Raw genomic sequence first — 57054 nt, 5'->3', positions numbered from 1 at the left:
TTGAGGGCCGTTTTATCATTGATGAGCTGGAATCTCGTGAGGAGGTAATCCAGCTGGTGGAGTCCGTAGGGGGTATGGCCGATGAAAACGGGGAATACATAGCCTCCCGTACCGTCTCCGCCGCCGGCCGTTCCAAGGCCTATTTGGGAGGCCGCGCAGTGCCCGCCGCCACGTTGGGGGAATTCGCGGAGAAAATTCTCACCGTCCATGGCCAAAATGACCAGCTGCGGTTACTGGCCCCGGATCAACAACTTTTGGCCGTGGACCGCTCCGACCATAAGGTTGGGCCGTTGCTAGAAGACTACGCCGTGGCCTTCCGGCACTGGCGCACCCTGGCTAAAGACTATGCACACCGCACGCAGTCGCGGCGGGAGTTAGCCCAAGAAGTAGACCGCTTGCAGTACGCGGTCGCTGAGATTGATGACATTGCCCCAGAGCCCGGGGAAGACGCGGGGTTGGTGGAGTTAATCCGCCGGTTACAAGACGTTGATGGGCTGCGCGAGCAAGCCAGTTCTGCGCTGGGCGCCATTGATGGTGAGGACAGCTTTGGGGAGTCCTCGGCTGCGGCTTTGCTAGGCCAGGCGCGCTCGCAGCTAGCAGGAGCGGAGGATCCCAAGCTGAGCGCGCTCGGTGAGCAGCTGGGGGATATCACCGCCCGCTTGAGCGATATTGCAGGAGAGCTGGGCCAGTTCCTGGATGGCCTGCCCGCAGATCCCAACCAGCTAGAAAAGAGCCTGCAACGCCAGCAAGAGCTCAAGGCACTCACCCGCAAGTACGCGCCGGATATTGACGGGGTCCTTAAATGGCGTGAGGACGCCGCCGCCCGGCTAAGTTCCATTGATACCTCCGGGGAGGCACTCGAGGAACTCAAGCGTCAGGTCATGGAAGCGGAGGCGGAGATGATTGCCAAGGCCAAGGCTTTGACTTTGGCGCGCAAACGCGCAGCTGCAGCGTTATCTACTGCCGTGACGCGGGAGTTGGCTGGCTTGGCCATGGGGGCATCGGCGTTAGAGGCCCAAGTTCGGACCGCAAAATACTCCCGCACCGGCGCGGATGAAGTGGAGTTGATGCTCAACGGCCGCCCCCTGGCAAGCTCTGCCTCCGGCGGTGAGCTTTCCCGCGTCATGTTGGCTCTTGAGGTGGTTCTAGCGGCCAACACTAGCGGCACCACCATGGTTTTTGATGAGGTGGACGCCGGCGTAGGCGGGCGTGCCGCAGTGGAAATCGGGCGGCGCCTGGCCAGGCTTGCGCTCAATAACCAGGTTATCGTGGTAACTCACCTTCCCCAGGTGGCGGCCTTTGCCAATGCCCACATTCATGTGGCCAAGGAGTTGGCTACCTCCGGGGTATCCAACCTCACGCCGGAGCAAAGAGTCGAAGAATTGGCGCGCATGCTGGCCGGACTAGATGGCAGTGAGACAGGCCGGGCCCACGCCCAGGAACTCTACGACCGCGCCCAGGAGGAAGTGGGGCGCTTGCGCGCGCCTAACCCACTTTAGGTATATGACGTGGGACAATCGCGCGCATGAGTTTGTTTTCCCGAAACAGCGATCTCCCAGGGCTGCATGCCACCCTGCGCGATTGCACCCCGCACGGCAGGGGATTTAAGAAGCTTTCCGCTGGTGACTTCGCGGTCGTTGATGCCACAGATATCTCCCGTCAAGAGGCACAGCACCTGGCAGACGCCGGCCCGGCCGCGGTTTTAAATATCTCCCAGTTTGCAACGGGGACTATCCCCAACACTGGCCCGCGCGTGCTGTTGGATGCAAAGGTACAACTGGTGGAGGGCCTGGGAGAGACATTCCGCAACCGTGTCAAGGACGGCAAGAAGGTCCGGCTGACTGAGGAAGGGGAGGTCTACTCCGGGGAGAAGCTCCTGGGAGAGGGACAATTCTTGGACTCCAAGCGGGCGGATGAGGTCTACGCGGAAGCCCAGCGCGGCCTGGTTGACAGGATGGAGGCCTATTTTGGCAACTCCATCCAGTTCATTCATGCTGAAGGCCCGTTGCTGATAGATGGTCTTGGTATCCCCGACCTGGGCACTGCCATGCAGGGCCGCAAGGTCATAGTCGTTTCCCCCAGTGAGGACCATCGCGCCAAAATCAAGTTGTTGCGCAACTTTATCCGTGAGTACGAGCCCATGACGGTGGCGGTTGGCGCTGCGGCTGATTCCTTGATGGATATGGGTTATACCCCTGATGTCGTTATTGCTGATCCCACCGAGGTAGAGGCGGAGACCCTGCGTGCCGCTTCCAAGGTAGTTCTTCCGGCCGCCCCCGACGGCCGGGCACCAGGGCTTGAGCGGATCCAGGACCTAGGGGTGGGCGCGGTGACGTTTCCCTCCACGGTGGACTCCGTTTCAGATTTAGCGCTACTGCTGGTGGACTACCACGAGGCGGACATGATTGTTCAGGTGGGCGGCGCGGTTGACCTGGACCAGGTTTTTGCGGCCGCGGATAACGCCGCGCCCAGCGCGTACTTGGCTCGCATGAAGGCCGGCCGCAAGGTTGTGGACGCGGATGCCGTCATCAGCCTCTACACGGCTCCCGCCGGGGGCACGCTGGCCTGGCTGTGGGCCTTGCTGGCCATTTTGGTTGCCATTGCGGTGATAGTGCTGGTGGCGGGTTTTGGCGGTCAGGGTTCTTTTGTGGAAAATTTGGAAGGTACCTGGGACAATATTTCTTCAATCATCACGGGGTGGTTTAGCTAATGCCGCGCAGTTTTTCTTCTTCCGCGCCGGTGGTCACCGGCCTAGGTTTTGGCGTGGCCGTGGGGGTTGCCCTGGGCGCTTTCGCGCTGGGCCCCGTGGTCAGCGGATCTGTGGGCACTGATGAGACTGAAGCAGCGGTCCGCGATGAGTACCGGCGCTCAGTCCAGGACAACCAGATAAATAGCGCGCAGCTGAAGTCTGCAGATGAGGTCCTGGCTGAGCTAGCACCGGGTACCGTTGCTGACACCTTGGCCCAGCGCCCCGTGTTGCTGATATCCACGTCAAACGCCACGGAACACGAGGTGGCCTCCATCCAGTCGCTCCTGGAGGCGGCTGGTGCAATCAACGCCGGCCGCATTGACCTAGCGGACCGCTTTTTTGACAAAGAAGAGGCGGATAAACTCTCTGCCCTGATTGCCAACTCCCTGCCGGCGGGGGCGTCTTTGTCCACTAAGAACGTGGGGGTTGGTATGCACGCCGGCCAGGCGCTGGGATATGGGCTCTTCAGAGATCCGGAAACTACCGATCCCCTGGCAACGGTGGAAGAACGCGCCACGTTGCTGCAGACGTTGAAGAAAAAGGACTTTATTAAGTACGAGGATGAGACGGTCCTGCCCGCGCAGGCAATCGTGGTCGTAGACGGCCGCACGGACGGGGAGGGAACCTCCGGTTTCAAGGCGGAGCAACTTGCCCAGATGCTCACCGGCCTCAACGAAGTTGGGGAAAACACGGTCCTGGCCGCACGGATTGAGTCTGCGGCGGAGATGGGCTCGATAGGCAGGCTGCGCGCTGACAAGGACAATGAGGTATCTACGGTAGATTCCATCAACCACGTCTGGGCCCGTATAGCCACGGTGCTGGCCGTGCGCGAGCAACTTGATGGCCGTTCCGGAGCCTACGGCGCGGACACGTCCGCGAAGGCACCTATGCCCACCGTGAAGGAGTAACAGATGACTAGGCACGAATTTGAGACGCTGGATTCGGCACTACTTGCCGATGCCCCCATTATCGCCCTGCGCCGCGACCGCGTCAGCATGCCAGGCGGCGCGGTGGCACACCGCGAAATCGTTGAGCATCTGGGCGCGGTGGCCGTGGTGGCCATAGACGCTTCTGGGCGCGTAGCCATGGTGGAGCAGTACCGGCACAGCGTGGGACGGAGGCTCTGGGAGCTGCCGGCCGGTTTGCTAGACATCAAGGGTGAATCCGAGCTAGCCGGAGCCAAGCGGGAGTTGCAGGAGGAAGCCGGGATCCAAGCCCAACAGTGGTCGGTGCTCTGCGACCTGGTGACTTCCCCGGGTTTTTGCGAGGAGTCTGTGCGCGTGTATCTGGCCACAGGGTTAACAAGCGTTGAAAAGCTCGATGCCCAAGGTGATGAGGAGGCGGATATGGCTTTTGCCTGGGTCCCACTGGATACCGCCGTGTCCCGGATCCTCACCGGGGAGATTGTTAATTCCATCGCCGTGTCCGGGATCTTGTCCGCCTACCAGGTGGTGCGCTGCGGGGCACAGGCCCGTAGCGTGGACGTGCCCTTTGACCTGCGCCCTGATTCTATTGCCCAGCGCCGCCCCGGTCCGGACCTGAAAAAGTTGTGAGTAGCTCCCGGAATACCCCCGCGCAAGCGGCTGGCGAAGTGTGGCTGAACCACTTGGCGGTGGAAAAAGGCGCCCCGGAAAACACCCTGAGTAACTACGGCCGCGACGTGAAGCGTTACGTGGAATGGTTGGAGGAGGCGCGCATCACGGATCTGGGGTTTGTCACGGAAAAACACGTCGAGTCCTACCTTGCCTTCCTCCGGGAAAAGCTGGCCCCTAGTTCCGCCAATCGCGCGCTTATCGTGGCCCGGGGTCTGCACAAGTTTGCGCTGGCTGAGGGCCTTGTCCCGGTGGACGTCGCGGCGCAGGTTTCTCCTCCGCGCACTGCCCAGCGGTTACCGGAAACGCTTTCGGTGGCGGAGGTGGAAAAACTCATTGACAACATCCCCGATGGGGAAGAAGCCGGGGCCGTCCACCTTCGCGACCGCGCGCTGCTGGAGTTGCTGTACGGCACGGGAGCCCGTATCTCCGAGATTGTGGGGCTTAGTGTTGATGACGCCACGGCCATGAGCACCGGCCTAGCGCCCGGGGAGTTGGGTGTGCTTAAAGTACGCGGCAAGGGCAACAAGGACCGGTTGGTGCCGGTGGGCGCCCGCGCCCGGGCTGCGCTAGAACAATATCTGGTGCGCTCACGCCCTGTGATGACGGTGGGAAAATCCCCTGCGCTGTTTCTCAATACGCGCGGCGGGCCGTTATCGCGCCAATCGGCGTGGGTGGTCATTAAAGCCGGGGCGGAGCGGGCCGGGATAGACAAGAAAATCTCTCCCCACACCTTGCGGCATTCCTTTGCCACCCACCTCCTGGAGGGCGGTGCTAACGTGCGTGTGGTCCAGGAGCTTTTAGGGCACTCCTCGGTGACCACCACCCAGATTTATACCCACCTCAACCCTGAAGCCCTCCAAGAGATGTGGCGGGCCGCCCATCCGCGGGCATAAGGGGTAGAGTTGCAAAGCCACCCCGTGGCAACAAAGGCGGCAACAAAAGTGCCAACAAAGGTGGCAACCAAGATCGATGAGAAAAACCAATCTGAGGGGATTCAAGCTGTGTTAAACATTTTCACCCGTCTAACCGGAGCCGCGCTGGCGGCCGCTGTGGCCGGAGCTATCTCAACTGCACCAGCACTGGCCCTGCCGCAAGGTATTTCCCCGGAGATGGTGAAACAAGCTATCTCCGAGCCCATCTACGTTACCGCCGGGCAAACCACCACTGTCTCGCTTCCCGTTGCGGCCCAAGCTTCTTACTCGGGCGGCGGCTGGGAGGTCAGTGCCTCTGGCGGATCGGCATCTGTCACGGCACCGGCGTCCGGCGGATCTATTTCCGTGCCCGTTTCCGCGGCCGGTTTCAGCGCCACCATCCAGTTGGTAGCCACACCCGCCGCTGGCACCGACAATAGTGGGGTGCAGGGTAGCGGGGTAACCCCACCTTCTCCTGGCTCAGAAGGCGGTGCGCCCCGCGCCGAAGGCGGCAACGGTGGTGCGCCCCGCGCCGAAGGCGGCAACGGCACCGAAGGCGCTTCCATGCCAGGGGACTCCCACGGCAAGGGTGGCGGTTCCCCTCAACAAGGTTCTGGGGAGGGGGCGCCCGCTGGCCCGCGCCCGGAGGTGCCGGGGAGTAAGCCGGAGCGCCAGGCGGCCCCGCCGGTTGATGACTTGCAGGCGGAGCATATTTACCTAGAGGCCACGATTTCGGGCAACACCATTACCGCTAAGTTGTCCGTGGATAAGGCCCTGGATCTTTACCAAAAGTTTGGCAGCATTGATGAGCAAACGGTCAAACTGCGTTACGTGGACGGCCAGGGCAACTTCATTCACGGCGTGGACAGGGATATTGACATAGCCTCCCGAACGCTGACCCTGACCTATCCCCAGGGCGAAGCCCCGGATAATCCCTTCATTATGCAGTTGGTTAAGGCTGATGGCAGCGGGGTTGTGGCCACAGCTACCTTGCGTGACCCAGCTTTTGCCTCCGCCGACCATGCCAGTAAGGAAGATCTTGAAAAGGAAGTCCAGGCCCAAAAAGACGGTGTTAGTCCTATCCTTCTCATTGGCGGTGGGGTGCTTGGCGCCATCTTGCTGGCGGCTTGTGGCACCGGGGTGTTCCTGGCTGGGAGGCGCAACCGGCAGCTGGCAAAGTCAAGGCAATAGCCTTAACTAGGCGGTAAACTTCGGCTTTTTCGCCCCATTCCGGTGTGAGAAGGTAACCTGAGTAAGATAAGTCTGGTAATAACAGGCATGTAAGCCTGTTGTGGGTATCTCCCGTGACTAAAGACGGTCACGGGTCAAGGATTGAGGTGTGACTGTGAGTGATGACGGCCTATTCGACGCGCAAGGTGTCGGTTTGACGGGGCGTCCGCTACGCGAGTTCCCGGAGCCTAAGCCACTGGAAAAGCACGGCCCCGCCACCATAATCTCCATGTGTAACCAAAAAGGTGGAGTGGGTAAAACCACCTCAACCATCAACTTGGGAGCTTGCCTGGCAGAAGCCGGGCGTAAAGTCCTGCTGGTTGACCTGGATCCGCAGGGCGCGTTGAGCGCCGGCCTGGGCCTTAATCACGATGAGATTGAGGACACGGTCTACGACGTCATGCTGGACAACCGTGTGTCCATTCACTCTGCAATTGTTCCCACCGGGGTGCCGGGAATGGACTTGGTTCCCGCCAATATCGATCTTTCTGCGGCGGAGATCCAACTGGTCAATGAAGTAGGCCGCGAGCACACCTTGGCCCGGGCGCTGCGCCCGGTTCACCGTGACTATGACTTCATCATCGTCGATTGCCAGCCCTCACTGGGCCTGCTGACGGTTAACGCCTTGGCCTGTTCGGACGGGGTTATTATTCCCATGGAATGTGAATTCTTCTCCCTCCGCGGTCTGGCGCTGTTGACCGACACCGTGGAAAAGGTTTCTGAGCGGATAAACTTTGACCTAGAAACCATAGGAATCTTGGTCACCATGTACGACCGCCGCACCAAACACGCCCGTGAAGTCATGTCCCGGGTCGTGGAGTTTTTCGGTGAAAAAGTCTTTGACACGGTCATCACCCGCACGGTGCGGTTCCCGGAAACCTCCGTTGCCGGGGAGGCCATCACCACCTGGGCCCCTAATTCCCAGGCCGCCAAGCAGTACCGGGACCTGGCACGTGAGGTCATCGAAAGGACTAGCTAAGGTGCTTGCCCATGGCCGCCCGTAGCGCCGTCCAACCGGCGGATAACCAGCCGGAAATCACCGGTTTCCGGATTGCTCTCAAAAACTTCGAGGGCCCCTTTGACCTGCTGTTGCAACTCATCCAGGCCAAGAAGATGGACGTCACAGACGTGGCCTTGTCTGCGGTGACGGATGAGTTCGTGGCCTACACCCGGGCGCTGGGTACTACCGCAGACTTGGATGAGACCACTCAGTTCCTCCTCGTCGCAGCAACATTGCTTGACCTTAAAACCGCTAGGCTTTTGCCGCGCGGGGAAGTAGATGACCTTGAGGACCTAGCGCTATTGGAATCTCGCGACTTGCTGTTTGCGCGACTATTGCAATACCGCGCCTACAAGCAGATAGCGGACCTTTTTGCGCAATGGCAGCGCGACGCGCGCCGCCGCTACCCACGCGCGGTGGGGATAGAGGACCGCTTCGCGCAACTATTGCCTCCGGTCCAGCTGGGCCACACCCCGGCTTCTTTCGCGGAACTGGCGGTGGGCGTATTTAGGCCAAAGGCACTCGAAGACGTAAACACCAGCCACATTCACCAAGTGGCGGTATCTGTCCCTGAGCAGGCCGGGAGGATTATGGGGCTGTTGAAGATGTTGGGCGCAGACACCTGGACAAGCTTTGACGCCCTTACCCGGGATTGCACGGTTTCCATGGAAGTGGTGGGGCGCTTCCTGGCGCTGTTGGAACTCTACAAAGCCAAAGCGGTGGAAACTGACCAGCCAGAGTCCTTGGGGCCGCTTAACGTTGCCTGGACCGGGCTGGACGTAGACCCCGCCGTTGTGGCCGCCAGCAACTGGGATTAGGGTAGAACCCATGCAACTTCCGCCCATTTCCCAAGACCGCTCGCGGTTGGAATCTATCCTCCTGGTGCTGGATACGCCGGCCTCGGTAGAAGCTCTGTCCCGCGCACTCGAACTGGACACGTCAGTGGTCAGCGACTTGCTGCGCACCGTGGCGCGTGAGTTTGAGGACCGTGGTTCGGGATTTGAACTCCGGGAGACAGCCGAGGGGTGGAGGCTATATACCCGCCAGCGCAACGCGGAGGCCGTGGAGGGGTTCTTATTGGACGGTACCCAAACCAGGCTCTCGCGGGCAGCCCTGGAAACGCTAGCTGTTATTGCCTACCGGCAGCCGTGTACACGAGCGCAGGTGGCGGGCGTGCGCGGTGTCAACGTAGACGGGGTCATGCGTACCCTGGCCTTGCGTGGGCTAATCCGGGAAGTCGAACAGCGCGAGGGCCTGGCTCACCAGTATGAGACCACCGAATTATTTCTAGAGCTGCTAGGAATAGATAGCTTGGAGCGGCTTCCCGATCTAGCTCCGCTGCTGCCCGATGTGGATCAGATTGAGGAAGACTTTTAGAAAAACCGCCAGTATTTGCGGTGCCCGGATAGGGTTTAGCCGCTTTTTAGGCTAGGATTGCCGGCGTGCGCTAGATCTGTTAAACAACAGACCCGTTTCAACAACACCGCGCGCTACCTTAAATTGCATAGACGCTCAAGAGAAAAGGACACGACACCGTGAACCCCACCGCTCGCCGCGACGGCACACCGGAGAAGAAAAAGCGAGATAGTGACATCATTGTCTCTAACGCTAAACCGGCCCGTCGTCAGCACGTAAAGAAATCCGAACGCAAAGCCACCGCCGAATCCGTAGCCCGGGACCTGGGTGCGGACTGGTTGGTTGATGGCAAAGGCAAGAAGAAAAACCAAGAACAATCCGGTGAACGCCTCCAAAAGGTGTTGGCCAAAGCTGGCGTGGCTTCGCGCCGCCACGCCGAAATTCTCATCGACGCCGGCCGCGTAGAGGTCAACGGGCAGATCGTCATAAAGCAGGGTCTGCGCGTTGACCCATCAGTAGATGTCATCCGTGTGGACGGCGTCCGCGTCAACGTCAATGAGAAGATGCAGTACTTCGTACTCAACAAGCCCCGTGGGCTCCAGTGCACGATGTCAGATGAGATGGGCCGGCCTTGCGTAGGGGACCTAGTCTCTGAGAAGGTTGCCGCCGGGCAGCGCCTGTTCCACGTGGGCCGTCTGGACGCTGACACTGAAGGACTGTTGTTGCTCACCAACGACGGGGAGTTGGCTAACCGCCTCATGCACCCCAAGTATGGCGTGCAAAAGACCTACCTGGCCACCGTGCTGGGTGAGCTCAACAACAAGGTTATCCGTCAGCTCCAAGAAGGTATTGAACTCGACGACGGCATGGCTAAGGCTGACTTTGCGCAGCTGGTGGACAAGCACGGCGGGTACTCCCTGGTGCGCGTGGAACTCCATGAAGGCCGCAAGCACATTGTTCGCCGGATGCTCAAAGAAGCCGGTTACCCGGTCCAGCGCCTGGTCCGTACCAAATTCCACACCATCTCCTTGGGAGAAACTACCCCGGGTGCCTTCCGGGCACTCAACAGCAACGAGCTGACCAGCCTGTACAACGCGGTGGAGATGTAGGCCCGATGATTAGTAACATTCCCGCTGATGGGTTGATTTTAGCGGTGGACGGCCCTTCCGGCACCGGAAAGTCCTCCACCTGCCGCGCGCTGGCTAAAAGGCTGGACGCGAAATACGTAGACACCGGTGCTATGTACCGCGTAGCCACGTTGGCGGTACTGCGCGCAGGGGTGGATCCGGCTGATGCCCCGGCAGTTATCCGCGTTACCGCGCAGCTTCCCCTGGAAGTCTCCGATGATCCGGACTCGCAGCAGGTGTTGCTGGCAGGGGAGGATGTCTCCAAAGAAATCCGCGAAGAAGCGGTCACCCGCAATGTCTCGGCGGTTTCCGCCATCGCGCAGGTGCGCCACAACCTAGTGGAGCTGCAGCGCAAACTGGCGCGGGAAGCACACCGTGCCATCGTGGAGGGACGCGATATCGGAACTGTGGTGCTGCCGGATTCACCGGCCAAGGTCTACCTCACCGCGTCTGCAGAAGTCCGCGCTCAGCGGCGCTTTGACCAAAACGTGGCTGCCGGGATAGACACTGACTTTGACACGGTGCTTGCCGACGTCGAAAGGCGTGACGCCGCAGACTCGTCTCGCGAAACCTCCCCACTGCGCCCGGCCGAGGACGCGGTTATCGTAGATACTTCCGAGCTCACGCTCGACCAGGTGCTCGAGCGCCTGACTGACATAGTAAAGGAGTCTAGCCATGGCTAAAGACCCCCAGAATCACACTGAAGAAACCGAGTTCAACTACCCGCACGGGAAGCTGGAAGAAGAAGTAGTAGCAGACCCACACGGTGGCTGGGCCTCAGCCGAATTCGATGAAGATGACTTTGACTTTGAGTTCGACGAGGACAACTTTGATGACTCCGAGTTTGGCGAAGCCGATTATGGCGAAGAGCAAGACGAGGACGGCGCGGACGTTCCCTTGGCCATGGACGAACAGGAGTGGGAAGAGCTTTCCAAGACCTTCGGCGTAACCGACAACCACATCGAAGAAAGCCTATTCACCGTTGCGGTGGTGGGCCGCCCGAACGTGGGAAAGTCCTCCCTGGTTAACCGTTTCCTGGGCCGCCGCGAAGCCGTGGTTGAGGATCACCCCGGCGTTACCCGCGACCGCATTTCCTACGTCGCGGATTGGAACGGCCAGCGGTTCCTCGTGCAAGATACCGGCGGATGGGACCCCAACGTCAAGGGAATCCACGGCGCCATCGCCCGCCAGGCGGAAGTTGCCATGGAAACCGCGGACGTCATTGTCATGGTGGTTGACACCCAGGTGGGTATCACCGAGACGGACCACGTCATGGCCCGGAATCTGCAAAAATCTCAGGTGCCGGTCATCTTGGTGGCCAATAAGTTTGACTCAGACACCATGTACGCAGATGTGGCGGAGTTCTATGCCCTAGGCCTGGGCGATCCTTGGCCGGTATCTGCCCAGCACGGCCGCGGTGGCGCGGACGTGTTGGACGAAATCCTGCGCGTGTTCCCCAAAGAACCCCGGGGCAAGTCCATTACCTCCGGGCCGCGCCGCGTGGCGTTGGTGGGCAAACCCAACGTGGGTAAGTCCTCGCTGCTCAACAAGTTCTTGGGCGAGGAGCGCTCCGTAGTCCACAATGAGTCCGGCACTACCGTTGACCCCGTGGACTCCCTCGTGCAGCTAGATCAGCACCTGTGGAAGTTCGTTGATACCGCCGGGCTGCGCAAGAAGGTCAAAAATGCGCAGGGCCACGAATACTATGCTTCGTTGCGAACCCGCGGCGTTATTGATGCTGCCGAGGTCTGTATCATGCTCATTGACGCCTCCCAGGAAGTCTCCGAGCAGGATCAGCGCGTGCTTAACATGATTCTGGAGTCCGGTAAGGCATTGGTTATCGCGTTCAATAAATGGGACCTGATGACCCCTGACCGCCGCTACTACCTAGACCGGGAAATTGATCAGCAGCTTGAGCACCTCCCGTGGGTGACTCGGGTTAATATCTCCGCTGAAACGGGGCGCGCGCTGCAAAGGCTTGAGCCCGCGATGTTGGAGGCGCTGGAAAGCTGGGACAAGCGAGTCTCTACTGGCCAGCTCAACACCTGGCTGCGGGAGGCCATTGCGGCCAACCCGCCTCCCATGAAAAATAACCGCCTTCCCCGCGTGCTCTTTGCCACGCAGGCAACCACCCAGCCGCCCACCATTGTGTTGTTTACCACCGGGTTCCTGGACGCCGGCTACCGGCGCTACTTGGAGCGCAAGTTCCGTGAGCGCTTCGGTTTCCACGGCTCACCGGTAAAAATCGCGGTCCGCGTCCGTGAGCGTCGCGATAATAAGAAGAAGCGGCGCTAGGGGCTTTTCGGGGCGCGTTCTAGCACGAACGCGTCTGTGCGGTAGGGCAGCGTTATGTGCTGCCCCTGCGCAAAGCCTAGGTGCTCGAATAAATACCAGTTGAGGTTGTGTGTCATCCTCAACTGGGTTTTTTCTTTTGCCCGCAGCCAATAGGACCTTGTATGCATCAGCTGGTGCAACCGCTCCGGGGTGGTAGTGTCCTCCCATTTCAGGCGGAGCTCTTGGGTGATTTCCCAAGGGGCGCCAACCTCCGGGTAAAAACCTTCTTTCTGCACGTCCCCGGAGTGCATTATTCGGCTAAGCCGGAGTACCCACGGGTGCGCCGTGACGTCCAAAGTGTTCCACACCAGTACCACCCGGCCGCCGGGCCTGATGATCCGGTCTAGCTCGGCGCAGGCCGCCGGGGAGTCTACCCAATGCCAGGTTTGGGCGCACGAAGCCGCGTGAACGCTTGCCGCCGGCAGCGCGGTAGCCTCCGCCTTTGCTCGCCACACCAAGGCGCCACCCTTGTTCCGCAGTACCCGGCACATATCCGCAGAAGGATCTAGCGCGTACACGGTGTGGTTGCCAAGGGCTTCGGTGAATTTTCCGGTGCCGGCGCCAATATCAACTACGCTCGGGAAACCCGCAAGAAGGGCTGCCACCTCATCCGGGTAGCCGGGGCGTACATCTTGGTAGGTTTCCGCGCCCTGTGAGAATGCCTGCGCGGCGTCGGTACGCGCCAGGTGACTGGTGAAACTGGGGGCGTCTTTGGCAGAGGGGCGGCGGTAATGCGGGAAATTCTCCGGCGGTGGCGAGGTATAAGGATGGGGCATAGGAAAACAACTTACCCATGGTCTGCCATTTGGGCTAAAGTCCCTGGCACATCTTCCATTTCCAGCAACTGGTAGCCGTCGCGGTCCATCCGGAGCAGGCGGTGAGAATATACCGTAGGTGCGTTAGTGGAAGGGGCAGTTGCGCTGAGCTGTTAAAGTGTGAGAGTCAATAACAGCGCCTGTGGCAAACATGAGGAAGGAACGCGAGCAATCCAGTGATTAAACGCGCACTTTGCAGTCTGGCGGCCGCGTCCTTGGTCCTTTCCGGGTGTGGTTTCTTCTCCGCGCCGGACCCCACGGTACCTCCAGTGGCGCAGACGCAGCCGGGGTCTGCGGGATCCGTCCTGTCCATCCCCACCTCAGCCCCGTTGGTGGGCCCGCTGCCAGGGGAGTCTAAGAATATCCACCTACCATCCGGGCGGAATTTTATTCTGCACCTGCCCAAGGACTATTCCCCGCAGCAGAAGTGGCCGGTAGTTCTGGCCTTTCACGGATGGAAAGAACAAGCTGAGGCGATTGAGGATTACACGCAGCTCAACGCTGCCCAGGCCATCATGGTCTACCCCCAGGGCGTAGAGGGCGCGTGGGCGCCGGCACCGTACGCCACCACCAGCGGCGCGGAGGACGTTGAGTTTGTCACCAACATCGTGGACTCCGTACGGGCCACCTACGCGGTGGATGACTCCCGTATCCACGCAGTAGGTATGTCCAACGGTGGCGGGTTTGCAGTTTATTTGTCGTGCCAAATTCCTGAAACATTTAACTCTGTAGCCAGTATCTCCGCTGCCTATTACGACAAAATCCACGAGTCTTGCGCAGACACCGGTGTGGGCAGGTTGGATATACACGGCACCAATGACCCCGTGGTGTCCTATTACGGAGGAAAGCGGCACGAGACCGGGTACCGGTCCGTTGATGAGATCTTAAAACGTGACCAGGTGCGCAACGGGTGTCAGCCGGACGTTGAGGCTGTCCGCTTGTCCAGCACTTCGTTGCGGATGCGGTGGCTGGGGTGTGACAGCCCGCTGGTCCATATCCGCATTGGCGGCGGAAGTCACGTGTGGCCTGGTGGTACCTACGATCACTCGGAGGAGCTTCCACCGGGGTTTGCTACCGACGCCGTGCTGGATTTCTTTGGGATCCCCGGCCGGCCCGCCGGCACTAGTGATAGCGCGGATGCACTGAATTAATCAGTAATAGGTTCCGTATCAAACACGTCAAGGTTCACACCGTGGTTGGCGCACACCGACTGCGTCCTGGCCAGGCAGATGTCAAACACTGTAGTGAACCCCTCCGCGTAGGCCACGCTCTTGGTGTCGGTGGGCTGCGGGATCTGCACCATGTGGAAAGTGCGCTGACCGCCGTCTTCTGCGTTGAGTTCAACCACCGCCTGCGCGGTGGTGCCGGAGCCGGCAAAGAAGTCCATTACCACGGCGTCACTGGGACCGCAGATGTCAATCAGGTGTTTGACCAGGCCCACCGGTTTGGGGAACTCAAAAATGCCCACGATTCCTAAAGCAGCCTCTGCGTCTTTGCGGCCGGTGCGCGTGACCCCAAATCTGGCACCATCTAAGATGGAACGCGGTTTGGCCCCCGCGGATTCGTAGTTTTTGGTGTAGACAAAGCCGCGCCGAAAAACCAGTTCAGCACCATGTTCCTGGACTTTTTCCCGGCCCCAGCGCCACCTAGCAACCTTGTCTTTACCCGCGGGCTGGTCAGGCCAGTAGGTCTTTCCGTCCGGCCCGGTAATGGGGAAGTCCAGGCTGCTTAGATAGCCCAAGGTCTTGGAGTCTAGCCGGACTAGGGAATAGCGGCCTTTGCTGTCGGAGTGGTTATAGCGGGTAGTTTTTACTCCGCCGCGGTCTAGGTTAAATCCGGGATTGTCCACGCTTTTGGCGTAGACAAGAACATACTCGTGCTCGACTACGGCGTAGCGGGAGTCGTTTTTTCCCGTGCCGGCCTTCTTCCAAATTAACTGTCCGGCAAAGCACTCTTCCCCAAAAACTTCATCAGCTACCTTGCGGAGGTTTGCCACTTCGTCTTCGCCGATGGAGATACAGATGAACCCGGAAGGTTTGAGAAACTCCCTAGCCACTATCAAGCGGGGAAACATCATGGATAGCCATTGGGCATGCCACCGGCCATGGTCGCTAGAGTTGTGTTCCCGGCGGCTGCGGTAGTTGTCTTTGTAGATGAAATCGCGTCCGGTGTTGTACGGCGGGTCAATGTAGATGACGTCCACGCTCTCACGCCAAGGCTCACGCAGTAGTGTCAGGAACTCAAGATTGTCCCCGGCAGTGAGGCTGTTGTGTAAGACTTCGGGCAGAGTGCGGCTACCGCCTGCCCGGCGCGGAATTATCCGCCAGGTAGCAGAGGCCGTGGCTTGCGCGGCAGCGGCTTGTTTACCGGGCCAGGCCAGTCCGAAGAAAGACTCGTGGGTCATGGGCTTAATTCTAGTAGTCCGCCCTAGCAACACGGGGTTTAACCCGGTGCTAGGACACGAAACCTCTGGTGTGGCCTTTGCGAACCTGGCCCCGGATGTCGCAGCGACCGGCGGGAGGACTACAATAGGCAAGGTAGCTAAGAAAAGTTTAAGTTATTTTATTTGAAAGGAATACGCACATGGGTATCTTCGATAAAGCAAAAGGCCTGCTGAATTCTGAAAAAGGGGAGAAGATCTCCGACTCCGCTTTGGACAAAGCAGCTGACGTGGCCAAGGACAAGCTAGGTAACAAGCACGCCGACAAAATTGACAAGGCGCGCCAGAAGGCCGATGAGCACATTGGGCAGAACAACGCGGATCACGGCACGAACAATCCGGAAGCACAGCGCTAAGGCTACGCCTTCTTCGCGGTAGGAAAATCGCTGGACGCCCGGCTTCGGCCGGGCGCTTTTGCGTTTGCGCCGGCTCCAGCTGCGTGCTCCCGAGCCAGTATGTTGATGCTGGAATGCCGGCGTTTCCGGTTGTAGAACTCCTCCATCCACTGTGCCGTAGCCTTGGCTGCTTCCCGCCGCGACATCAGGTCTATCGCGGGATACAGATGCACCACGCTAGCGGACCCAACCTTGACAAGAAATACCTCAACACCACACCCACGGCAGGACGCTCATTTCCGAAGAGCCCCGTTTCCGAAGATCCCCTCAGAGCTCTCATATCGGGGTGGGCGCGGTGCAGGATAAGAAAAATCAGGCCAGAACAAGTGATTGTTCTGGCCTGATAATGGTCGGGCTAACAGGATTTGAACCTGCGACCCCTACACCCCCAGTGTAGTGCGCTACCAAGCTGCGCCATAGCCCGTTGCGGCCTTTATGGCTGCTCGAATAGGTTACAACACGTTTTCTCACAGGTGTTAATCGCCCAGTTCACCAGCGCTGTAGACCCACTTTCCGTCCACGCGCCGGAAGGTGGAACGCTCGCGCTGCGACCCCACCGAACTACCCTTGTAGAAGGCCTCAAATTCCACCTCACCAGTGGCGTCTAAGGGCCCGCCGGCCACGGCGTCTAGGATGTCTAGCCGGTAGAACTTGATAGAGGTTTCTTTCAACGCCAGGTCAAACGGCCGGGTTTCGGGGTCCCAGGTGCGCAAAAGATATGCTTCATCACCGGTAACAAAGGCGGTAAAGCGCGAACGCATCAGGGTTTCAGCCGTTGGTGCAGCCGCACCGGCGTGGTAGCGCCCGCAGCACTGCCCGTACTGCAAGCCGGTACCGCAGGGGCAGCGGGAACCGTCCGCGAGTGGATTATGAACAGTCATGTTAAGCCTCAACTTCCGTGATCGTGGCCCGTCCCAGAACGCTGTCCAGTGGGCTGTGCTGCGCCGCTAGCAGAAGTTGCTGGCGAACGACGTGGTCAAGATCTGTTCCTGCGGCCGGGAGCAGTTCTACGGAGCGTTCAAAGGCGGCATCGGCCAACCTGACTTTGAGCTCCCGGGCCTTGGCTTTGACAGCCTGTGCTGACGCGGTAGCAATAGCGGACATGAGCAACCCCTCCGGAGTGACCCCCTGGTCCTTACCACCCTCCGCCCGCGTGCGGTCTGCGGAGATATTGCGGTTGTGTGTCCGGGCCACCACCCCGAAATTGGTGCCAATGGCAGTCCGGGCTACTACGGCATCAGGGCCCACGTCCTCCGGTGCAAAGTCCGGCACAATGAACTCATCTGACCACGACCCAATTAAGTCCGCAGCGCGGGCGGCCGCGCCCTGCTTGGTAAGCAAGTGATCTGCCTTATCCAGGGCAACTAGGGACTTGGGGTAGCGCGTCATGCGGAAGATATTTTGGGCGTTGTCCACCCCCACGGTGGTATCCACCGGAGAGTGCAAGATCATCAGCGGCTTTTTGAGCTTCCGCAGGTAGACCACCGGATCTGTGTCTGCCAGGTCCTCTAAGAAGAAACGGGAAATAGTCAACGTGCGCCCGCCCAGGGTAACCTCCACCTGCCCGGCCTCATCTACCTCCCCAATCTTGTCTGCGTAGTGCAGCACGGAGTGCGCTGGGTCAAAGGGTGCGCCGATGGTGGCCACGCCGCGCAGGGAGCTAATTGTGGAGCCGGCCGCTAGCGCTGCCGCGCCGCCCAGCGAGTGGCCGATAAGCAGCTGGGGCGCGTGATAGTTCTCTGTGAGCCAGGCAGCCGCCGCCTTGATATCGCTTACGTTCTGGGAAAAACTGGTCTTTGCAAAGCTACCTTCAGATTGGCCCAGCCCGGGAAAGTCAAAGCGCAGCGTGGCAATCCCGTGGTGGGTTAGCTGCTTTGACGTGCGGGCGGCGCCGGGGGTGTGGCGCGAGCCGGCAAAGCAATGCGCGAAGATGGCGAAAGCTGTGGGGGTGGTGTCCGGAAAATCGATGGTTCCTGCCATCTTTGATCCGGTGCTAGACGGTACTGACACATTCACGGATTGCATAGTTTCTACAATAACGCCCCCGGCCTGCAACGGGAAGACGGGCGCGACTAAGGTCGTATTGGTAAGAATTTCTAGAGGAGGTCACACATGGGTGCATTCGACTGGTTTTGGAAGGCTATGGGCGCGCAAGCCGACCGCAATGACAAGAAGTCAAAAACGGTAGTTGACAACTCCCGGGAGGCCACCGCCTCACTGGCAGCTCTTGACGATGCCGCCGTGACACAGGCCGCACGCGAATCCGTGCAGGAGGGGGTTATTGCGGATAAGTCCACCTTCCTAGCCGCGCTCGCAGTAGCTAGCGAACGCAAGCTGGGTATGCACCCCTTCCATGTACAGTCCCAAGCCGTCCTGCGGCTGCTGGAAGGCGACGTCATCCAGATGGCCACCGGCGAAGGCAAGACCTTGGTGGGGGCCATGGCCGCCACCGGGTTTGCGCTTACCGGCAAGCGCGTTCACCTCATCACCGTTAATGACTACCTGGCTGCCCGCGACGCGGAATGGATGCGCCCGCTGGTGGAGTTCTTTGGGCTCACAGTGTCCTCGGTAACGGAGAAGCTGGGGCCGGAACAGCGCCGGGAGGCCTACCGGGCCGATATTGTCTACGCCCCAGTCAACGAAGTGGGCTTTGACGTTTTGCGGGACAACCAAATCACGGACCGCTCCCAGACCGTTCAGGCGCCGGCGGATGTGGCGCTGGTGGATGAGGCGGACTCGGTGCTGGTGGACGAGGCCCTGGTGCCGCTGGTCTTGGCCGGCAACCGGCCGGGGGAGGCACCCACCGGGCACATCACCAACGTGGTGGCCAGGTTGCGCGAGGGGCTGGACTACCAGATCAGTGAGGACGGGCGCACGGTCCACCTCACTGAGCCCGGAGCCGCCCGTGTGGAAAAGGAGCTGGGCCTTGACTCGCTGTACTCCGAGGACAACATTGGCACGGTGCTGGTTAAGGTAAACCTGGCGCTGCACGCTAAGGCACTGCTTATCCGTGATATCCATTACATAGTCGTTGACGGCAAGCTGCAGTTGATTGACGCCTCCCGCGGGCGGGTGGCAGACCTACAGCGCTGGCCAGACGGACTGCAGGCGGCCGTGGAGGCAAAGGAAGGCTTGGAGGTATCCGAGGGCGGCCGGATCCTAGACACCATCACTTTGCAGGAGCTCATGCGCCGCTATCCGGTGGTCTGCGGGATGACCGGCACCGCAGTGGAGGCCACCGAGCAACTCACGCAGTTCTACGGGCTGGGCGTGTCCGTCATTGACCGCAACAAGGAGCTCCGCCGCTTCGATGAAGCGGACCGAATTTTTGCCACTGCTGAGGATAAAAACCGGGCCATTGTTGAAGAAATCGTCGAGCTCCATTCCACCGGCCAACCCGTGCTGGTAGGAACCCACGACGTGGCTGAATCCGAGGCCCTGGCGGAGGTCCTGCAGGAACGGGGGATTGAGGTCAACGTTCTCAACGCCAAAAACGATGCGGAGGAAGCACGGATTGTGGCCGAGGCCGGAGACGTGGGCCGGGTGACCGTTTCTACTCAGATGGCCGGGCGCGGCACGGACATCAAGCTGGGCGGCGCGGATGAGGCAGACCGCGCGGCAGTGGTTGAACGCGGGGGACTGGCAGTTATTGGCACCTCCCGCCACCGCACTGCGCGCCTGGACAACCAGCTGCGCGGCCGCGCCGGCCGCCAGGGGGACCCGGGGTTATCGGTCTTTTTTGTCTCCCTTGATGACGACGTGGTGCGCCAGGGCGGGGAAGACGAATCCTTGTCTGTCCAGCCCTCCCCAGACGGCAGGGTTGACTCCAAACGAGTGTCCGACTTTGTGGCGCACTGCCAGCGCGTTACCGAAGGTCAACTGTTAGAAATCCATTCCCAGACCTGGAAGTACAACCAGCTCCTTGCCGATCAACGCGTGATCATCGACGAGCGCCGCGCCCAGCTGCTGGATACGGACAAGGCCTGGGAAGAGCTATCCCAACGCGCGCCTGAGCGCGCTGCGGAGCTTGAACACTTGGACAAAGACGTACGCGTGGCCGCGGCCCGGGAAATCATGCTCTATCACCTAGATCTCTCCTGGGCAGACCACCTGGAACTCATGGATGATGTCCGCGAATCCATTCACCTGCGCGCCATTGCGCGGGAAACACCCTTGACCGAGTACCACCGGATTGCCGTGCGCGAATTTAAGGATGTGGCGCAGCGGGCCGTGGAGGACTCCGTAACAACCTTCCGGGAGGCGCTCATAGACGCCCAGGGCGTGCATATGGAAGACGCGGGCCTTGCCCGGCCTTCAGCTACTTGGACATACATGGTCTCCGACAACCCCCTGACCGGTTCCGGAAATTCGGTGGTGAGCGGTATCGGAAATATTTTCCGCTAAAATAAATTGGGCTACTTGATCCTCAAGGCCCGAACCCGGCTATGATTGAGACCGAGTAGTTTTTCAACCGCAAGTAAACTTTTGTCCGACCAATCGGAGGTAAAAATGACCGAAAACAACGGCGCCCAGGAGCCACAGGTCGAAACCACGTCTGTATTCCGTGCTGATCTTTTGAAGGAAATGGAATCAGGTGCTGCCACCGATAGTCCGGTAGCGGGCGCTGATAACCTTCCTCAGGATCAGGCTCTTCTAGTTGTCAAACGCGGCCCTAACGCGGGAGCTCGCTTCTTGCTTGACCAGCCCACCACCACCGCTGGCCGTCACCCAGAGGCGGACATCTTCCTCGATGACGTCACCGTTTCCCGCCGCCACGCGGAGTTCCGCGTGAGTGAGGGCAAGTTTGAGGTAGTGGACGTAGGCTCCCTCAACGGCACCTACGTTAACCGCGAGCCACGCAACTCCCAGGAGCTCAGCGTTGGTGATGAAATCCAGATTGGCAAGTTCCGCCTGGTATTCATCGCGGCCGAGTAAGCCACGTGGGACGTCGCACCCCAGCGTTAGTTTGGGGGGGTGCGGCTTTACACCATTGGCAGCAGAGTAACCATCCACCACTATCAAGACCGGCGAGTAAAAATTTCGTGAACGCAGCACGCAAATCCGCGGCGGCTTACCGCCCGAACAACACCAAGAAGACCAAGGCCATGTCCATCGGGGTGGTCTTCGATCTTCTCAAGCTCCAGTTTGAGGACGTGAGTCTGTCCAAGATCCGCTACCTGGAGACTGAGGGGCTCGTTTCTCCGTCCCGTACACCCGCCGGTTACCGGCGTTTCACCGAAGCTGACGTGGACCGTCTGCGTTTTATCCTCACCAGCCAACGGGACAATTACACCCCGCTGAAGGTTATCCGCGAGCAACTGCAGGCCATGGACTCCGGTCAGGTCACCGCCATTGTGGGCGCTGGGCAGGCGGATACCCTGGTCAAAGCGGACCAGTTCCGCACCCCAGCGGTAGCTAGGCTCACCGACCAGGATGTGGCCGAGCAATCGGGAGCCACAGCGGAAGATGTAGCCGCGTTCACCGCGCTGGGAATCATCACCCCAGATCCCTCCGGCTTTTATACCACCGATGACGTTGCCGTGACCTCCGCCGCTGCCGCACTCAAGGCCTTCGGTCTCAACGACCGCCAGCTGAAGACTCTGCGTAATAACGCCTCGCGTCACGCAGATCTCATCTCCCAGGTAGCCGCACCGGTGAAACTGTCTAAATCAGATACCGCTGCAGCGCAAGCCGAGGAGCTTTCCCAGCAAATGGCCGCCCTTGTTGTTTCCTTGCACGGAATGCTGGTCAAGACTGACCTGCGCCGTGAATTCAAGGCTTAGGCGGGGGAGGAAATGTCAGTTAGTCTCGAGTACCTGGGAAATTCCCATCCCGGGAGCGAAGGCTGGTGCTTTGCCTTTCAGCTGGCCGGGCAGCACAAGGTAATCCCCGTCTGGGCCACTGGCCCGGAGGCGGATCTTGCCGCCGCCATCACGCGCGATGTTGATGACGGGCAGCGCCACGCGATTATCTCCCTCATAGACCTTCTTGAAGAACTAGGTGGGGTAACCGTTGTGGAGCTGGTCAGTTCCCATGAGGGCTCCTTTGTCTTCGATGTCACCGCGGCAACTGGACACACCTTTGAAGTTTCTCCAGTCAATGCGGTAGTAATAGCCTCTCACTTCAAGGTTTCTCCGGTGGTGGAAGAGGACGTCGCTGCACAAGTAGCGGTCTTTGCCACGCCTGATGACCTGCGGGAATACCTTGATGTGGAATACGCTACCCCCGCTGATGATGCTGGAGTTGACCCTAATATCACGGCCGAGGCCCCCCGGGAATCCAGCCAGGATTCCCAGGTAGACGCCGATTTTGAGGAGCTTGTCCGGGGGCTGGATATGGGTGATTTTGACCTCGATGACGGGGGTAGTGGCGAAAAATAGGGAATGACACGCCTGTGACTAAAGGTGCAATTGCTCCTAGATGAGGTTAAAGTTCTACTTGAACTTGAACAACGGACGCTTGGTGATCCCTTCGTGGGGTTGACGTAGCGAGCCAACTGGCATTTAATTATGTCTAAAGCGAACAAATGGACGGAGCAAATCTAATGACTGACACCTACGTGCAGGATTCCCTCTTTGACATCGGACCCGATGAACAGGTGGGTTACCGAGTACCCATCGCCTGCCAGGTAGCCGGTATTACTTACCGCCAACTTGATTACTGGGCACGCACCGATCTGGTCAAGCCCTCCATTCGCAACGCCACCGGCTCCGGCTCCCAGCGCCTGTATTCCTTCAAAGATGTACTGGTACTCAAGATTGTTAAGCGCTTGCTGGACACCGGCATCTCCTTGCAAAACATCCGTCTTGCCGTTGACACCCTTCGCGACCGCGGTGTACATGAGATCTCCGAACTCACCCTGGTCTCCGACGGAACCACGGTCTATGAGTGCCGCTCCAGTGATGAAGTCATTGACCTTCTGGCCGGCGGCCAGGGCGTCTTTGGTATCGCCGTTCCGGGCCTAGTTAAAGAGCTCACCGGAACCATCTCCGCTTTCCCATCCGAGCGCGTTAACCACATGGGTGAAGACAACGTAGTCACCCTAGACGAACTAGCAGAGCTACGTAACCGCCGCACTTCTTAGCGCTGGCCCACCTTATACCTGCACTCCGCCAAGTTCGCGGGGGCGCCGCCACCTGGCCGCGTCCCCGCGTTAGCGTGTGGAGTTATAAAACGTGGCTACACGCCAGTGGCCTGGGAGAGTGTTTCTGGCAGTGCTTCTATCGCAGGGTGGGCAAAGGTCTTGGCGTGCTCACGCAACACCTCATCAACCGGCATCTGGCCAAGGTGGATGACCGCCAGTTCCACGCCAGTGCCCAGAGCCTGTTCCAGCGCTGGGATGAAAGCGGCTTCATCAATATCGGCTTCCGTACCAGCGGTAACCAACACTATCCGCGAGCCTGGCACGGCCGCTGCGTAATTGATCGCAGCGAGAACGGCACTGCGGGTCTGTGGCACACCCCCAGTGCCAAATTGGACAACAGCCGTTGCCACGTCCTGTGCCGGCCCAAAGCCCAGGTTATCGCGGTAACCCACCGTGATCCCCGGGTTGAGCGGTGATGAATAGTTCCACAGCGCCACCTGTTTGCCGGCTGCTCCCAACGCCTGCGCCGTTGCCGCGAGTTCGGCCGAGGCCGCCGGGTAGAACGGTGCCATCCGGTGCGAGGTGTCGAGCAAAATAAGCGTATCAGCGGGAGTAGTTCGCGGCAGAGGCGGTGGCGGGGGAGAAGATTCCTCCACACTGGGGTTAAGGCTAGCCGGACTGCTGATAACCGTGTTCTCACTGGAGTTGGTCGGTGGTGCTGTTGTATCCGGCCCAGCGGTCTCCGGCCCAGCGGTTTCCGGCGCAGTGGTCTCCGGCGCAGTGGTAACTGGGACCTGGTCCGCCCGGAAGGACGGTTTGCTTGAAAGCAGAGCCACGGCTCCGGCCAGCAACAGTAAAGCGGAGATTGCCAGTAGTGCCAGCAGCCAGCGGGCAATAGCAAAGTTACTCCGGGGGGCTAGATGACGTGCCACGAAAGATACTCCCTGGTTAAATCTATTTACCTTGCAACGCTCACAGTTTAGACTGTCGAGCGCTGTTAATAAGGGCAACAAGCCGTTCGCGCAGCGGCCTGGCCTTGTCCGCGAGCTGGCGCTGGCGCGCCACGTATTCGGCTTTGCCCTCCGCTGTCTCTACCGCCACAACGCCAAGTCCCAGGCTACGGCAGTCGTAAGGTGACGCCTCCATGTCCAAAGTCCGGGCCTCAATTGCCACGTCCAGCGCATCGAGAAATAGCTCACCGGGAACAATTGGGCCCAGCTTCCACGCCCACTTGTAGACATCCATGGTGGCGTGCACGCAACCGGCCTGGTCATTGTCGCTTTGCCCGCCACGGTCTAGTACGCGAATGTTTAATGGGCGGGCAGGTTCGGTGAAAAACCGGTAAGCGTCATAGTGCGTACATTTGAGCTTGGAACGTTCAACGACCTCGTTGGTCCGCTCCGGCCCCAAGCGCAGCGGCAAGCTATGCCGGGGGCGGTCGGTCTTGTAGACCATGGCCCATTCATGAAGGCCAAAGCAGTCGAAGGTAGCTGGATTGGTGGCAGTGCTTTCCAGCAGCCGCTTTATCACCAGCGCGGACTCACCGCGTTTGGCCCACCAGGCGCGGGTGTCCACGGCCGTTAACCCGTCATCGTTTTTGTAGTACCGCCATTGGGCGTGCGGCGGTTTGCCCGCTAGGGCTACGCCTACGCCCGGGTGCCAACGCCGCAGGTGCGAGGGGCGGACCGGATAATACTCGAACAAAAAGTCATAGACGGCGTGGTACTGGCCGGGGTGTCTGAAAGTAGCCAATCTGTTGTCAGCGCGGGCCTGGTGATCATCCATCCTGGCCTGCCAGTGGCTAGGTTCTAGAATCACTTAGCGCTGCGCCTCCCGGAATTTCCAGAAGAGCGACGGTTACCTCCCGACCGTTCCTGGCTGGAGTCGTTACTGCGTCCGCCACGGCCACGCGACCGGGTCCCTCGGTTGCCGCCGCCGGCGTTACTGCTGCCCTTGCCACCGCCTCTACCGCTGCGGTTGCGGTTGCCGCTACCGCGTTTACTGCCTCCACCGTTTCCGCCATTGCCCTTGGCACCGTTTTCAGCGGCGGCAATCTGACCTGGAGGGGCCAGGGGAGCTCCGCTTACCGCACGAGCACCAGTTATACTCACGAACTCGCGGTTGGCCAAGGGATCACCCTTGACAGTAATTGTCTTAGCCTTTACCCCGGCTTTGGCGATGAGCTTGGTTACTTCATCGCGTTGCTGCGCCATTACCAGCGTGATGACTGAGCCCTTGGCGCCGCCACGCGCGGTGCGCCCGGCGCGGTGCAAGTAAGCCTTGTGCTCAGCCGGGGGGTCAACGTGTACAACCAAGGACACGTTGTTGATATCTATACCGCGGGCGGCAATATCCGTTGCTACCAGCACGGGTATATCCCCGTTGGAGAAGCCTTCAATAGCGCGGGTACGCGCACCCTGGCCCTTATCCCCGTGCAGGGGATAAGCATTAATTCCTAGACGGCGGAGTTTCTTAGCCTGGCGGTCAACACCGTGCTTAGTGCGCATAAACAAGATGGTGCGGCCTTCGCGGCCGGCAATGGCCTCAACAACGGCGTTGCGCTCATCACGGCCACCCACGTGGGCAACGAAGTGCTCCATGGTGTCCACAGCCGCTTCTACCGGCGCGGTGGAGTGGGTGACGGGGGAGTGCATGAACTCCTTGACCAGCTTGTTTACCTCACCGTCAAGTGTGGCGGAAAACAGCAGGCGCTGGCCGTTTCGCGGGGTCAGGGCTAGGAGCCTGCGGACCTGCGGCAGAAAGCCCATGTCTGCCATCTGGTCTGCCTCATCCAGGGTGGCAATCTGCACATCGCCCAGGTTTAGCTTGCGCTGGTTAATGAGGTCCTGCGCGCGGCCTGGGGTGGCTACCAAGATATCCACGGGGGCAGCTAGCTGGCGGATGTTGTTGTTGATATTGACGCCGCCTACCACCACCATGGTGCGCAGGCCCATGACGTTGGCGGGCTCATCCAGGCGGTCCTGGATCTGGGCGGCTAGCTCACGCGTGGGAGCTAGGACCAAGCCGCGGGGGTGTCCTGGTTTGGAGGAACCGGAAGCCGCCAGGCGCGTAATCATGGGGAGACCAAAGGTAAAGGTCTTTCCTGAACCGGTGGGGCCGCGGCCTAGCACGTCCTTTCCGGCTAGCGCGTCAGGAATAGCCGCCTCCTGAATGGGAAACGGCTTTTCAATTCCTTGCTTGCGCAGGATGGAAACAATCTCGTGGGGCAAGCCCAGTGTGGCAAAAGTAGTCATTGTTGAACTAGCTTAGTGCCACGCTGGGCCATTTCACTAAATCATAGCGAGCTGATGGTGCGCGCGCCGCTCCATTCCACGTGGAAAGTGCCCGGCTTGTCAACGCGTTTGAAGGTGTGAGCACCGAAGTAATCACGTTGGCCCTGGATGAGTGCGGCCGGCAGACGCTCTGCACGAAGGCCGTCGTAGTAGGCCAAAGCGGAGGCGAATACCGGTACGGGTAGACCCAGCTGCGTGGCGCTGACAATCACCCGGCGCCAGGGGTCAATGAGCTCGGCGAGCTCATTTTTGAAGTAAGGGTCCAGAATCAGGGCCGGCAGCGCCGGGTTGGTGTCATAGGCGTCGCGGATACGGTTGAGGAACTTGGCGCGGATAATGCAGCCGCCGCGCCAGATGGTGGCAAGATCACGTGGGTCAACGTCCCAATTGTGCTCATCGGACCCAGCCTTGATTTCATCAAAGCCCTGGGAGTAAGCGATGAGCTTGGCGGCGTACAACGCACGTCGAACGTCCTCAACAAAAGCCTTCTTATCAATTCCCAGTTGGCTGATGCCTGCGGCCACCTCACCGGAAGGTAGCTGTTCTTCCTGGGCAGCCTGCCGCTGAGCGGTGGCCGAAGAAAGCACGCGGGCGAACACGGACTCTGCGATGGCGGTGATGGGAACTCCCAGCTGAAGGCCCTCGATAGCGGTCCAGCGGCCGGTGCCCTTCTGGCCTGCCTCATCCACAATGAGATCGATGAGGGGTTTGCCGGATTCCGCATCCTCCAAGGCGAGCACCTCAGCGGTGATGTCAATGAGGTAGGAGTCTAAGTCCCCGGAGTTCCACTCCGTGAATACCTCAGAGATTTCTTTGGGGGTCATGCCCGCGCCGTAGCGCAGCAGCTGGTAGGCCTCACCGATGACCTGCATGTCTGCGTATTCGATACCGTTGTGGACCATCTTGACAAAGTGGCCTGCACCGTTGGGTCCGATGTGGGTCACGCAGGGGGTACCGTCTACCACGGCGGCAACGGACTCCAAGATAGGCCCCAGGGTTTCCCAGGACTCTGCGGGGCCGCCTGGCATGATGGAAGGGCCGTTGAGAGCGCCTTCCTCTCCACCGGAAATACCGGCACCCACAAAGTGCTTGCCGCGGGCGGCGACTTCGCGCTCCCGGCGGATGGTGTCCGTGTAGAGCGCATTTCCGCCATCAATGATGATGTCTCCGTCATCCATAGCGTCGCACAGCTGGTCAATGACGGCGTCGGTGGCGGTGCCGGCCTGAACCATGATGATGGCCTTGCGCGGACGCTCAAGCGAAGCCACGAAGTCTTCAACGCTTTCCGAGGGGATGAAGTTGCCCTCAGAGCAAAATTCCTCAACAAGGGCGCGGGTCTTTTCTGGGCTGCGGTTGTATACGGCCACCGTTTGTCCATTGCGGGCGAAGTTACGCGCCAAGTTGGAGCCCATTACGGCTAGGCCCACGACACCAATGGAAGCAAGATCTTTGTGTTCAGTCATGTCTACTATCCTACATAGTCCCGGGTAGCTAATGGTTAGCTAAGGTAGGAAGACATGAAACAAGCCAACGAACGCCAAAAACTGCTGCAGACGCTAATCACCGTTGCTGCCTCCCGCCCGCTTAACCAGGCGGAGTTAGCTAAGCTCAACGAGCTGTCGACCACGGGCGGATTTGACGCCACCGTGGGGATTCGCTACACCCATCTCAGCGCCGGTGAGGCCCGCGCGGTCATCCAGGTGGGGCCGCAGCACCACCAGCCCTGGGGCGTGGCCAACGGCGGCGTGTACTGCTCCCTGGCAGAGTCCGTGGCCTCATTAGCCGGGGTCGTGGCAGCGGGCGGACCGGTCATGGGAATTAACAACAACACCAACTTCATCAGCGCGGTATCCACCGGCGCTGTGGAAGCCGTTGCCCGGCCAATCCAGCTTGGCCGCCGCACTCAGGTGTGGGAGGTGACCATGAGCCAGGACGGAGAGCTCAAGGCCAAGACCACCCTGCGCACGATGGTGGGCTAGTCAACACGCGCGGCGCTGAAATTGAGCCCCGCTGCTTTTAGAAGTTCCAGATAGGGTTCGCCCAGCGCAGTCGCGGGCGTCCACACTCCACCTTCACCTGGATTTTTCACTAGCGTTTCCGCAGCTTCAGCCAGCATGACAGCAGTTAGTTCGTAGCCTGGATCCCCCTGACCGGACACGGTGGAGCACCAAGTTTCACCGTCAACCGTGCGCCCATAGTGGCAGATCTTAAAGCGCGCGTTGTCAATCCCCGGGGCAGGGATGAAACGTTGCACAAGGGGGCGGGTGTACTTGTTACGTGTGCCCTGGAACATTGCTTTGGCCATGAGCCCTAGTTTGACAGCGGCCAGCCGCCCCTTGAGCCCGGGGCCGGTAGCCCAGCCTTCGCGATAACGCAGTTGCTCGCCCCACACATTGTCCAGCAGGGCATTGGACCGCCGGACCACGCGGGTGTTAAACGCCGCCATGAAAAACGGGCCTACCCAGCCAATACCGGGAATTTCTTCGAGCAGGAAGTCTGGCTGGTACTCAGTTTTTGTCTCCGGTGCCTGCGGGTTGGGATTAAGCGAATAGCGGTTTCCCAACAGCTTGGCAATAGCGCGGTCCCTTTCTGCTGCCACCGACAGCTGGCGCGCGGATTCCAAGGTGCCGGCGGAAATCCCGCCCACCAGATCCTCAACCACCATGTCCACCTGGGAGAAGGGCTTGCCGGCCGCCCGGTGAAGGTTGAACATCCCCATGTCGGAGGGCACGGAGTCAAAGCCGCACGAGTGCACAATCCTGGCACCGCTGTCCCGGGTGGCCGCCAGGTTGGTGTCTATGGACCGGCGGATAAAGGGGACCTCGCCCGTTAAATCAACGTAGTCAACGCCGCGCTGCGCGCACAGATCCACCAGGGTGGTGCCATAGAGCTGGTAGGGGCCGGCCACGGCGATAACCACGTCCGTGCCACCGAGCATCTCTTCTAAGCTGGTTTTGTCATGTGCGTCAGCCACCTTCAGCTCCCACGCGGGGTTGACTTGTTGGCGTAATGCTTCTAATTTTTCCAGGTTGCGCCCCGCCAGCCGGACGTCAGTGTGCCCTTTGTCGTGCAAATATTTTGCGGTGAGCTGCCCCACCAAGCCGGTTGCTCCAAAGATAGTGATCATACGGCCATCTTAACCAGGTTTATTCAACCTAGGTTTGCCGGGCTAAATCCACTTGTTCTTCTTAAACCACAGGAACAACGCGGCCACGACCAGCACCATGAGCAGAATAGACATGGGGTAGCCAAAGGCCCAGTGCAGCTCCGGCATGACATCAAAGTTCATGCCGTAAATCCCAGCGACCAGGGTAGGTGCGGCCCACATGCCTACCACGGCGGAAATCGTGCGCATATCAGCGTTTTGCTGCATGGTGACCTTGGCCACGGAGGCATCGATCAGAGCGCTGAGGCGTTCATCGAAGGAAGATACCTGGTCTTTAACCAACAGCTCATGGTCATGGACGTCGCGGAGGTAGGACCTGATCTTCTTGGGAATCATGTCCTTGTGATTGGCAATCATGGCTTTAAGTGCGGCTGACAGCGGTGCTACGGCATGGCGCATTTCCAGGATCTCTCTTTTGAACATGTAAATCCTGTCAATCTCAAAGGTAGATCCTGGGGTGAAGACCATTTCCTCCAACTCGTCTACCTCCACCGCCAGCAGCTCGCTGATCTCTGCGTAGCGGTCAACCAGGATATCTAGGACTTTCCATGCCGCCGCAGCGGGGCCCAGCGCAAACATCTGGGTGTCACCAGCGGCCACCTGAGCAAGGTCCGGCAATTTGGCCGCGTGCCTAATGGTGATGATGAAACCGTGTCCCATAATCATCTGTACCTCACCGGTGGAAATGATTTGGCGCTTATCGTCTACCTCATCGTGGTCGCGGTAGTTTATGGACCGTGCCACAATAAACAGCTGGTCGTCGTAGCGTTCAAGTTTAGGGCGTTGATGCGCTACCACGGCATCTTCAACAATGAGTTCGTGGATCCCAAACTCGGCGGCCAAATCCGTCATCTGGTGGCTATCCGGCTCGCGCATTCCTACCCACACAAAGCCCCTGCCAAGCTCCTCCACGTAATCCTGGGCGGCGGCAGGCGAGAAGTCCTCTGGCAAAGCCTTACCGTCCACGATGACCCGGCAATGCTCGATCGCGCGTTCTACCGGTAGCTGTTCTTTGCCCCGGTGCTGGCCATTGTCCTTTGGCTTGCGGGGTTTAAAGGGGGAGGGGACTACTGCCACGGGAGGCTCCTTAAAGTGGTCACGGTGTTTTTCCGGTCACGTCAAAACCGATTCTTGGCGCGGCGGGCGCGCGTTAATCCTAGCGCGCCAAGAGTAGATATACTCAAAACTATGCCAACGTGGAAAGAAGTAACCGCCGCCAACCCTAACCACTCACAAAACTTCGCACGCAAGTGGAAGTTACTTGAGGCCCAGGGCAAGGACATCCATGGTGAAGCCCGGCTGATAGATGCCATGGCGGAACGTGGATCCAAGATCCTTGACGCCGGTTGCGGCACCGGGCGCTTAGGCGGGGAGTTGGTCCGCCGGGGGCATACCGTAGTGGGCGTAGACGTAGACCCCATCCTTATCGAACATGCGGAACGTGACTTCCCAGAAGGCAGCTGGATGGTGGGGGATCTCTCCGAGGATGAGATTAACGACTCCGGTTTTGACCTGGCAGTGGCCGCCGGAAACGTTGTAGGTTTCTTAGCGGAATCCGGGCGGGAATCCGCCTTCCGCAACATTTTCTCCGCGTTGCGCCCCGGCGGACGGTTTGTGGTGGGCCTGGGCGCGGGCCGTGGTTTTGACTTCGGGGACTTGGTGGCGCTGGCAGAAAAGGTGGGGTTCCGCACTGACTTTAAATACTCGTCGTGGGACCTTAAACCCTTCAACGCCAACTCAACCTTCCTGGTCATAGTGTTGGCGCGTCCGGGTTCGGACCTTCTTTCCTAATTCCTTTTCCACCAAGGGTGCCGTCCAAGCGGGGCTTGGAAGTGCGTTCCTTGCCTACTACTGGTGCACCCACTATTGGCGCCGGTGGGCCTGGTCAAAGAAGTGGACCTCGTGCCTGGACGCGGCCAAGTAGGCTGCGGTCGCGCGGGCGCGGGTGGCGGAGTCGGCTGCCTCCATGGCTTTTTCCATGCGCGCTACGGCGCGGCTGGCGGAGGCGCAAAAGACTGGATCTGAGTACATGGCTAGCCACTCGCCGTAAACATGCTCTGCGTGGTTGTGCTGGCTAAGATGGGTGGCAACCTCCGCGTAGAGCCAGAAACACGGCAACACGGCGGCCACTCCCACGGCGTAGTCGTCCGTGTGCGTGGCGGCAATGAGAAAGTCGGTATACGCGGCCGTTACCGGGGAAGCTGGCTGTTCCGGCTGGTCGTGCAGCCAGGAGCGGTGCATGGCGGCTTCTTCTTCCACGCACGCCACCGCGTCCTGGGCCCACTCCAGGTGTTCTTCCGCAGTTGGTGCCATGATGGCTAACCGGCCAAGGGCCTTAGAGTATTGACCCAGGTATTTGGCGTCTTGGTCTAGGTAGAACAAAAAGGCTTCCCGGTCGAGCTGCCCGGAGCCCAGGTCTTTGATGAAGTCAAGCTCCACAATGTCCCGCCATTCCAGCGCAGATAGCTCCCATAGCTTTTGGGTGTGCGGTCCGGCTGGTTTCACCGTGGGCTCCGGGCAGGCAACCTTTGGGCGGGCCAGTGGCGCGGTATTAGCAGCCTTGGCCAGGCGGCGAAGACGAGCGGAGTGATCGATGGGCCCGTTGCCTTTGCCCACCTGGAGTTGGCTGCCGGCTGCAATGGCCTCCCGGATAAACGCGGTGGACCATTCCAACGCCTGCTGGGGCGGGTCCCCTGCACCCAGGCGGGTTGCTAGGGCGGAAGACAAAGAGCACCCAGTGCCGTGCGTGTTGGAGGTATTCACCCGCGGGCAGCCCACGCGTATGACGGTGCCATCAGGGTCCACCCAGGCGTTGTCCGCAATTTCTGAGTTCAAGTGCCCGCCCTTGACTACCACGGCGGTGCCGGCCTTGGCCGCCCACGCGCGCGCAACGTCTATCGCTTCGCCCAAGTCGGTGGCCTCTGGCGTGCCGGTGAGCACGGCTAGCTCTTTCAGATTGGGGGTGATTACTGTGGCCTTGGTACACAAATCCCGGACGGCGTCCTCGGCTTCGGCGTCCAGTAGCCGGTCCCCACTGGTGGCCACCATGACGGGGTCAAGGACCACAGGCGCGGTGACGCCATTGAGGAAGCGGGAGACTGCGGCCACCACCTCCGCGCTGCCCAGCATTCCTATCTTGACCGCGTCTATTTCCACGTCCGCTGCAATGGCGTCTAATTGCGCGGTGAGGAACTGCGCCGGTGGGGTATGAACGCCCAGGACGCCTTGCGTGTTTTGTGCCGTCAAGGCGGTAATTGCAGTCATGCCGTAGCCGCCGGCGGCAAAGATAGATTTCAGGTCTGCCTGGATTCCGGCACCGCCGGACGGGTCTGAGCCAGCAATGGATAGGACACGGGCAGGAGTAGACATAGGTGTTGGGTTAGCCACAACAATTCCCTTCGCTAGTGCTAACTAAGAGCAGGTTCAATGGGTATGATTCTCAGCCCTGAAAATTAGGGCACCCCAAGTTGTCAGCGCCAGCCTAGCAGAAACCACAAATGCCGCCCCCGGTAGGGGACGGCAGTGCAGCGGCGGAGAGAAGCGAAACGGCTACTTCTCTTCCGCGTCAGCTGGAGCCTCGAGCTCCTCTAGGGTTTCAATCGCGTTGCGGCCAACCCGCATTTGCTGAGTGAATTCCAGGTGCGGACGCTCTTGGGAGAAGGTGTTGGTAATCCAGTTGAAGGCGGTGGCCACACGGTTGTGGAAGCCCACCAGGTAAGTGATGTGCAGACCCAACCAGGCAACCCAGGCCATGAAGCCGGAGAATTCCGTCTTGCCCATCTTCACTACAGCGTTGAAGCGGGAAACGGTGGCCATGGAGCCCTTATCAAAGTAATCGAAAGGCTTCTTTTCATCAGCAGTGGATTCCTCATCCAGCTTGGCCTCGATGAGCTTGGCTACGTGCTCGCCGCCCTGCATAGCAACCTGGGCAACGCCGGGAAGGCGGTTGAGGTTGATCATGTCACCAATGATGTAGACGTCCTCATGGGTGCCCACGGTGAGATCCTCGTTGACGGAGACGCGTCCAGCGCGGTCAACCTCAACGCCGGCCTGCTCGGCTACCATCTTGCCCAGCGGGGAAGCGGCCACACCAGCGGACCAGATTTTCACATTGGCCTCAATGGTGTGCTCGGTATCAGACTTCATGTCCTTATAAGACACGCTTTCGGCGTTGACGTCTGTAACCATGGCGTTGAGACGTACATCTACGCCCAGCTTTTCCAGCGTGCGCTGTGCCTTGCGGCCAAGGCGCTTGCCAAATGGTGGGAGCACCTGTGGAGCGCCATCAAGCAGGTAAATCTTGGCGGAAGCGGGGGCAAAGTTGGAGTAAGCGTCCGTGAAGGAACGTTTAGCCAATTCCGCGATCTGACCGGTGATTTCCACACCGGTGGGACCAGCACCCACGATGACAAAGGTCAGCAGGCGCTCGCGCTCAGCCGGGTCATCGGTAATTTCGGCCTTCTCAAACGCGGTGATAATCGAGGCGCGGATTTCCAGGGCGTCATCAAGGGTCTTCATACCTGGAGCGAACTGTGCGAAGTGGTCATTACCAAAGTAGGACTGGCCCGCACCGGCGGCGACGATCAGGGTGTCGTAGGCGTAGACACGGGAAGACCCGGCCAGCTCCACGGAGACGGTCTTGTCAGCCAGGCTGATGTCGGTTACCTCAGCGTTGACAAAGTGGGCATTGTCTTGGTCACGCAGGATCTGGCGGGTGGAGGGCGCAATTTCACCAGCGGAGATCATACCGGTTGCTACCTGATACAGCATGGGCTGGAACAGGTGGTGGTTCTTCTTGTCAATGATGGTGACGTCAACGTCAGCATTCTTTAGTTTCTTTGCTGCCGTGAGGCCGCCGAAGCCGGCGCCAATGATGACAACGTGGCGGCGTCCACCGTGGGGGCGGAAGGGAGTTTCAGCCATGGTTTGTTTTTTACCTCTCAAAAGGGGAAGTCCAGTCAATTACCAGGCCTAGTGTAGTCTGTGCCTTCCCTTAAAGCACACGAAGGGTCAAACCGCCCCGGCATGGCACCCCGGGCGCGGGGCGCGGGGGCCCTACAATTGCCGCTATGAGCTCTTACTTGGATGCAGTTGACGCGCAGCAGTGGCCGGGAATTGCCACCGTTCCGCGCGTTAAGTTTGCCGGGATGCGGGCGCGCCGCGCGGAGGCAGAGTTTGCCCAGGCTGCGGAGACTGCGGGGTTAGTCCTCGATGGTGATACCCCGGATTTAACCGTCAAAGAGGAGGCACTTTTTACCCGGCTAGCCGCGCATGGCTGGGTGGGTTTAGCAGAGTCCTACATGGCCGGGGAGTGGGAGACACCGGACCATGACGGCCTGGCCACGGTCTTGGCCAAGCTCTTGGAGTCCAATTTTGCGCCTAAGACGCCCGTGGTACCCGTAGAGGCGGATATAGGCGGGGAGTTACCCGCAAATCTGGTGCGTCTTTATGCTGGTGACGAGGTATCTCACCAACCTGGTTTGTACGCTACCGGCGTTCCCACCACGGTCCGGGAATCCTTTCCTACCTACGTTTCCGGCCCCAAATCCCACTTTGTGGACATCACCTCGCTGAGCGACCCTAACGCGGTTGACCGCGATGACTTGGGCTCTGCGCAAGTACGTGCTGCCGAGTGGCTTGCCGATGCCGCGCGGGTTGGCGCCGGCTCACATGTCCTGGTCTTCCCGGCTTCGGGTGCACAGGCAGCGATCCAGGCCGGGGCCCGGCGCGCGGTGGTCGATGTAGTCACTGCGGATGCTGACACGCGGGTGGCCTTGGAGGAATATCTGGTCCTCGAAGGAGCCAATGGAAATGTTGACGTGCAGTTAGTTGACCAGGCAATCCCTGGTCCACGCCAGTGGCGCGGCCGCTATGACGCGATTATCTCCGTGGATAAACTCGCGGTGTTAGTCCCGGCACAGCGCAAGTTGTTTGCTAAAAACATGGACCGCCTGCTGGGGCCTAACGGCCGGTTGGTCATTGAGTCCCCGGTGGCCACTGAGAAGATGACTTCTTCCGGGGCGGACGCCTTGATGGCGTTGCGCGCCTACGTGTGGCCGGGGCTAGATTTGCCAAGTGTGCCTGATGTCCACAAGCTGTTAGAAAGGGACGCCAACCTGCGGGTCGTAGCTCAAGTTCATACCGGAAATCACGCGATGGAGTCCTTGGCGCAGCAGAGGTCCTTTTTTGGCGGGCGCCTACGTGAGGCGGCAGCGGCCGGCTTTGACCCGGTCTACCGCCGCCTATGGATGTATCAGTTCGCCCTGCGCGAAGCGTTGCTGCGCACTGGCCAGGTGGACAGCGTGCAGTTTACCGCCGTGCGCCGCCATCGCGGCGGGCAACGCTAAGCCCCGTTTGCGGACCCAGGAACAAAACCCAGGCACAAATACCTCGGCACCAACACCCAAGCACAAACCCCGGCACGAGCTCCGGCACGAACACGGCCCTAGGGTGTTATGACCGGGCGCGAGGCACGCTCTAGCAGCACCGCGATGGATTCAAAGGTGTGCCCGGCAATCATTTCCAGGCCCATCTCGCAGGTCCGGTTGTCTGAGACGTAGTAGTCAAAGTTGCCGGCCCCAAGGCTTGCGCGTTCTTCCCGCGTGGCTGATTCCACCAGCTCTGGGTGAAGAAGTCCGCGGTCCCCGGCGGTGCCGCAGCACCCTGCTCCCTCTGGGACGGTGGCGTGTCCGCACGCGTTGGCTAACGCCACCAGTGCCTCCGTGATACCCATGTGTTCAGTGGAGCACGTTGGGTGTACTGCTATTGACCCCATGTTTTCCACGATGGGGAGGTAGTCGATGACGTCATCGCGCAACCACTCCACCACGTCGATTATCCGGAGCTTTTCCCATTTACCCAGGGTCTGGGCGTCCAGCACCTTATACACGCTGTCTAGCAAGCCATGAGTGCAGCTGGCGGCGTCAACAACAATGGGCAGGCGCCCACCATCCGACCAGGTGTAGAAGTCCTCCACAATCTTCTTAGCCTGGTAGGCGAACCCCTCCGTGTAGCCCTTGGAAGACCACGGGGTACCGCAGCAATCCCCGGCAACATCTTCCGGGATCCACACTGGTTTGCCGGAACGGCGTCCTAGTTCAACTATGGCGCGGGGGAGATCCACCGCGTCGGGTGGGGAACCGGCGGGCCTGCCGAAAATGCGGTTGATGCACGCAGGGAAGTAGACTGCCTCCGCACCTTCGCGCGGGGTCTTGGGTAAATGACCGGCTCCTTGCGGGAGGGGCCCGGGCACAGTAGGAAGGAGATCTGGTGACACCACGTTGCGGGCTAGGTTGGCTCCCACTTGCAGGATCTTGGAGTCCACGCGGTTAGCGGAGATAACGCCCGCCCGCGCTAGTGCCTCCACCGCCTTCCAGCGCTGCGCGGTACTCAACGCCAGCTTCTCCGCTGGAACGGAGTTGCTACGCGCGCGCAGTTGTTTCATTACCGCACCGGTATCAATAGAGATGGGGCAAGGAATTGAGCACGTGCCGTCTGCTGCGCACATATCTATGGCGTCGTACTGGTACTCTTTCTGCAGCTTGGCCAGGACGTGGGATCCCTCGGGCTGGCGGGCCATCTCCCGGCGTAGGACAATGCGCTGGCGCGGAGTAACGGTAGCGTGGCGCGAAGGGCACACCGGCTCGCAGAAGCCACACTCCACGCAAGGGTTGATCTCTTCTTCCACCTTGGGAAAAGACTTAAAGTTCTGCAGATGGATGAGGCTATCCCGGGATAATTTTACTCCGGGGGCCAAAATGCCCTCGGGGTCAATCATGTTCTTGACCTCCCAGAACATGGAGTAAATCTCCTCGCCCCACTCACGCAAGACAAAGGGTGCCATGTTTACTCCCGTGCCATGTTCGGCTTTCATGGATCCCTTGTATTTGTCAATGACTAGCACCGCTAGTTCATCGAGGAAGGCCGCATACGCCCGCTTCTCATCTTCTTGGTCAAGCCGTGGAGTGAGGAAAAAGTGGAGGTTACCAAAGGCGGCGTGGCCCATCACGGCCTCCGGGAAGTGATACTTAGCCTGCAGTTCCATCAGGTCTGCGGCTGCCTCACCAATCTGATCCGGTGGGAAGCAGACGTCCTCGGTGATGTAGGCGCTACCTTGTGGGCGGGAAGCACCTAGCAGCCCAAACAGGCCGTTGCGTAGCAACCATGCACCGCGCATTCCTTCCTCGCTGGTCTCAAATTCCAGGGGGCGTAGCAGGGGAGCGTCGCTTAAGGTGTCGCGTAGCCGCTGCATAGCCATCTGGAGGTCATCCTCATCACTACCTCCAATTTCCACCAGCAAGGCCGCGGCGGCGGGGTCTAGGTCCCGCCACGATTCTGGGGCGTGGGAGTAATGGTCAGCAGAGCGGCGCATAACGTCCGAAACCAAGAGCTCACATGCCTGCGCTCCGGCTTCCATGATGGGGTGGACAATGTTGGCGGCGTCGCGCAGGTTAGGTAGCTCGACCCAGGTGGTTGCCCTGACCTTGGGGAGCGGGACGGTGCGCAGCACGGATTCGATGATGACGCCAAAGATGCCCTCGGAGCCAATCATCAGCCGTTTGAGGATGTGTACCGGCTCATCCTCGTCTAAGAACGCGTCCAACCGTAGCCCATTGGTATTGCGGATGGAGAATTTGGTCTTCAAAAGCTCGACCACCGGTTTGTTGGCGCGTAGGCGGTCGCGGAAATCCGCAAGCTGCGCGTGGAGTTGTGGCTCTTGCTTGTGAAAAACGGCGTCCCCGGCGGCGGTGTCCACTATGGTTCCCGAAGGTAAAACGAAGGTCATGTCTTCGATGCAGTGGTAGGAGTCGCGGGGCAACGAACACCGCATGCCGCCCGCGTTATCCGCCAGCACCCCGCCAATGGTGCACACGGAGGTTGACCCGGGATCCGGGCCGATCATATAGCCGTAGCGCCCCAGGACAGCCTGCGCGTCTCCCAGCACGACTCCTGGCCGCGACCAAATCTTGGCGCCGTTGTCCCTAACTTCCATGCCGGTGAAGTGGGTTTTGACGTCAACCAGGATGTCGTTAGACATTGCTTGTCCATTGAGCGAGGTACCGGCCGCCCGGAAGGTCATGTGCCGCCCGTGGGACCGGCAGTACCGCATGAGCGCGGCTAGGTCTGCGCCGTTGCGTGGGGAGACCACCACCTTGGGAATGCAACGGTACGGGCTCGCGTCCGCAGCGAAGCGCACCAGATCAGACAGGCGTCCGTGTACGTTATCGGTGCCTACAATGGCCTCCATATCAGCGAGCAAGGACTTGGGCGTGCCGTTGACAAAGCCGGGCGGGACGGCGTCGGCTTGCACCGTGGAACCTTCCGGTTGGCCAATAGCATGCGGGTTAGGGGAGAGCAGCTTATTCATAAAGGCAGGTTAGCAGCGCTTGCCGGGCCTGTGGCAGTAAGTGATACCTCAGTTTCACCCCTTATGATTACCCCAGTTTCACCCATTTTTACTACCTCAATAGCCACACCGTTCCGCCTAAAATATCCGGCTTTGTCCAGGCTCAGGAAAACAATCTGAGCACGCGGGTGGCCCCGAAAGGCTGCAGGGTCTGGAGCGCCGGCGGAACACTCGACGCCATAACTACTCAGTCTCGGTGAGCCGTTAACGGTTGGCCTCATTCTCCTGGGATCAGGTCCTCGTGGAGCGTCCTCAACCGTGAGAAACTACTTGGCAGAAGGGCACCCTAAATCTCACGTTGTCCACGTATCCAAGCAGCGAATGGGCACCCATCGATAACCCTCAGTGGGCGCGTCGCCCGCACGGGGCTTTAGGGACCCCGGAGCCAGAAGATCGATGGATTGGTTTGGGGGATGCTGACACAGGGTTAAAATGACATAATGTACATTATCGGACAAGAGGGGAAGAGGTGGTGTGCAGGCAAGAGCAGGTAGATTCCCATCTGTGACTCCACTGCTTTATGTGGGCCGTATTCCCGGTTGCCGCCGCGCAGTGCAAGCTAGGCGCACTCAGCGCTCATCATCATGTCGGGCCTGCGGGCGGGCCTGCGGAGATGACGCCAGAGTCCACATTACTGGTTTGCGTGGGACCCGACTTGCACAGATTGATCCTCTCGGAAGACTTTGTCGCGTCTAAGCGATAGCTCTCCGGCGTCCGCTATGCCAGCCCGGGGTGTGAACCGGTGTGCCGGACATACGGACATGCGGGGCATGTAGAAACCAAGCCTTTTTCTCCCCCCGGCCCGGGATTGGGCTTGATGGCACCCGCCCACGGCTATGAGGGAAAAAGGGATTTATCGCCCTATTAACGTCACGGTGACTTTAATCGGAGTTATTGCGGTAGGCGGTTACCAGCTGTAAAGCAGTCAGCAGTCCGAGTCCGGAGCCAATTACCACCAGAAGCCACAACTCTTGAGCAACCATTAAACCGACAAAAATTACTATTGCAAGTAGACGTAACCAGATAAATGGGATCATGTAACGGCTATTCACAGAAGACTCTTTTCTTGGCGGGACACTTTTTCTGGGCAGGTCACTGTTGGCTCAAACTTTAATCTTTAACGCCTAGGCCTTGTTCATAGTCAGGCGGACGTTAATCTCACCGAACTCGGAAACCTTGGCGGCTAGAAAATCAGGAGTGAGAACGCCAAAGTCCGTGCGGTTTATACCTAGGTTGCCACCAATGATGAGGTTATCTCCGTCACGGAGTACGTCAAAATTACTTGACACCCGCTCGGAGTGGCCCTTGATGGTCAAATCACCGGTAAGCGTAACCTTGCCCACCATGCCGTCAGCAGGTACAGCGGAGAGATCCGCAGGCTCAGTGAGGATAAACGTTGCTTCAGGGTACTCATCGACTTTGAAAAGCTTTGACTTCATGTTCTGATCACGGACTTGCTTATCCGTGGTCAGCGTGGTCATGTCAACCGTAACACTGGCTTCCTCCAATACCTCTTGGCTGACCGTAGCCTGACCGGAGACCACGTTGGTGGAGCCCGACGTGGTGGTCTGCTCCGCCGGGAGGATCTCATCAAAAGTAAAACCGGCGGACGTGAAGTTCCGGGCATCCCCCTGGACAACTTTCCAGCGCCCGTTGAGATCAACAGAGGCTGGCTCAGCCTTATCAGCGTTGACCCCGTCGGTCTTTACCCCGGAGCCCACGACCAAGGAGATCACCAAAGGCACCATGGCAACCAAGGTTAACAAGACAATCGCAACAGCGAATAAAGAGACAACTAGCTTGCGACTCTTGTTTTTCTTTTTCACGGTCATAGATCCCTTATCGGCTTTGTCCACAATTTTATTTCAATTCCTCTAACTCGCGGGCCATACGTACGAGCTCGTCGCATAACGACTGAAGCTCTTCCCCACTGGCACCTTCACTCGCAGCGGTGGAAACATCCTCCGCCGCACAGCGTAGTTCAAAAAGACCGTCCCTGATCTTCTCAGCCCGTTCCGGTGTCATAATAACGGCGTTCTGGGGAATGGACGTACCTTTAACATTATTACGTTGTTCGTACGCACGTTGTTTACATGCTGGACTGCAGTATTTTCGAGGCCTTCCGCGGCCACTATCTGGTAAGCCTTTACCGCACCACTGGCATGTGGCACGCTTGGAAACTTTAGAGAAAGTCTGCATCACTTTCACTACCTTATCCCAAAACGGAGGGCTATGGGAACAAACGGCAAACCCCACGCGTTATACTGATGTGTCTTATTCCGTAAGCCTGGGACTCGGTCTCAAGCGCTCGGCCTTCGGGTCACGGAAACTAATGCGAACAACCAGTAAAGGATGATGAGGCTATGGCAGATCGCGTACTGCGCGGCAGTCGTATGGGTGCAGTGAGTTATGAGACCGACCGTGATCACGATCTCGCACCACGCCAGATGGTTAAGTACCGCACTGAGGAGGGTGAAGTCTTCGAAGTACCCTTCGCGGATGACGCAGAAATCCCCGAGGAATGGCTTTGCAAGAATGGCAAGTGGGGAACGCTCATGGAAGGCGAAGGCGTTGAGTCTAAGCCGGTCAAACCACCCCGTACTCACTGGGACATGCTGCTCGAGCGTCGCAGCGTAGACGAGCTAGAGTCCCTGCTCAAAGACCGGATTGACGCGCTACGCGCCCGTCGCCGTAGCGCTGCCCGTTTGCTCAAGGAGCAGAAGGAAAAAGAGCAGGAAGAAGCCAAGAAGTCCTAAAATCCTGGCGCGACAAAGGCCCCTGGTAAACGCTTAAGCTGTTTGCCGGGGGCCTTGACCTTTGACTAAATTACTTGCACCCGCACTGGTGCTTGACCAGCTTGGAAACCTCTTCCACGAAGTTTGTCACCTCGGTCTTGATCTCCGCAGCTTTAGGCTTAATGTCTATGCCTTCAATCATGTGCTTAGCCAGTGGGGCCGCGTCATTGTAGAAATTGCTCACCTGCTCCTTGCGGTGGGCAAAGCCCCACTTGGTTACCTCCGCCAGAGAATCCTTAACAAAAGAACCGTCCAGCTTGGACTCCCCTAGCTCACGCTCCGTAAAGGTGATTGGGACTTCCCGGACATCGAAGCCCGCCTTTTCGGCGCGGAATGCAACGTCAACCTGGAAGATATAGCCGGCGTCCGAAAGCTCGGCAAAGTCTAGTTCCTCCAGCAATTCCCGGCGAAATGCCCGGTAGCCGGCCGTCATATCACTAAGCTCAGCGCCCAAGGCAAAAGAGATGTAGCGGTTTCCCCACCGGGAAAGCAGCTCACGGGAGGCCGGCCAGTTCACGGTCTTTCCGCCCGGAACGTAGCGCGAACCGATGACTAGGTCAGCGCCACGGTCAATTTCTTCCAGCAGCAGGTGCAGTTGGTCTGGGGAATGGGAGCCGTCAGCGTCCATCTCACAGAGAACTTGGTACTCGCGCTCCAGGCCCCACTCAAAACCAGCGATATAGGCACCTAGGAGACCGCCTTTACCCTCACGGTGGAGGACGTGGACATTGTCGTCTTCAGCAGCCAAACGGTCTGCAAGGTTACCGGTGCCATCAGGGGAATTATCATCCACGATGAGTACATGGACCTCCGGCTGCGCGGCGCGCACCCGGGAGGTAATTATAGGTAGATTTTCGATCTCATTGTAGGTGGGAATGATCACCAGAGTCTGGCTAGCTGTGCTCACAGCGGAAGTCATGGGGCTCCTCAATTAGTTCACGGGATGGCGGGGACGCCTGTAAAAGGCAACAAAGACCGCCGCTACACCGAGTGCAACGGCAACGGCCTGAATAACAAGGCCATATCTTACCGCAGGTGTCACCGTTTCTCTTAGTGGGAGGTTGGCAACAAGGTGTTCGGGCACGAAAATCTTCGTTGAATTGAGTACCTCACCGCGCGGGGAAACTATCGCTGACACCCCAGACGTAGCAGCCACCACCACAGCACGGTCAGTCTCTATGGCCCGCATGCGGCTCATGGCCAACTGTTGATAAGTCATATCAGAAAAGCCGAAGGTGGCGTTGTTGGTGGGGGTAGAAAGTATTTGCGCACCGTTGCTGATTGAAGTGTGAAAGGCCGCATCAAAGGAGACTTCGTAGCAGGTTGCCACTCCCACGGCGGTACCAGCCATATTTACCACTCCCGGACCGTCACCTGGTTTGAAGTTTCCGGCTAGCTCTACCATGTCCGTGAAGTTGCGGAAAAACTCCCGCATGGGCATGGTTTCACCAAAAGGCTGAAGATACTTCTTGTGGTGGTGCTCCCCTACCTTGTTGCCAGGTGCAAACACCTGCATGGTGTTGCGCGCTCCGACCTCATCAACGGTTTGAGTACCCACCAAGATAGGCGCGTTGACATCCTTGACCGCACCGTGAATAGCTGCGAGCGCATCCGGGTTACGGAAAGGGTTTATATCGGAGGAATTCTCCGGCCAGATGACTATCTCCGGGTGCTGCGCAGCGGCCTTGTGCGTCTCACGGACGTGGTTGTCTAAAACCGCCCGGCGCTGGCCCTCAAAATCCAGCCCCAAGCGCGGAACGTTGCCCTGGATGGCGGCAACCTTGACGCTACCCACGTTGTGATCCGCGTTATCCAAGCCCGCGGTGGCAGGAATGGCCAGTGCCAGTGGAACCATCACCATCCCGGCCGCCACCAGGCGCCGCTTTGCACCCAATAGAGACGCCAGTCCAACGGCCACGGTAACGGCTGCAAGAGTAACCAGGCCGGTACTTCCCCACTGCGCTAAGCCGGCAAAGGGGCCGTTAATCTGGCCCCAGGCAAGGCGCACCCAGCTAAAGCCACCAAAGGGAACGGAGGAACGCAGGAGCTCAATGGCCAGGTAGAAAAATGGGAAGCCCACAAAGCCCCAAGGCTGGCGGGCAAGGTAGGCAGCTCCAAAACCCAGGGGAATGGAATAGAGACTAAGAGATAGCGCCAAGGCCACATAGGGCATGTTGCCCACTAGCTCCCCGATCCACGGCAAGAGGAGAAGGTAGAGCACTAGTGAGTGCGCAAAGCCAACCAAACACGCACCCCGCACAGTGACGGGAGAACCAGACCAGGGCAACAGAGAAAACCACAGCAGGCCAATCCCGATGATGGCACCAAGCCAATAGCCGTGGGGCTCGAAAGAAAAGTAAACGGCAGCACCACCGGTTGCCGCTGCCAGAAGGCGGAGGAAAAGCACGGGCACGGTTCCTATTTCCGGCCGGTGAAGTCATCCGGGTCTATGGATTCGGACCACTTGCGAAGCTCTTCCTCATCAATAACCTCCGGTTCAGCAGCCCCGTGCTCGCGCGAGGAAGAACTGCCAGAGTGCCCCGTGGAAAAGGAGCCGTAGGAATCCGCGGGCTTGGACATATTGGCCGCCTCATAGAAACGAACGCCGGCGCGCTCCACACCCCGTACGACCTTGAAACTTATCACCTTACGCATAAGAGCGCGGGTGGGAGGAAGGATCATAAAAAGACCAACAAGCGAAGTAACAAAGCCCGGCGCGGACAGCAGGAGGCCACCGCCCAAAGTAAGGCCAACGTTGCCGGCAAGTTTGCCAACACCTTCCTGTTTGACTACCAGTCCACCACGGCCGTCAGAGATGACCTTTTGGCTCATTAAGCGACGAATTTCGAACATGGCAATGCTCATGCCACACAGCATGGTGACAAACAGCGCTAGCAGCGCCCACCCGACACCAATGAGCTCAGCAACGGCCCAGAAAGCTAGGGTTTCCAGCAAGAAATACGCGAAGATATACAAAAGAGGCATAATGCCCTTCAGTGTACTGACTCTTGTGGCAAATGACCTAGCACGTCACCCGGCGGTTCGTTAAGAGCGCAGAGCCAAAATCAGCCGCGGGACTGCCAAGGATTAAACTAAGGCGCCATGACTGAAAAACCCTCTTCCCAGAATTTGCTGATCACCCCACCCGGGGGAAACCTGGAGTCCCACCATTGGCTCGAGCTGGCTGCAGAAGCCGAGCGGATTGCCGGTGGCGTTATCTACCTAACCCCCAATTCAGGTCTTGAACTGCGGAATGTGAGCCAGGAACCGGCAAAACACATCCGGCGCTTGCATCATTCGCAGGTCTTGGCCTCTCCCCTGCATGCTGAGGCCCGGGAACTTGCGTTCGCGTTGGCTCAATACGACTTCGCAGGAAGGCAAGTAGGTGTGGAAGGCGGAGACGGCCTCATCAGCGCCTTGAATCTGGACTTGTGCGTGGTGCTAGACGGATGGACAGCGGACATCCTGGTAGCCGGGCAGCCAGCAAAGACCGGAATCATGGTGGAAGAGGTAGCCCAGGAAGTGCTGTCTACCCTTCACCAGGCCCCACAGGGCACCGGAACCACGCCCACGTTGGAGGCCAGCAGCCAACCCATAGGTTGGCTACCACATGAGGATAATCCCGGGACCGTCAGCCTTGGTGCCAGGGTTGCTGACAACGCTATCCCCGCAGCACACGCAGAAATGATTGGGCGGATGGAGGTTGCCACCTCAGTCACTCCGTGGGGTGGGATAGTATTCCACGATCTTAGCGAGGAAGACGCGGATGTGGTGGTGCGGTTCCTGGCTCCACGCGGATATATCTTCGACGCGGGATCCCCCCTTCTGAAGTGATTATTTAAAATTCTCCTTACCGCGGCATGTGCCGCCAAATAGGGCGCGGAACTGCGGCCATCACCCACGCCAACAACTGCAGCTTCCCCGGAATCCACAACGTTCGGGAACGGGGGCTGCGGGATGAGTCCTTGGCAATCGCGTGAACAACGTAGTCGGCTACCACATCAGGGGTGACAGAAAGTGGGGCCGGCTTCATGCCGGCGGACATGGAGCCAATCACGAAACCTGGCCGGGCCGTGATTAAGGCGAGCGGACCCCCATGCAGCTTATCGGCCAAGCCCTGACAAAAGGCGTCCAAGCCGGCCTTCGTGGAACCGTAGACATAGTTGGCACGGCGGGCACGCCAACCTGCAATGGAAGTAAAAGCCACTATGTGACCGGAGCGCATTCGGCTTGCCAGCACTGTGAGCATGGAAACCTGCGCCGCGTAGTCCACAACGGCAATTTCCAAGGCATGCGCCTCATCAGTTTCGGCACGCGCTTGCTCCCCGAGGATTCCAAAAGCCACGATGGCGGTGGTAACCGGTCCCACGCTGCGCTCGGCCTCATCGAATACCTCCCGGTGGCGTTCGCAGTCTGTGGCGTCAAAATCGAGGATGGTCACACGGCTGGCCCCGCGCTGGCGTAGTTGCTTCGCTACGCCGTCCAAACCGTGGTTACCCCGCGCGGCCAAAACCACCGGGCGGCCCTCACAGAGACGCAGCGCCAGTTGACCCCCAATGTCAGAGCGACCGCCGAGGACTAAAATGGCCCCCTCTGGAGAACTCATCGCAGCTCCCGTGGAGCCTGATTCAACGACCGTATCCCGTCAGCGGTGGTGACCACGATATCCTCGAGGCGCATACCCCACTTTCCCGGAACGTAGATTCCCGGCTCGATGGAAAAGGCCATGTTTTCCTCCAGCTCTAGGCTATTTCCTGCCATAATAAAGGGTTCCTCATGAGTGGAAAGCCCAATCCCGTGCCCGGTACGGTGGGTGAAATACTCCCCAAAGCCGGCCTCCGCGATGACGGACCGCGCCGCCGCATCCACCGCTTGAGCGGAGATACCCGGGGACGCCAACTCACGGGCGTTTAGTTGCGCCGCATACAACACGTCGTAGGCCGCAATAACTTCCGGAGATGCTTTGTCGCGGCCGCCAACGATGTAGGTCCGTGTGCAATCCGAGTGATACCCCACGCCGAAGGTGCCGCCCAAGTCAACGACCACCACGTCACCTTCTTCGAGTACGCGGTCGCTATGGCTGTGGTGGGGGTTTGCCCCGTTTGGCCCGGAACCGACAATGACAAAGTCAACGCTGGAGTGCTCTTTAAGAATAAGCTCGTGCAATTTCTCTGCGACATCGTTTTCCGTAGACCCTGGTTGCAGCAGCGCCGGAACTTGCGCGTGAACGGCGTCTATGGCCCGGGCGCAAGCGTCAAGTTGTTCTATCTCAGCCGAATCCTTTACCGTGAACAACTCCGCTAACACCGAGTTTGCTGGCACAAAAAGCTTCCCTGACAGCTTCTGGAGGCGCAGCAGGTGGTCGGCCGTCATTGCAGAGCTAACGGCAATTGCGCTGTTATCTTGCTGGTTCTCTCCTGTTTCGGCCGTGTGCTTGGACAATTGTTCCAGGACTAAGCCGTGTGGATCTTGCCCGTCGGTCCATCCGAGGACGTTCACACCCCAATCCGATAAGTAATGGACTTCAAAAGCGTCGGTGGCAGGCACCACCGCACAGACCGTGCCCGTAGCCGGAATGACCACTGCACTCAGGCGTTCATGGGAGCTCATCCAGGACCCGGTAAGGTACGCGAAATCAGGGCCGGGAGTGACAATTACGGCACTAATTCCTCGTTTAGCTGCAAGTTCTTGGGCTTTGTGGAGGCGTTCGGTGTAGATCTTTGCTGGAAACATTCTCCTATTCTAGCCCGCCGCACCACAACGTTCTGGCACCAATCCGCAGTGGACGCTATCGCGGGCGCCTTGGCCGGTGGTTGGGTTCCCAGGAATCCGCGGCGTTTGGCGTTAGCTACGAAACCGGGCGCAACGCTAGGCTTAAGTGCGATGAATGTTCTCAACGAGCCCTACGTGCGGATAGTCGCGGGCAAGAAGTATTGCTCTGGGGTGTTTATTTCCCCGGATTTTCAGCCCAGTGAAGGATCTTCCCGGCTGGTGCTGACCTGCGCCCATTTCTTTAGGGACCTGCCCGCCGTCCCACGCGTGGCGGCCCGTGGCGGAACCATTGCCGCCGTTCGCCAGATAGACGGAACGGACATGGCACTGGTCCTGCTCAGCCGCCCCGGACCCCGGACCCGCCTGCCAGGTCTGGCTTCTGTCCCGCCGCAGCTCGGTGCGCCTTTGTTAACCCACGGATTTGGCGGTGGCGCGAAAAAGGTGCAGACCCGCTCCGGGGTGTTGGTGATGCCGGTCCCCTTTGCCATCGCCCGGCGGACGTACACGCGCTTAAGGCACGCATTGATCGCTTTCAGCCCGGCTATCAAAGGTGATTCTGGTGCGGCCGTAGAACACAACGGCGCGGTAGTGGGCATTCAATCTTTAGTGTTCGATCCGCTCGGTACAAACCTCCACATCGCAACGATTGCGCGGGTGGATAAATACCTGCCCGCACTCCGGGCAGCCGCGCGGGCGTTGCTCGCGGACTAGCCTGGCTCCATTTCTCCGTCAGGCAACACCCGAACTGTCAGGCGGCCCTTGTTGAGACCGGAGCTGCAAAAAGCGCGCAGCAGGGCGCGCTAGGCACCAATAGCTACCACGCCACGCTGGATAGCATCCATGGCACGCCGCGCGTTATATCGGATCTCATCCTCGTAACCGGTTTTGGCCACCTGCTGCAGCAAATCGATTACCTGACGGCACCACCGAACAAAGTCGCCGGGGCTTAGCTCCGCGCCGGATTCATTAGCTGCCGCCATGCAGTAGCCCAGGGGCGCGCCGGCCGTCCATTGGTGGATGGCCAGGGCAAAACCGGGATCCGGGACGCGGGTCAGCGGCAGGCGGTGCCGCTGTTCATCAGCCGTTAGCTCGGAATAGATGCGCATGGTGGCGTCCATGGCATCAGCCATGGTTTCCGTGGCCGCCTCCGGAGTACCGGAAATTGCCTTCCGGTTTTCGAAAATACACATCGAGGCCACACCGGCTAGCTCCGCGGGATCGAGGTTGTTCCAGATACCGCGCTTGAGGCATTGCGCCACCAGCAGATCCGCCTCGGAGTGAATCTGAGCTAAGCGCTCCCCCTCCTCAGTGATAACGGGGTGGCGTTCCTGGCCGTAACCTTCGAACTCCACGTAGTCCATCTCCGAAAGCAGATCCACAATCCGCGCAAAGGTGGTGCCCAAGGTATCCCGCGCCTTGGAGACAACGGCTTCTAAGTGCTGGGCCTCACGCTCCTTCCGCGCCACCTGTTGGGCCAGGCGCGCCAACTTCTCCCGGTCATCGGTGGGCCAGCCGTGCACTGGGTGCTGCCGGATGGCCTCCCGCAACTGCCCTACCTTTTTACTTGGGCGAACCCTGGCCTTGGCTTTCATCTTGCGCGGCCGGTCAAAGTGGCCACGCCGGAACTCAGAAACAATCTGACGGGAATGGCGCCGCGGGCTCTTAGCAATATGGCGTGGAAGACGCATATTCCCCACCACAATCGGGGCGTTGGCTATGCCAGAAGCATCAATCCTGCCGGACCAGCCCTCCTCGGTGGTCACCCACGGCCGTGGATCCTGTGCTTGGTTGGCCGGTTGGCACACCACCGCAAGAATGGGGCGCTTCTTTCCAGGTAGGGCTATAACCTCACCCAGCTGTAAGCGGGCTAGGACCTTGATGACTTCTTGGCTACGCTGCGCGGTGGCGTCAGCATGTGAGCGACGTTCCTCCGCAGTGAGTTCCTGGCGCAAGTCGGTGTACTCCACCAGTAACTCTTTGGGATCCTCCCCATCGCGAACCGGCGGTGCCAGGGCGTCTACCTCTGCCAGCAACTCGGCGCGCTTTTCCTGCACTTGTTGTTGAGCGCGTTCAATCTTGTTGGCTTCCTCCACCACGGAGCCGTCCGCCTGGAACTGCGCGAAAGACCTCTCGATTAGGCGCAGCGACTCATCGAACCCCATCAGTCCCAACAAGTTGATGGCCATGTTGTAGCCGGGGGCAAAGGTGGAATTGAGCGGGTAGGTACGGGTAGAGGCCAAGCCCGCCACCGCACGCGGGTCCATAGCCGGTGCCCACTGCACCACCGCGTTGCCCAAAGTATCGATGCCGCGGCGGCCCGCACGGCCGGTGAGCTGAGTGTACTGGCCCGGGGTGAGATCCACGTGGGCCTCACCGTTGTATTTCACCAGTTTTTCAAGCAAGACAGTACGCGCGGGCATGTTGATTCCCAGCGCCAGGGTTTCTGTGGCAAAGACCGCCCTAACCAAGCCCTTGACAAAGAGGTCCTCAACAATATGGCGGAAGGCCGGCAACATGCCAGCGTGATGGGCCGCGAAGCCCCGGGAGAGTGCCTGGCGCCACCGTTTGAAGTCGAGTACCTGCAAGTCCTCCTCCGGAATCCCCTCCACCCCTGCGTCCACTATTGCTTTAATCTGGGTGGATTCTTCCTCCGTGGTCAAGACCATGCGGGAGCGTAGACACTGGTATAAGGCCGCGTCACAGCCCGCGCGGGAGAAGATGAAAGTAATTGCGGGCAGCATGGAGTGGTCTTGAAGCACCCGCAGTGCTTCTGGCCGCCCCAGTGGCCGGTAGCGGTCTTGCTTCCGGGGAGCGCCCGAACGCGCGCTGTCCTCCCGTGAGCGGTTGCGGAAGCCCTCAGAACGGTCCGTGTCCCCAGCCTCTAGCCTGCTAATCTTGCGAACCAATTGTTCATTAACCGCGCCGCCGGTTTCCGGCTCGAACAGTGGATAGATCTGGCGGCCAACAAGCATCCATTGATCCAACGGAACAGGACGGTGCTCAGACACAATTACTTTGGTATCCCCGCGCACGGTGGACAGCCACTGGCCAAATTCCTCAGAGTTAGAAACAGTGGCAGAAAGTCCCACGATGTTGACCGAGGGATGCAGGTTCAAAATGACCTCTTCCCACACCACGCCACGGGAGGAATCCGCTAAAAAGTGAATCTCATCCATGACCACGTGGGTTAGACGGTCCAGGGCGGAAGATTCCGCGTAGATCATGTTGCGCAGAACCTCAGTTGTCATCACTACAATCTCAGCGTGGCCGTTGATGGATACATCACCCGTAAGCAACCCCACGGCGTCCTCACCGTGTTGGGCCACTAGATCGTGGTACTTCTGGTTACTCAGCGCCTTGATAGGAGTAGTGTAAAAACACTTCGTACCGCGCGATAAGGCAAGAGAGACAGCGAATTCACCGACTATGGTTTTGCCGGCACCGGTGGGCGCGCATACCAGCACGCCGTGGTCCGCCTCCACCGCCTTGCAGCCTTCGATCTGGAAAGGGTCAAGCGGGTGAGAAAGCTCAGCCGCAAACTGCTCAAGGTGCGTCATACTTTCCCAGATTACAGGACATCATCAAAAGGATTAGCTTTAGGCGCTGGCCTGCCTGGACGCTGCGGGTGAGAAGATTCCTGCGTCCGTGTGGACTGGACGGGCTGCGGTGCGACAGGTGTTGGGGAGGGACTAGCTGGCCGCGCTGGTTGCGGTGGATAGCCTGGCTGCACGCGCCTAGGGGCAGGTGCGGGAGCAGGCGGCGCCACCGGTTGCGCAGGGGCCACCGGGGCTGCGGATTCATCATCTACATCCATCCACTCGGGACGGCTACGGTTGCGGCGTTTGTCATTGATACGGCAGAACTGGAAAGCCAACTCCACCAAGAGCCACACGCAGACGGACATGATCAGCATGGACGCCGGCTCACCTCCCGGGGTCAACACCGCCGCGAACACCATGATGATGACCACGGTCAACCGGCGCTTGCCCTTAACAGTGGCATACTCCACAATCCCTAAAACATTGAGCATGACAATAACTAGGGGGACCTCGAAGCTGATACCAAAGATAACCAGCAGCGCAAGGAAGTAGTTGTAATAGTCCCCGCCCGATAGCGCGGCCGCCTGGAACTCATCACCAATCCCCAGCAAGAAACGCAGGCCAATGCTCATCACGAAGTAGGCCAGCAACGCGCCAGCAGTGAAAAGCAAGACGGCAACACTGACAAAAGCGTAGGTCCAGCGGCGTTCGTTTTTGTGCAAACCGGGGACAATGAAAGCCCACACTTGGTAGAGCCACAGCGGAGAAGAAATCACCACACCGGCCAAGGCCCCCACCTTGAGGCGGAGCATAAACATCTCGAAAGGCCGGGTGGCTAAAAGCCGGCATTCGTTGTCCGCGTTAAAAGAGGCGCGCATCTCCGGAGGCAAGTCGCAATAGGGCTGACGCAGGATTTCCCCCAGCGGTGCCCACCCGGCTGGTGCGGAACCGTACCAAATAAAGCCCACTGCGGTTCCCAAGGAGAGGAACAAGACAGCCAAAAACAAGCGCTTGCGGAGTTCCTGCAAGTGCTCTATCAAGGTCATGTCACCGGTAGGATTTTTCTTTTCCCGGCTAAACCTCAATCGCGACAGCGCCTGTGCCTTGCGCGCGGGGTTCTTCATGGTCTGGTGCTAATCCTTTTGAAAACCACAGGCACCCCGTGGTGTCACCGCGCATCCGCCCAGGGCTGGGAGATTCATTGATGCGGTGCGGCCACGGATGACTGCGGTGGAAGTAGACAATTAGTGGGCGTTAGGGTTGGTGTAGCCCTGGTGATCATTGTAGCCCTGAGCGTGGTTGGAGCCCTGCGGGTTGTTGTAGCCCTGGGGGCCTTGGCCAAAGTCGCCTTGCTGCGCATAGTTGCCCGGCTGACCGGGCTGCTGCTGGGGCTGGGCTTGTGGTTGCTGTAGTGGATGAGCGGCCTGGCCTAAGTTCTGGGGCTGGCCCTGCGGTAACTGGGCCTGCTGCTGCGGAGCTTGGTACGCCTGCTGTTGTGGGGAGGCATCCGGATTATCGTCATCATTGGACATCTCCTTAACCTCAGATTTAAAGATGCGCATGGAGCGCCCGACCGAACGGGCGAGCTCCGGGAGCTTCTTGGCCCCAAAGAGCAGGATGATGGCAAGAATAATGAGAATAATCTCGGGAGCGCCAAGGGTAGGCATAGGGACCTCTTTCACAAAATGCGTTAAGCCAGAGCTGATGGATACGTCAACTGGCACCAATATCTTCGTTGAGACGATTACTTAGTATAACTAGCTGCAGCGGACCGCGCAGCCCTTGCCACCGCTTCCACTAGCGTTTGCGGTCCAATCACGGTAAGCCTATCGGCTTGGCCCAGGGCAAAGCGAATGAACCACTCCTCACTGCCAATAGGCATTGTTGCAGTAAGGAAGCCGTCTTCCCGGGGCTCACCAAAGTCAATGTCATAGTGCTCGGCCAGCCACGTGAATTCTGGATGAACTGATAGCTCGGCGCGCCGGGGATCGGTGAAACCAAAGGGATCATCGGCATCAAGTACCGGATCTAGGGCGGGAGCAGTAGATTTTTCCGGAAGAACCTGGATGTCCAGGATCCGGTCCACGCGGAAGGTGCGCCACTGCGCGATGTCATCCTGCCAAGCCCGCAAATAAACGTCGTCTTCCCTGATAAAAACACTGTGCGGGGACACCACCCGGACGGAAGTCTTGTCACTGCGCGCGGACCAATACTTGATTTCAATCTGCACGCCTTCCTCAAGCGCGCGGGAGATGGTGCTGCGCAGCTCCACATGACGGGGATCTGGTTTAGCCAGCGAATCATAGATGGCCAGCGCCTTCTTATCCATGATCCCGCGCAGCTTGGCGGCCGCAGACACCACCGCCTCAGCGTCTACTAACCCCGGCATCTCCTCCAGCGCCTCCAAGGTCAACAAGTAGGTGGAGGCTTCGGTGGGAGTAAGACGCAGGGGTTCATTGAGCCCCAAGTCATCAATGATGTTGACGCCCCGGTACTCGACCTCCATGTCAAACAACTCCCCATGAAACTTACCAACGCCCAGGCACGTGAGAGTCTGCATGACGTCCCGGAGCTCCTTAGCGTTTATCCCCAGGTCCTGGGCAGCCTCCATGAGGGAAAAATCAGAGTGCGTGCTGAAGTAAGGAACGAGGTTGAGCCACCGGACTAAATCTTCGAGCTTCTGCGGGCTAACGGCCATTGGTTTCCACCTTTTCTAGCAGGGCTGCAATACTCTCACGGACCGACTGGGGTTCTATAACCTCTACCTCTGGGGCAAACCCTACGGCGGTGCGCGCCAGCCAATCAGCTGATACCTGTTTGATGACAACCAAGCCATCGTCTCTTCTGTGCCCTAGGCTACTGATTTCCACGGCGGAATCCTCGGGGATCCTGACCAAGGCATCCACCAGGTCCTGGGGGTCAATGAAGCTCGAGACAATCTCAGCCAGCGGCCTGTCCGGGGCATGGAAATCACTAGCGGCGGCTTCCCGCTGGACTCCGCTCACGCGGGTAATACGGAAGGCGCGGGGTGCCATTTTGTCAAGATCCCAGCCCACCAGGTAAACCCGGCCTTGCCGGGGCACCAGGCCCCACGGATCCATCCGCCGGGTCTGCGCCCGGGCAGTTGGTGAAGCCTGGTAGCTAAAAGAAATGCTCCGGCGTTTGTCCACTCCAGAAATTAGAGCCTGGAAGTCCTGCGGTTTAATGCGCCGTACGTCGTTGAAAGCGGCAAACTGCGGGCCACCAAAATTCCGCGAGTTTCCCGCCGCAGCCATCTTGGTCCAGCCAGTCTGGGAGAAGATAGAAAGACCACCCTCCTGTCCAAGCCCGCCGGCCAGGCCCAGCACCATGGCCTCTTCCGGAGTAAATTCCACCTCCGGAAGGCGGTAACGCTCCTCATCAATGCGGACCTTAGTGGGCGTGTTCCCAGTGCCTCTTTCAAAAACAACCGGCACCCCCGCCAGAGCCAGCGTGGAGATGTCCCGCTGTAGCTGCTTGCGGAAAGCAGCCTTTCCATTCTTGCCATCCCCGTCCTGGGGATAACCGGGAATGTTTTCTTGGATCCACTCCCCTGTCCGGAAGGCGTGCTTGCCTTTGAGCTGAGCGGTACCCAAAAGCGCGAAAGTCAAACTAGCCATCCGTTCCACGGCGGCGTTGTGGCGTTCAGACAAAAGGAAACTCCCTTGTGGAAGAGAACAAGCCTCACGGAACCGTGAGAGCTATTCTGGTGGCGTATCGGCGTTATTAACCATGTAGTCTATCAACGCCTCAAGCCGGTTATCGTTAGTTTCAAAAGGATCGAGGAATTCCTCCGTATGCGGCTCCGGCCGGTTGACCTTCATCCGCGTCCAGTCCACCGTGATATTGGCATTGCTCGCGCGGGCCTGCGCTAAGAACCTCCCACGCATAGCAGCGCGCGTGGTGGCCGGAGCCATACGCTTAGCTCTGGCAATGTCTATATCGTCAATCCACCGGTTAACCAAGCCGCGCTGCACTAGGTGGTCGTAGACACCCCGGCCCACGCGGATATCGTGGTAGGTCAGATCGATTTGCGCCAACTTGGGGTGGGCCCAGTCCCCGCCCAGGCGGTCCCGGTAACGCTCCAGCAGCTGCTTTTTAATCACCCAATCAACATCCCGGTTGACCTTGGAAAAATCCCCAGAATCAATGGCTGCAAGGACATCTCCCCACAGCTGATGAACCCGGCGCAGTTCCGCGTTGGAGGTTCCTTTCTCAGGGCGGGAGTCCAACCACTTTCCGGCACATTCGTAGAGTGCAGTTTGGACTGCCAACGGTGTGGTGGTTCCGCCGCGGCTAAGAGGAAGCTCCACGCGTCCCGTCTCATCCCTGGCAATGCGGCGCAGTTGGACAATGGGTTCATCGATTTCCAGGTCGGGTAAGTCAAACCCCGCCTCGATCATCTCCACCATGAGCAGCATGCTGCCCACTTTGAGGGCAAAACTGGGCTCGGCCATATTGGAATCCCCGATGATGACATGCATGCGGCGGAACCGTTTCGAGTCACCGTGGGGTTCGTCCCGTGTGTTGATGATAGGCCGCGAACGCGTGGTGGCTGAGGACACCGACTCCCACACCTGGTCCGCGCGCTGGGACAGCAAGAACTGGGCAGGTTGGTCCCCCTTAGCCGGGGCTATCATTCCGGCACCGCAAATTAGCTGGCGGGTAATCAGGAACGGTAGGATAGCGCGCCCCAACTCCCTCAAGACTATGTTGCGCCCCACCAGGTAATTCTCATGGCAACCGTAGGAGTTTCCGGCGGAGTCCACGTTGTTTTTAAACAGGTAAACTCTGCTCCCGGGAAGGGCATGCTCAGCGGTCTGGGCCAATTCATCTACGACCTCATCCCCGGCGCGCTCATAGGCCAGCAATTGCGACAAACTGTCACATTCCGCCGTGGCCACCTCTGGGTGTGAGCCCACGTCCAGGTAGAGCCGGGAGGCGTTGTCCAAGAAGATATTGGAAGAAGAATATTCCCGCACTACCGGCGAAAATAGCACGCGGGCTAGTTCATCGGGCGCTAACTGGCGCTGGCGCGGAGGTGGAGCCGCAATAAGCCCGTACTCAGTCTCCACTCCCATAATGCGCCGGTAAAATACGCTCACTGTCCACCCTTTTGGACATAGGAGCGGACAAATTCCTCAGCGTTATTTTCCAACAACCCGTCAATCTCATCGAGTAGGTCATCAGTGCCGGCCACGCTGAACTGAACCTGCCCAGCCTGGGCCTCGGTGCTGTCCTCGTTTGCGTCCCTGGCACCGGTTCCGTGTACCTGTGATTGTTTGCCAGTCATAAGACTCCTTATCTGTGTGTAGCTAACTTCTCGCTAGCTGGTTGTGCGGTTTTGGGGTTTTAGGTTTTGGTGGTCAATAGGGCTGTGAAATTTTGGTGGCGTGACACTGACCGGAGCTTTGAGGATCCCGGTAGCACGTGGGGCCTACAAGCTATATTCCGGTTCAATTCCCGCGCCGGCCAGCCGTGCGAGTAGGTCCTCTACGCCGCGGGCCTCATCTAGTGCGCTGACAACCGCCGGTTGGGTAAGAGCGTCTACCTCATTGAGCCTAAACACGGCAAACCTGTTCCCCACGCGTAGGGTCACGTTTTGCCAGTTGGAAGCGAAAACGTTGTCGCCAAACCGCTCCGCCACCCGGCCGCGGAAATAGGCGCGGCTACTGGTGGGGGGAATGGCTGCGGCCGTGGCAACCGTTTGGGCGTCCACCAATTGCCGCATCTGTCCTTTGCGGGTAAGGGCTTCGTAGAGTGACTTGTGCGGGTTGAGGTCGGTGTACTGGATATCAATGACACCCAACCTAGGGTCAGTGGGCGCTACTCCCCTGTCTAGGTAGCCCTTAACCAGGCGGTATTTGGCAACCCAATCAAGGAGATGGGCAGCCTCAAGTGGGTTGCCGGCCAGGATTCCCACCACCTCGTCCCAAGCGGACAAAATCCTTTGATCGGCGTCATCCTCGCAGATCCTGGACCGGTAGGCGGCCAAAATCTCCAGCGCAGTTAGGCTGCGGCCATCTTTA

The 57054-nt window shown here is 59.2% G+C and carries 53 protein-coding genes and 1 tRNA gene (2 of these 54 running past the window's edge); 25 read left to right on the top strand and 29 right to left on the bottom strand.

Annotation, left to right across the window (positions count from 1 at the left end; translation table 11 throughout):
• The 12 genes from recN to der all read left to right on the top strand — a co-directional run.
• Nucleotides 1-1499, top strand: the 3' portion of a protein-coding gene (recN, locus tag F4V58_RS05890) for a DNA repair protein RecN (RefSeq protein ID WP_075734186.1). 190 nt of this gene lie to the left of the window's left edge; only the last 1499 of its 1689 coding nucleotides appear in the window; the start codon falls outside the window, past its left edge; it ends in the stop codon at nucleotides 1497-1499.
• 26 nt (nucleotides 1500-1525) lie between these two features.
• Nucleotides 1526-2710, top strand: a complete 1185-nt coding sequence (gene steA, locus F4V58_RS05885) for a putative cytokinetic ring protein SteA (protein ID WP_075734184.1) — start codon at nucleotides 1526-1528, stop codon at nucleotides 2708-2710.
• On the top strand, nucleotides 2710-3657 hold the full coding sequence (locus F4V58_RS05880) for a copper transporter (protein ID WP_075734182.1): 948 nt from the start codon (nucleotides 2710-2712) through the stop codon (nucleotides 3655-3657). Before steA ends, F4V58_RS05880 begins: the two co-directional genes overlap by 1 nt.
• A gap of 3 nt (nucleotides 3658-3660) precedes the next feature.
• Nucleotides 3661-4302 carry an NUDIX domain-containing protein gene (locus tag F4V58_RS05875; protein ID WP_075734180.1) on the top strand — a complete coding sequence of 214 codons (642 nt, stop codon included), beginning with the start codon at nucleotides 3661-3663 and terminating at the stop codon, nucleotides 4300-4302.
• Between the two features lie 38 nt (nucleotides 4303-4340).
• The gene (gene xerD, locus F4V58_RS05870; protein ID WP_211272741.1) at nucleotides 4341-5237 is read left to right on the top strand and encodes a site-specific tyrosine recombinase XerD; all 897 of its coding nucleotides are present in this window, start codon (nucleotides 4341-4343) and stop codon (nucleotides 5235-5237) included.
• Between the two features lie 48 nt (nucleotides 5238-5285).
• Nucleotides 5286-6446, top strand: coding sequence for a hypothetical protein (locus tag F4V58_RS05865; protein WP_075734176.1), 1161 nt, complete (start codon nucleotides 5286-5288; stop codon nucleotides 6444-6446).
• A 154-nt stretch (nucleotides 6447-6600) separates the two neighbouring features.
• A complete protein-coding gene (locus F4V58_RS05860) occupies nucleotides 6601-7464 on the top strand; it encodes a ParA family protein (protein WP_075736558.1) in 864 nt (287 codons plus the stop codon).
• Nucleotides 7465-7475: 11 nt separating this feature from the next.
• Nucleotides 7476-8303 (top strand): segregation and condensation protein A, encoded by an 828-nt coding sequence (locus F4V58_RS05855; RefSeq protein ID WP_075734174.1) that lies wholly within the window; start codon nucleotides 7476-7478, stop codon nucleotides 8301-8303.
• 10 nt (nucleotides 8304-8313) lie between these two features.
• Nucleotides 8314-8862: an SMC-Scp complex subunit ScpB gene (scpB, locus tag F4V58_RS05850; RefSeq protein WP_075734172.1), complete on the top strand. Its 549-nt coding sequence runs from the start codon at nucleotides 8314-8316 to the stop codon at nucleotides 8860-8862.
• 158 nt (nucleotides 8863-9020) lie between these two features.
• Nucleotides 9021-9950 carry a pseudouridine synthase gene (locus F4V58_RS05845; protein ID WP_075734170.1) on the top strand — a complete coding sequence of 310 codons (930 nt, stop codon included), beginning with the start codon at nucleotides 9021-9023 and terminating at the stop codon, nucleotides 9948-9950.
• A 5-nt stretch (nucleotides 9951-9955) separates the two neighbouring features.
• The gene (cmk, locus tag F4V58_RS05840) at nucleotides 9956-10651 is read left to right on the top strand and encodes a (d)CMP kinase (protein ID WP_075734168.1); all 696 of its coding nucleotides are present in this window, start codon (nucleotides 9956-9958) and stop codon (nucleotides 10649-10651) included.
• A complete protein-coding gene (gene der / locus F4V58_RS05835) occupies nucleotides 10644-12263 on the top strand; it encodes a ribosome biogenesis GTPase Der (protein ID WP_075734166.1) in 1620 nt (539 codons plus the stop codon). The genes cmk and der overlap by 8 nt, the downstream gene beginning before the upstream one ends.
• On the opposite strand, the gene F4V58_RS05830 is transcribed toward der, so the two are convergent.
• The gene (locus F4V58_RS05830) at nucleotides 12260-13078 is read right to left on the bottom strand and encodes a class I SAM-dependent methyltransferase (RefSeq protein ID WP_075734164.1); all 819 of its coding nucleotides are present in this window, start codon (nucleotides 13076-13078) and stop codon (nucleotides 12260-12262) included. The two genes, der and F4V58_RS05830, sit on opposite strands and share 4 nt — an antisense overlap.
• Before the next feature lie 215 nt (nucleotides 13079-13293).
• Here F4V58_RS05830 and F4V58_RS05825 point away from each other — a divergent pair, with 215 nt between their 5' ends.
• Nucleotides 13294-14268 (top strand): CE1 family esterase, encoded by a 975-nt coding sequence (locus F4V58_RS05825; protein ID WP_245802952.1) that lies wholly within the window; start codon nucleotides 13294-13296, stop codon nucleotides 14266-14268.
• On the opposite strand, the gene F4V58_RS05820 is transcribed toward F4V58_RS05825, so the two are convergent.
• Complete coding sequence (locus F4V58_RS05820) at nucleotides 14265-15521, bottom strand: site-specific DNA-methyltransferase (protein ID WP_075734163.1); 1257 nt, start codon at nucleotides 15519-15521, stop codon at nucleotides 14265-14267. The two genes, F4V58_RS05825 and F4V58_RS05820, sit on opposite strands and share 4 nt — an antisense overlap.
• A gap of 179 nt (nucleotides 15522-15700) precedes the next feature.
• Here F4V58_RS05820 and F4V58_RS05815 point away from each other — a divergent pair, with 179 nt between their 5' ends.
• Nucleotides 15701-15913: an antitoxin gene (locus tag F4V58_RS05815; RefSeq protein WP_075734161.1), complete on the top strand. Its 213-nt coding sequence runs from the start codon at nucleotides 15701-15703 to the stop codon at nucleotides 15911-15913.
• 386 nt (nucleotides 15914-16299) lie between these two features.
• Here F4V58_RS05815 and F4V58_RS05810 read toward each other — a convergent pair.
• From F4V58_RS05810 to F4V58_RS05800, 3 genes are all read right to left on the bottom strand, one after another.
• Nucleotides 16300-16376 (bottom strand) — tRNA-Pro (locus tag F4V58_RS05810).
• Between the two features lie 52 nt (nucleotides 16377-16428).
• Entirely contained in the window at nucleotides 16429-16833 is a 405-nt protein-coding gene (locus tag F4V58_RS05805; protein ID WP_075734157.1) for a YchJ family protein, read from the bottom strand.
• Between the two features lies 1 nt (nucleotide 16834).
• Nucleotides 16835-17977: an alpha/beta hydrolase family protein gene (locus F4V58_RS05800; RefSeq protein WP_075734155.1), complete on the bottom strand. Its 1143-nt coding sequence runs from the start codon at nucleotides 17975-17977 to the stop codon at nucleotides 16835-16837.
• An 87-nt stretch (nucleotides 17978-18064) separates the two neighbouring features.
• Here F4V58_RS05800 and secA2 point away from each other — a divergent pair, with 87 nt between their 5' ends.
• The 5 genes from secA2 (at nucleotide 18065) to F4V58_RS05775 (ending at nucleotide 23036) form a co-directional block, all read left to right on the top strand.
• On the top strand, nucleotides 18065-20356 hold the full coding sequence (gene secA2 / locus F4V58_RS05795) for an accessory Sec system translocase SecA2 (RefSeq protein WP_075734154.1): 2292 nt from the start codon (nucleotides 18065-18067) through the stop codon (nucleotides 20354-20356).
• Between the two features lie 105 nt (nucleotides 20357-20461).
• Nucleotides 20462-20887, top strand: coding sequence for an oxoglutarate dehydrogenase inhibitor Odhl (gene odhI / locus F4V58_RS05790; protein WP_075734152.1), 426 nt, complete (start codon nucleotides 20462-20464; stop codon nucleotides 20885-20887).
• A 107-nt stretch (nucleotides 20888-20994) separates the two neighbouring features.
• Nucleotides 20995-21735 carry a transcriptional regulator FtsR gene (ftsR, locus tag F4V58_RS05785; protein ID WP_075734150.1) on the top strand — a complete coding sequence of 247 codons (741 nt, stop codon included), beginning with the start codon at nucleotides 20995-20997 and terminating at the stop codon, nucleotides 21733-21735.
• A 12-nt stretch (nucleotides 21736-21747) separates the two neighbouring features.
• On the top strand, nucleotides 21748-22332 hold the full coding sequence (locus tag F4V58_RS05780; RefSeq protein ID WP_075734148.1) for a hypothetical protein: 585 nt from the start codon (nucleotides 21748-21750) through the stop codon (nucleotides 22330-22332).
• Nucleotides 22333-22496: 164 nt separating this feature from the next.
• Nucleotides 22497-23036, top strand: a complete 540-nt coding sequence (locus F4V58_RS05775; RefSeq protein WP_245802951.1) for a MerR family transcriptional regulator — start codon at nucleotides 22497-22499, stop codon at nucleotides 23034-23036.
• 95 nt (nucleotides 23037-23131) lie between these two features.
• On the opposite strand, the gene F4V58_RS05770 is transcribed toward F4V58_RS05775, so the two are convergent.
• From F4V58_RS05770 to gndA, 4 genes are read right to left on the bottom strand one after another with little or no spacing between them, the layout of a single operon-like run.
• A complete protein-coding gene (locus F4V58_RS05770) occupies nucleotides 23132-23968 on the bottom strand; it encodes a hypothetical protein (RefSeq protein ID WP_075734144.1) in 837 nt (278 codons plus the stop codon).
• 40 nt (nucleotides 23969-24008) lie between these two features.
• Nucleotides 24009-24821, bottom strand: a complete 813-nt coding sequence (locus tag F4V58_RS05765; RefSeq protein ID WP_211272790.1) for a 3-methyladenine DNA glycosylase — start codon at nucleotides 24819-24821, stop codon at nucleotides 24009-24011.
• A 29-nt stretch (nucleotides 24822-24850) separates the two neighbouring features.
• Nucleotides 24851-26290, bottom strand: coding sequence for a DEAD/DEAH box helicase (locus F4V58_RS05760; protein WP_075734140.1), 1440 nt, complete (start codon nucleotides 26288-26290; stop codon nucleotides 24851-24853).
• A 41-nt stretch (nucleotides 26291-26331) separates the two neighbouring features.
• Entirely contained in the window at nucleotides 26332-27792 is a 1461-nt protein-coding gene (gene gndA / locus F4V58_RS05755; protein ID WP_075734138.1) for an NADP-dependent phosphogluconate dehydrogenase, read from the bottom strand.
• Nucleotides 27793-27846: 54 nt separating this feature from the next.
• Between gndA and F4V58_RS05750 the strand changes: the two genes are divergently transcribed.
• Nucleotides 27847-28308: a PaaI family thioesterase gene (locus tag F4V58_RS05750; protein ID WP_075734136.1), complete on the top strand. Its 462-nt coding sequence runs from the start codon at nucleotides 27847-27849 to the stop codon at nucleotides 28306-28308.
• Here the strand turns inward: F4V58_RS05750 and F4V58_RS05745 are convergent.
• Both F4V58_RS05745 and F4V58_RS05740 read right to left on the bottom strand, forming a co-directional pair.
• On the bottom strand, nucleotides 28305-29456 hold the full coding sequence (locus tag F4V58_RS05745; RefSeq protein WP_075734134.1) for a saccharopine dehydrogenase family protein: 1152 nt from the start codon (nucleotides 29454-29456) through the stop codon (nucleotides 28305-28307). The two genes, F4V58_RS05750 and F4V58_RS05745, sit on opposite strands and share 4 nt — an antisense overlap.
• 42 nt (nucleotides 29457-29498) lie before the next feature.
• A complete protein-coding gene (locus F4V58_RS05740) occupies nucleotides 29499-30572 on the bottom strand; it encodes a magnesium and cobalt transport protein CorA (protein WP_075734132.1) in 1074 nt (357 codons plus the stop codon).
• 111 nt (nucleotides 30573-30683) lie between these two features.
• Between F4V58_RS05740 and F4V58_RS05735 the strand changes: the two genes are divergently transcribed.
• Nucleotides 30684-31286, top strand: coding sequence for a class I SAM-dependent methyltransferase (locus F4V58_RS05735; protein ID WP_075734130.1), 603 nt, complete (start codon nucleotides 30684-30686; stop codon nucleotides 31284-31286).
• Nucleotides 31287-31358: 72 nt separating this feature from the next.
• Here the strand turns inward: F4V58_RS05735 and F4V58_RS05730 are convergent, their stop codons facing one another.
• Nucleotides 31359-32864 (bottom strand): bifunctional hydroxymethylpyrimidine kinase/phosphomethylpyrimidine kinase, encoded by a 1506-nt coding sequence (locus tag F4V58_RS05730; RefSeq protein ID WP_075734128.1) that lies wholly within the window; start codon nucleotides 32862-32864, stop codon nucleotides 31359-31361.
• Nucleotides 32865-33044: 180 nt separating this feature from the next.
• Nucleotides 33045-34418, bottom strand: coding sequence for an NAD(P)/FAD-dependent oxidoreductase (locus F4V58_RS05725; protein WP_075734126.1), 1374 nt, complete (start codon nucleotides 34416-34418; stop codon nucleotides 33045-33047).
• A gap of 146 nt (nucleotides 34419-34564) precedes the next feature.
• On the opposite strand from F4V58_RS05725, the gene F4V58_RS05720 reads away from it, so the two are divergent.
• On the top strand, nucleotides 34565-35842 hold the full coding sequence (locus tag F4V58_RS05720) for a cyclopropane-fatty-acyl-phospholipid synthase family protein (protein WP_075734124.1): 1278 nt from the start codon (nucleotides 34565-34567) through the stop codon (nucleotides 35840-35842).
• A gap of 98 nt (nucleotides 35843-35940) precedes the next feature.
• Here the strand turns inward: F4V58_RS05720 and F4V58_RS05715 are convergent, their stop codons facing one another.
• From F4V58_RS05715 to F4V58_RS12860, 3 genes are all read right to left on the bottom strand, one after another.
• Nucleotides 35941-38862 (bottom strand): FAD-binding and (Fe-S)-binding domain-containing protein, encoded by a 2922-nt coding sequence (locus tag F4V58_RS05715; protein WP_075734122.1) that lies wholly within the window; start codon nucleotides 38860-38862, stop codon nucleotides 35941-35943.
• 1163 nt (nucleotides 38863-40025) lie between these two features.
• Entirely contained in the window at nucleotides 40026-40733 is a 708-nt protein-coding gene (locus tag F4V58_RS05710) for a YceI family protein (protein ID WP_075734120.1), read from the bottom strand.
• Nucleotides 40734-40761: 28 nt separating this feature from the next.
• Nucleotides 40762-41100 (bottom strand): hypothetical protein, encoded by a 339-nt coding sequence (locus F4V58_RS12860; RefSeq protein WP_075734118.1) that lies wholly within the window; start codon nucleotides 41098-41100, stop codon nucleotides 40762-40764.
• 164 nt (nucleotides 41101-41264) lie between these two features.
• Here F4V58_RS12860 and F4V58_RS05700 point away from each other — a divergent pair, with 164 nt between their 5' ends.
• Complete coding sequence (locus F4V58_RS05700; protein WP_075734116.1) at nucleotides 41265-41657, top strand: RNA polymerase-binding protein RbpA; 393 nt, start codon at nucleotides 41265-41267, stop codon at nucleotides 41655-41657.
• A 70-nt stretch (nucleotides 41658-41727) separates the two neighbouring features.
• Here the strand turns inward: F4V58_RS05700 and F4V58_RS05695 are convergent, their stop codons facing one another.
• Genes F4V58_RS05695 through F4V58_RS05685 form a run of 3 tightly spaced genes read right to left on the bottom strand, consistent with a single transcriptional unit; the run spans nucleotide 41728 to nucleotide 44681 of the window.
• Nucleotides 41728-42615: a polyprenol monophosphomannose synthase gene (locus tag F4V58_RS05695; RefSeq protein ID WP_075734114.1), complete on the bottom strand. Its 888-nt coding sequence runs from the start codon at nucleotides 42613-42615 to the stop codon at nucleotides 41728-41730.
• A gap of 12 nt (nucleotides 42616-42627) precedes the next feature.
• A complete protein-coding gene (gene lnt / locus F4V58_RS05690) occupies nucleotides 42628-44109 on the bottom strand; it encodes an apolipoprotein N-acyltransferase (RefSeq protein ID WP_084559701.1) in 1482 nt (493 codons plus the stop codon).
• Nucleotides 44110-44114: 5 nt separating this feature from the next.
• Nucleotides 44115-44681 carry an FxsA family protein gene (locus tag F4V58_RS05685; RefSeq protein ID WP_075734110.1) on the bottom strand — a complete coding sequence of 189 codons (567 nt, stop codon included), beginning with the start codon at nucleotides 44679-44681 and terminating at the stop codon, nucleotides 44115-44117.
• Between the two features lie 117 nt (nucleotides 44682-44798).
• Between F4V58_RS05685 and F4V58_RS05680 the strand changes: the two genes are divergently transcribed.
• Nucleotides 44799-45530, top strand: coding sequence for a hypothetical protein (locus F4V58_RS05680; protein ID WP_075734108.1), 732 nt, complete (start codon nucleotides 44799-44801; stop codon nucleotides 45528-45530).
• Between the two features lie 16 nt (nucleotides 45531-45546).
• Here F4V58_RS05680 and F4V58_RS05675 read toward each other — a convergent pair whose 3' ends face one another.
• The gene (locus F4V58_RS05675; RefSeq protein ID WP_075734106.1) at nucleotides 45547-46302 is read right to left on the bottom strand and encodes an SDR family oxidoreductase; all 756 of its coding nucleotides are present in this window, start codon (nucleotides 46300-46302) and stop codon (nucleotides 45547-45549) included.
• The gene (locus F4V58_RS05670; RefSeq protein ID WP_075734104.1) at nucleotides 46299-47429 is read right to left on the bottom strand and encodes a M24 family metallopeptidase; all 1131 of its coding nucleotides are present in this window, start codon (nucleotides 47427-47429) and stop codon (nucleotides 46299-46301) included. Before F4V58_RS05670 ends, F4V58_RS05675 begins: the two co-directional genes overlap by 4 nt.
• Nucleotides 47430-47579: 150 nt before the next feature.
• Here F4V58_RS05670 and F4V58_RS05665 point away from each other — a divergent pair, with 150 nt between their 5' ends.
• On the top strand, nucleotides 47580-48179 hold the full coding sequence (locus F4V58_RS05665) for a S1 family peptidase (RefSeq protein ID WP_075734102.1): 600 nt from the start codon (nucleotides 47580-47582) through the stop codon (nucleotides 48177-48179).
• Nucleotides 48180-48268: 89 nt separating this feature from the next.
• On the opposite strand, the gene F4V58_RS05660 is transcribed toward F4V58_RS05665, so the two are convergent.
• The 8 genes from F4V58_RS05660 to dop form a co-directional block, all read right to left on the bottom strand.
• The gene (locus F4V58_RS05660; protein WP_075734100.1) at nucleotides 48269-51025 is read right to left on the bottom strand and encodes a DEAD/DEAH box helicase; all 2757 of its coding nucleotides are present in this window, start codon (nucleotides 51023-51025) and stop codon (nucleotides 48269-48271) included.
• An 11-nt stretch (nucleotides 51026-51036) separates the two neighbouring features.
• Nucleotides 51037-52131 (bottom strand): twin-arginine translocase subunit TatC, encoded by a 1095-nt coding sequence (gene tatC / locus F4V58_RS05655; RefSeq protein ID WP_245803040.1) that lies wholly within the window; start codon nucleotides 52129-52131, stop codon nucleotides 51037-51039.
• Nucleotides 52132-52251: 120 nt separating this feature from the next.
• Nucleotides 52252-52674 (bottom strand): Sec-independent protein translocase subunit TatA, encoded by a 423-nt coding sequence (gene tatA / locus F4V58_RS05650; protein WP_075734098.1) that lies wholly within the window; start codon nucleotides 52672-52674, stop codon nucleotides 52252-52254.
• A gap of 77 nt (nucleotides 52675-52751) precedes the next feature.
• Entirely contained in the window at nucleotides 52752-53705 is a 954-nt protein-coding gene (locus tag F4V58_RS05645) for a helix-turn-helix transcriptional regulator (RefSeq protein ID WP_075734096.1), read from the bottom strand.
• Complete coding sequence (locus F4V58_RS05640) at nucleotides 53695-54678, bottom strand: helix-turn-helix transcriptional regulator (protein ID WP_245803039.1); 984 nt, start codon at nucleotides 54676-54678, stop codon at nucleotides 53695-53697. The genes F4V58_RS05645 and F4V58_RS05640 overlap by 11 nt, the downstream gene beginning before the upstream one ends.
• A gap of 48 nt (nucleotides 54679-54726) precedes the next feature.
• Nucleotides 54727-56106: a Pup--protein ligase gene (gene pafA / locus F4V58_RS05635; RefSeq protein ID WP_075736550.1), complete on the bottom strand. Its 1380-nt coding sequence runs from the start codon at nucleotides 56104-56106 to the stop codon at nucleotides 54727-54729.
• Nucleotides 56107-56126: 20 nt separating this feature from the next.
• Complete coding sequence (locus tag F4V58_RS05630; RefSeq protein ID WP_075734094.1) at nucleotides 56127-56318, bottom strand: ubiquitin-like protein Pup; 192 nt, start codon at nucleotides 56316-56318, stop codon at nucleotides 56127-56129.
• 144 nt (nucleotides 56319-56462) lie between these two features.
• On the bottom strand, nucleotides 56463-57054 hold the end of the coding sequence (gene dop, locus F4V58_RS05625; protein WP_245803038.1) for a depupylase/deamidase Dop. It continues 938 nt past the right edge of the window; only the last 592 of its 1530 coding nucleotides appear in the window; its start codon lies beyond the right edge, outside the window; the stop codon is at nucleotides 56463-56465.

The sequence above is a fragment of the Corynebacterium phocae genome (assembly GCF_008693075.1).
Taxonomy (GTDB): Bacteria; Actinomycetota; Actinomycetes; order Mycobacteriales; family Mycobacteriaceae; genus Corynebacterium; species Corynebacterium phocae.
The sequence above is the reverse complement of the archived record's forward strand: the minus strand, read 5'-3'. Positions and strand labels throughout refer to the sequence as shown.

Excerpts from the sequence above, each read along its gene's own strand:
- F4V58_RS12860 (WP_075734118.1), bottom strand. The coding sequence starts at position 41,100 with ATGCAGACTTTCTCTAAAGTTTCCAAGCGTGCCACATGCCAGTGGTGC.
- pafA (WP_075736550.1), bottom strand. The coding sequence starts at position 56,106 with ATGGGAGTGGAGACTGAGTACGGGCTTATTGCGGCTCCACCTCCGCGC.
- F4V58_RS05745 (WP_075734134.1), bottom strand. The coding sequence starts at position 29,456 with ATGATCACTATCTTTGGAGCAACCGGCTTGGTGGGGCAGCTCACCGCA.
- F4V58_RS05710 (WP_075734120.1), bottom strand. The coding sequence starts at position 40,733 with ATGACCGTGAAAAAGAAAAACAAGAGTCGCAAGCTAGTTGTCTCTTTA.
- F4V58_RS05780 (WP_075734148.1), top strand. The coding sequence starts at position 21,748 with ATGTCAGTTAGTCTCGAGTACCTGGGAAATTCCCATCCCGGGAGCGAA.
- F4V58_RS05700 (WP_075734116.1), top strand. The coding sequence starts at position 41,265 with ATGGCAGATCGCGTACTGCGCGGCAGTCGTATGGGTGCAGTGAGTTAT.
- F4V58_RS05820 (WP_075734163.1), bottom strand. The coding sequence starts at position 15,521 with ATGACCCACGAGTCTTTCTTCGGACTGGCCTGGCCCGGTAAACAAGCC.
- F4V58_RS05800 (WP_075734155.1), bottom strand. The coding sequence starts at position 17,977 with ATGCAATCCGTGAATGTGTCAGTACCGTCTAGCACCGGATCAAAGATG.
- F4V58_RS05725 (WP_075734126.1), bottom strand. The coding sequence starts at position 34,418 with ATGGCTGAAACTCCCTTCCGCCCCCACGGTGGACGCCGCCACGTTGTC.
- F4V58_RS05645 (WP_075734096.1), bottom strand. The coding sequence starts at position 53,705 with ATGGCCGTTAGCCCGCAGAAGCTCGAAGATTTAGTCCGGTGGCTCAAC.
- F4V58_RS05675 (WP_075734106.1), bottom strand. The coding sequence starts at position 46,302 with ATGAGTTCTCCAGAGGGGGCCATTTTAGTCCTCGGCGGTCGCTCTGAC.
- F4V58_RS05875 (WP_075734180.1), top strand. The coding sequence starts at position 3,661 with ATGACTAGGCACGAATTTGAGACGCTGGATTCGGCACTACTTGCCGAT.
- F4V58_RS05765 (WP_211272790.1), bottom strand. The coding sequence starts at position 24,821 with ATGGATGATCACCAGGCCCGCGCTGACAACAGATTGGCTACTTTCAGA.
- der (WP_075734166.1), top strand. The coding sequence starts at position 10,644 with ATGGCTAAAGACCCCCAGAATCACACTGAAGAAACCGAGTTCAACTAC.
- F4V58_RS05670 (WP_075734104.1), bottom strand. The coding sequence starts at position 47,429 with ATGTTTCCAGCAAAGATCTACACCGAACGCCTCCACAAAGCCCAAGAA.
- tatC (WP_245803040.1), bottom strand. The coding sequence starts at position 52,131 with ATGAAGAACCCCGCGCGCAAGGCACAGGCGCTGTCGCGATTGAGGTTT.
- F4V58_RS05685 (WP_075734110.1), bottom strand. The coding sequence starts at position 44,681 with ATGCCTCTTTTGTATATCTTCGCGTATTTCTTGCTGGAAACCCTAGCT.
- F4V58_RS05735 (WP_075734130.1), top strand. The coding sequence starts at position 30,684 with ATGCCAACGTGGAAAGAAGTAACCGCCGCCAACCCTAACCACTCACAA.
- steA (WP_075734184.1), top strand. The coding sequence starts at position 1,526 with ATGAGTTTGTTTTCCCGAAACAGCGATCTCCCAGGGCTGCATGCCACC.
- F4V58_RS05815 (WP_075734161.1), top strand. The coding sequence starts at position 15,701 with ATGGGTATCTTCGATAAAGCAAAAGGCCTGCTGAATTCTGAAAAAGGG.
- F4V58_RS05775 (WP_245802951.1), top strand. The coding sequence starts at position 22,497 with ATGACTGACACCTACGTGCAGGATTCCCTCTTTGACATCGGACCCGAT.
- F4V58_RS05660 (WP_075734100.1), bottom strand. The coding sequence starts at position 51,025 with ATGACGCACCTTGAGCAGTTTGCGGCTGAGCTTTCTCACCCGCTTGAC.
- F4V58_RS05665 (WP_075734102.1), top strand. The coding sequence starts at position 47,580 with ATGAATGTTCTCAACGAGCCCTACGTGCGGATAGTCGCGGGCAAGAAG.
- scpB (WP_075734172.1), top strand. The coding sequence starts at position 8,314 with ATGCAACTTCCGCCCATTTCCCAAGACCGCTCGCGGTTGGAATCTATC.
- cmk (WP_075734168.1), top strand. The coding sequence starts at position 9,956 with ATGATTAGTAACATTCCCGCTGATGGGTTGATTTTAGCGGTGGACGGC.
- F4V58_RS05880 (WP_075734182.1), top strand. The coding sequence starts at position 2,710 with ATGCCGCGCAGTTTTTCTTCTTCCGCGCCGGTGGTCACCGGCCTAGGT.
- F4V58_RS05630 (WP_075734094.1), bottom strand. The coding sequence starts at position 56,318 with ATGACTGGCAAACAATCACAGGTACACGGAACCGGTGCCAGGGACGCA.
- F4V58_RS05855 (WP_075734174.1), top strand. The coding sequence starts at position 7,476 with ATGGCCGCCCGTAGCGCCGTCCAACCGGCGGATAACCAGCCGGAAATC.
- gndA (WP_075734138.1), bottom strand. The coding sequence starts at position 27,792 with ATGACTGAACACAAAGATCTTGCTTCCATTGGTGTCGTGGGCCTAGCC.
- F4V58_RS05830 (WP_075734164.1), bottom strand. The coding sequence starts at position 13,078 with ATGCCCCATCCTTATACCTCGCCACCGCCGGAGAATTTCCCGCATTAC.
- F4V58_RS05760 (WP_075734140.1), bottom strand. The coding sequence starts at position 26,290 with ATGACTACTTTTGCCACACTGGGCTTGCCCCACGAGATTGTTTCCATC.
- secA2 (WP_075734154.1), top strand. The coding sequence starts at position 18,065 with ATGGGTGCATTCGACTGGTTTTGGAAGGCTATGGGCGCGCAAGCCGAC.
- odhI (WP_075734152.1), top strand. The coding sequence starts at position 20,462 with ATGACCGAAAACAACGGCGCCCAGGAGCCACAGGTCGAAACCACGTCT.
- F4V58_RS05730 (WP_075734128.1), bottom strand. The coding sequence starts at position 32,864 with ATGTCTACTCCTGCCCGTGTCCTATCCATTGCTGGCTCAGACCCGTCC.
- F4V58_RS05680 (WP_075734108.1), top strand. The coding sequence starts at position 44,799 with ATGACTGAAAAACCCTCTTCCCAGAATTTGCTGATCACCCCACCCGGG.
- F4V58_RS05695 (WP_075734114.1), bottom strand. The coding sequence starts at position 42,615 with ATGACTTCCGCTGTGAGCACAGCTAGCCAGACTCTGGTGATCATTCCC.
- F4V58_RS05720 (WP_075734124.1), top strand. The coding sequence starts at position 34,565 with ATGAGCTCTTACTTGGATGCAGTTGACGCGCAGCAGTGGCCGGGAATT.
- tatA (WP_075734098.1), bottom strand. The coding sequence starts at position 52,674 with ATGCCTACCCTTGGCGCTCCCGAGATTATTCTCATTATTCTTGCCATC.
- F4V58_RS05805 (WP_075734157.1), bottom strand. The coding sequence starts at position 16,833 with ATGACTGTTCATAATCCACTCGCGGACGGTTCCCGCTGCCCCTGCGGT.
- F4V58_RS05750 (WP_075734136.1), top strand. The coding sequence starts at position 27,847 with ATGAAACAAGCCAACGAACGCCAAAAACTGCTGCAGACGCTAATCACC.
- F4V58_RS05715 (WP_075734122.1), bottom strand. The coding sequence starts at position 38,862 with ATGAATAAGCTGCTCTCCCCTAACCCGCATGCTATTGGCCAACCGGAA.